We start from the raw sequence: 56233 nt of genomic DNA on the forward strand, positions 1-56233 counted from the left end.
GGACAAGGTCGGTGGCGCCGGCGGCAACGCGGCGGGCGGGATCTACAACGCAAGCTCCGGCGTTATCACCATCATCGGCACGTCGAACATTACCAACAACATCGGTGCCGGTGGTGGCGGCGGCGGTGGCGGTGGCCAGGGCAGCAACGCCTCCAACGGCGGCATCGGCGGCCGGGGCGTCGGTGCGATCTGGAACAAGGGCACATTGCTGATCACCGCCGCCAACTTCGCGGCCCTGGCCGGTAATGCCGCGGGCAGCGGTGCCGGTGGTACTGCGCAGGGCGGGGGGACAATTGGCACCTCGCCGACCGCCGTGGCGGCAATCTACAACGACGGCGGGATACTCAACACCGCCTATGCACCGCCGCCGACCGCAACCATTGTGGTCGCCGATAGCACGTTGAGCATCGGCGAAACGAGCCTGGTGACCATCACCTTCTCCGAAGCGGTGACCGGTTTCACTAACGCGGACCTGACCATCGCCAACGGCACCTTGAGCGCAGTGAGCAGCAGCGACGGCGGTATCACCTGGACGGCAACGTTCACGCCAACCGCCAGTATTTCCGACACGACCAACGTCATCACCCTCGACAATACCGGGGTGATCAACGGCCTGGGCACTGCTGGCGTCGGCACCACCAATTCCAATAACTACGTCGTCGATACCGCTCGCCCGACTGCGGGTATCGTGTTTGCCGACACGGCGCTCAAAGCCGGCGAAACCTCGCTGGTGACCATCACCTTCAACGAGGCCGTAACCGGTTTAACCAATGCCGACCTGACGATTGCGAACGGCACCTTGACGGCGGTGAGCAGCAGCGATGGCGGCATCACCTGGACGGCCACGTTCACACCGACGGCCAGCATTACTGACTCGACCAACCTGATCACCCTGGACAACACCGGTGTCAGCGACCTGGCGGGCAACGCCGGCAGCGGCACCACCGACTCGAACAACTACGCCATTGATACCGTGCGTCCGACCGCGACCATCGTCGTGGCCGACACGGCGCTGAGCATCGGCGAAACCTCGCTGGTGACGTTCACCTTCAGCGAAGCGGTCAGCGGTTTCACCAACGCCGACCTGACCATCGCCAACGGCACATTGACGGCGGTGAGCAGCAGCGATGGCGGCATCACCTGGACCGCGACCTTCACACCGACCGCCAGCATCAATGACACGACCAACCTGATCGTCCTGAACAACACCGGCATCAGCGACCTGTCGGGCAACGCCGGCAGCGGCACCACCGATTCCAACAATTACGCCATTGATACCGTGCGTCCGACCGCGACCATCGTGGTGGCCGACAATGCGCTGAAAATCGGTGAAACCTCGCTGGTGACCATCACCTTCGCCGAGGCGGTCAGCGGTTTCAGCAACGCCGACCTGACCATCGCCAACGGTACGCTGACGGCAGTGAGCAGCAGCGACGGCGGCATCACCTGGACGGCGACCTTCACCCCGACCAGCGCTATCACCGACAGCACCAACCTGATCACCCTGGACAACACGGGTGTCAGCGACCTGTCGGGCAACGCGGGCAGCGGCACCACCGACTCCAACAACTACGCCATCGATACCGTGCGGCCAACGGCAACCATCGTCGTGGCGGACACTGCGCTGAGGATCGGTGAAACCTCGCTGGTGACCATCACCTTCAGTGAAGCGGTCAGTGGTTTGACCAACGCGGACCTGACGATTGCCAACGGCACCTTGAGCGCCGTCAGCAGCAGCGATGGCGGCATCACCTGGACTGCGACCTTCACGCCGAGCGCCAGCATCAACGACACCACCAACCTGATCACCCTGGACAACACCGGCATCAGCGACCTGGCGGGCAATGCCGGCAGCGGCACGACCGATTCCAATAATTACGCCATCGACACCGTGCGTCCGACCGCCACGATTGTACTGGCCGATACTTCACTGACCGCCGGCGAAACCTCGCTGGTGACCATCACCTTCAGCGAAGCGGTCAGCGGTTTCACCAATGCGGACCTGAGCATCGCCAACGGCACCCTGAGCGCGGTGAGCAGCAGCGACGGCGGCATCACCTGGACCGCGACCTTCACGCCAACGGTAGGCGTGAACGATGCGACCAACGTCATCACCCTGAACAATACCGGTGTGGCCGACCTCTCCGGCAACACAGGCAGCGGGACTACCAACTCCGGTAACTACACGATTGATACCGTGGCACCGACAGCCACCATTGTCGTCGCCGACACCGCACTGAGAATCGGCGAAACCTCGCTGGTGACCATCACGTTCTCCGAGGCCGTGACCGGTTTCAGCAACGCCGACCTGACGATTGCCAACGGCACCTTGAGCGCAGTGAGCAGCAGCGACGGCGGCATTACCTGGACGGCGACCTTCACGCCATCCGCCAGCATCACCGATGCGACCAACCTGATCATCCTGGACAATAGCGGCGTGCAGGGGGGCAGCAGCGGCAACGTGGGCATCGGCACCAGCAATTCGAACAACTACGCCATCGACACCGTGCGTCCGACAGCAACCGTCGTCGTGGCGGACACTGCGCTGAGGATCGGCGAAACCTCGCTGGTGACGATCACCTTCAGCGAGGCGGTCACGGTTTCACCAACGCGGACCTGACGATTGCCAACGGCACCTTGAGCGCGGTCAGCAGCAGCGATGGCGGCATCACCTGGACGGCGACCTTCACGCCGAGCGCCAGCATCAACGACACGACCAACCTGATCAGCCTGGACAACACCGGCATCAGCGACCTGTCGGGCAACGCCGGCAGCGGCACCACCGATTCCAATAATTACGCCATCGACACAGTCCGGCCTACCGCGACCATCGTCGTGGCCGACCCAACCCTGACCGCCGGCGAGACGTCGCTGGTGACCATCACCTTCAGCGAGGCGGTCAGCGGTTTCACCAACGCCGACCTGAGCATCGCCAACGGCACCTTGAGCGCGGTGAGCAGCAGCGACGGCGGCATCACCTGGACCGCGACCTTCACGCCAACAGTGGGTGTGAACGATGCGACCAACGTCATCACCCTGAACAATACCGGTGTGGCCGACCTCTCCGGCAACACAGGCAGCGGCACCACCAACTCCGATAACTACACGATTGATACCGTGATTCCGACGGCCACCATTATCATTGCCGACAACGCGCTGAAAATCGGCGAAACGTCCCTGGTGACCATCACGTTCTCCGAGGCCGTGACCGGTTTCAGCAACGCCGACCTGACCATCGCCAACGGCACCTTGACGGCGGTGAGCAGCAGCGATGGCGGCATCACTTGGACGGCGACCTTCACCCCGACCAGCGCCATCACCGACAGCACCAACCTGATCACGCTGGACAACAGCGGTGTACAAAACGGCTCGGGCAACACCGGCATCGGCAGCACCGACTCCAACAACTACGCCATCGACACCGTGCGCCCGACGGCGACGATCATTGTGACTGACCCCTCGCTGGCGGTGGGTCAAACCTCGCTGGTGACGATCACCTTCAGCGAGGCGGTCACTGGCTTCACCAACGCCGACCTGACGATTGCCAACGGCACCTTGAGCGCGGTCAGCAGCAGCGACGGCGGCATCACCTGGACGGCCACTTTCACGCCGAGCGCGAGCATCAACGATGCGACCAACCTGATCACGCTGAACAACACGGGGATCGCGGACCTGGCCGGCAACTCGGGCTCAGGCACCACCGATTCCAACAACTACACCATCGACACAGCCCGGCCCACCGCGACCATTGTGGTCGCCGACAGCACCCTCAGCGCGGGCGAAACCACGCTGGTGACTATCACGTTCAGCGAAGCCGTGAACGGTTTCGACAACAGTGACCTGAGCATCCCCAACGGTACGTTGAGCGCGGTGAGCAGCAGCGATGGCGGCATCACCTGGACCGCCACGTTCACACCGACGGTTGGCATCAAGGACACCAGCAACCTCATCACCCTGAACAACACCGGGGTGACCGACATCGCCGGTAACACGGGCAGCGGAACCACCAACTCGGCGAACTTCACGATCGACACTGTGCTGCCGACAGCCACTATTGTGGTCTCCGACACGGCGCTGAAGGCGGGTGAAACCGCTACGGTGACCATCACCTTCAGCGAAGCGGTGAGCGGTTTCTCCAACGCCGACCTGACGATTGCGAATGGCACGCTCAGCAACGTGTCTTCGGGCGATGGCGGCGTCACCTGGACGGCAACGTTCACCCCGACGTCGAGCATCACCGACACCAGCAACCTGATTACCCTCGACAACACCGGCGTGGCCAACGCCTCGGGCAACAGCGGCGTGGGCACCACCGACTCCAACAATTTCGCCATCGACACCGCGCTGCCGACCGCCACCATCGTGGTTGCCGACAACCGCCTGGGCATTGGCGAAACCACCACGGTGACCATCACCTTCAGTGAAGCGGTGAGTGGATTCGATCTGTCGGACATCAGCGTGGCCAACGCTGTGCTGTCGAACCTGACCAGCAGCGACGGCGGTATCACCTGGACCGCGACCCTGACGCCGACCGCCGGCATCAACGATGCGACCAACCTGATCGTGCTCGACACCGGCACCTTGCAGGACCTCGCGGGGAATGCCGGCGCGAGCATCGCTATTTCCAACAACTATGCCCTGGACGTAACCCGGCCAACGGTGAGCATCGTGGTCGCCAACCCGAGCATGGCTGCCGGCCAGAGCACGGTGGTGACGTTTACCTTCAGCGAGGCCGTGAGTGATTTCGACCTGTCGGACCTGAGCGTGACCAACGGCGACTTGTCCAACCTGAGCAGCAGCGACGGCGGCAAGACCTGGACCGCGACCTTCACGCCAACTGCCAATGTCAGTGACCCGAGCAACTTCATCGCCCTCGACACAAGCAATGTCACCGACCTGGCGGGTAACGCGGGGGCCACGGTGTCGGTCTCCAACAACTACGCGATAGGCGTCGTGGCGCCGACACCGGCACCGACATCGGCTACGGTGCAGGTGACCCCGGATCCGGAGTTCCTCAGCAGCGACCCGGTGACCGTGACCGATCAACCGAACGTGCCACTGCAACCAATCATCTTCGCCCCGCCCTCTGGTGATCTCGGCTCGCCGCTGACGTTTGCCCCGTTGTTCGAGGACCGGGTGATCGGCAATGGCATTCGGCCGTTGGGCGACATCTTCATGAACAACGGCGCGCTGGCGCAGAGTTTCATCGCGCAGGTGTTCAGCAGCAGCGACAGCGGCGGTGAAGGTGCAGGCCACGGCTTCCTTGGTTTCGGTGGTGGCGATGGCGGGGTTTTCAGCACCAGCACGTTGTCGAGTCTGTTTAATCAGGAGTCCGGTAACGAGCGAGACTCGCTGAGTTCCTTTGGCAACCATTCGATCAAGGCCGGTGATGTTTCACAGGGGCTGCGCGGCGTGTTTGGCGCGCCGAGCCTCGTCCAGCAATTGCAACAGCTCAAAGACACCGAGCAACGGCAGGTCAACGACCTGGCCGCTGCTTTGAAACAGGCCGGCATCAGCGAAATGCAGGCCTGAAATACTTAAAGCAGTGCGTCACCCAGGGGCAGTCAAGGATGAAGAGAAGTCAGCAGTTGTTTGTCGCCAGTCTGCTCGCGTTGGCGATCAGTGGATGTGCCGTCAAAAGTGAACCGATCGAACGCAGCGTCAGCGAACAGCGCGCCCGAAGCGATCTGCAAAGCATGTACAAGGGTCAGGAACCGCTCAGCGGTCCGCTGACCCTGCATCAGGCCATGGCCCGCGCGGTGAAGTACAACCTCGAAGGCCGGCTCAAGATCATGGAAGAGGCCTTGGCCAAGCGCCAACTCGACCTCGCCAGTTTCGACATGTTGCCGCGCATGGCGCTGGACGCTGGTTATGTCGGCCGCAACAACGTCAGCGCCTCCAGCAGCCAGAGCGTGCGGACCGGCACCCAGTCGTTGGAACCGTCGACTTCACAGGACCGCGATCGTGAAGTGGCAGACCTGACCATGGTCTGGAACGTGCTCGATTTCGGCGTCAGTTACATCAGCGCCAAGCAACAGGGCGACCAGCGGCTGATCGTTCAGGAACGCCGGCGCAAAGTGATCAACACCATCGTTCAGGACGTGCGCTCGGCCTATTGGCGAGCCATGGCCGCCGAGCGCTTGCTCAAGCAGATCGACAGCCTCATGTCCCGGGTCGAGACCGCGCGCGGCAACAGCCAGAGCATGAGCCAGCAGCGCATCGGCGATCCGATCCAGGCGTTGGGATATCAACGCTCGCTGATCGAAGCCACGCGCCAACTCGAAGAACAGCGCCGCGCCCTGTCGCTGGCGAAAACCGAACTGGCGACCCTGATCAATCTGCCGCTGGGTACCGAACTGACCCTGGCGACCCAGGACGACTACGTCATCCCGGAACTCAAGGTCGACCTCGCCAGCCTGGAGCAGGAAGCCCTGACCAGCCGCCCGGAACTGCGTGAGCAGGATTACCAGAGCCGCATCAGCGCCGCCGAAACCCGCAAAGCCATGCTGCGTCTGCTGCCGGGGCTGGAGTTCTCCGCTGGCGGGCATTACGACAGCAACTCCTTCCTGGTGGAGCAGGGTTGGGCCGACTACGGCGTGAAGGTGACCTGGAACCTGTTCAACGTGATCTCGGCACCGGCGGCGATCAACGTCGCCAAGGCCGGTGAAGAAGTGGCCACGGCGCGCCGTCAGGCCATGTCGATTGCGGTGCTGGCGCAGCTCTATGTGGCCAACGCCAACTACCGCGAGGCGCTGCGGCAATTCAAGACCAATCAGCAACTGTCGGACATTGACGGGCAGATTGTCGGCCAACTGCGCAATCGCTATCAGGCGGCGGGGCTGGGCGAACTGGACTTGATTCAGGGCGAGTTGAACACCTTGCAGGCCGATCTGCGCCGCGACCTGTCGTACGCCGATCTGCGCAACGCGTACGGGCAGATTTTTGCCAGCGCGGGGCTCGATCCGCTGCCGGACCAGGTGCAGTCCACCGAAGTCCAGTCCATCGCCACCGCGTTGGCCAATCGCGAATCAGCGTGGGCGGCGGGCGACATCACGGTGCCGGTGACGCATGTCCAGACTCAATAACCTGCAGGCGCCGACGGCGAGCATCAGCCGGGCACAACGTGAAGCCCGCAACGGCCATCGCGGCACGGTGATTTTGCTGACCGGTTTGCCGGCAGCGGGGAAGTCGACCCTGGCCCAGGCGCTGCACGCCGAATTGTTCGAACGCGGCGTGCAGAGCGTCGTGCTCGACGGCGATGGGCTGCGGGTCGGGCTCAATCGTGATCTGGGTTTTGCTGACAGCGATCGCCAGGAAAATATTCGCCGTGCCAGCGAAGTGGCGGCATTGCTGGTGGAGAACGGGCACATCGTGATTCTGGCGATGATCGCGCCGTTGCTGGAGTTACGTGAGTTATTTGCCACGCGTCTGGGCGAGGATTACCGCGAAGTCTGGTGCAACGCATCACTGGCGGTGTGCGAGCGGCGTGACCCCAAAGGTCATTACGCCCGCGCACGTCGCGGTGATTTGGCCGGGTTTACCGGGGTTTCCGCGCCTTATGAACCGCCCCCGTCCGCTGCGCTGGTACTCGACACCGGGGCGCAGTCGGTCGAAGCCTGTCTCGACCGTTTACTGACCTGGCTCGGCGAGTGCGCCGTGTTGCCCAAAGGCTGATTGTTCAAGGTTTCGACAAATCCGCCATGCCTTTGAGCAGCTCGATGGGCAGCGGGAAAACGATGGTCGAACTCTTGTCCCCGGCTATCGAACTCAGGGTCTGCATGTACCGCAATTGCATGGCGCCCGGCTGACGGCCAAGCATTTCGGCGGCCTGCATGAGTTTTTCCGAGGCTTGCAATTCGCCTTCGGCGTGGATGACCTTGGCCCGACGTTCCCGCTCGGCTTCGGCCTGCTTGGCGATGGCGCGGACCATCGATTCGTTGAGGTCTACGTGCTTGATTTCGACGTTGGCGACCTTGATGCCCCAGGCGTCGGTCTGCGCATCGAGCACTTGCTGGATGTCGATGTTCAGCCGTTCGCGCTCGGCCAGCAGTTCATCGAGTTCGTGTTTACCGAGCACCGCGCGCAAGGTGGTCTGGGCCAGTTGACTGGTGGCCATCAGGAAATCTTCGACCTGGATGATCGCCTTCTGCGGGTCGAGCACGCGGAAGTACAGCACTGCATTGACCTTGACCGAAACGTTGTCGCGGGTGATCACGTCTTGAGGTGGCACGTCGAGCACCACGGTACGCAAGTCGACGCGGACCATTTGCTGGACCACCGGAATCAACAGGATCAGGCCGGGGCCTTTGACTTGCCAGAAACGACCGAGCTGGAACACCACCCCGCGCTCGTATTCGCGCAGGATGCGAAAAGTCGATCCCGCCAGTGCAATCACCAACAGCAGCAGCGCGGCAAAACCCAGTTGCAGGCCCATGGTTATTCTCCATCCGGCGCCGCGTCAGCCGCGGCCACTTTCAGCACTAATCCCTTGCGTGCCACCACCCGGACCTGTTGCCCGGGTTGCAGTGGCGTGGCGCTGAGTACTTGCCACTTTTCGCCTTGCAGATGCACCCAGCCGTTGCAGGCATTGCCGGGCTGCAACGACATCACCGGGGCCACGCTGCCCACCAGTCCGGCATCGCCACTGACGATTTGGCGCGGTCGGGTTTTCAGGGCGTGGATCACCAGGAAGATCAACAACAACGCGCTGATCAGCCCCAGGCCGATCATCAATGGCACAGGCACTTCGGTGTTGCTCAGGATCACCGCGCCGATGACGAACATCACAATCCCGCCCAACCCGATCACGCCGTAATTGGGCAAGGCGGCTTCGGCGATCAGGAACGCGATGCCGAATGTGATCAGCCAGATTCCGATGGGGTTGGGAATCAGCACGATTGTGTCCGTCGCGAACGCCGACCCGCTCAGGGCCAGCAGTAATGCGACTGCACAGCAACGAATGTTCACTTGACCCTCCTTATAGGAGCGAGCCTGTTCCGGGCGGCGTTCCGACGATGAACCTGAGAGCGCCTCACCCATCCGTTCAGTCCGCGTTCCCGCTGGCGCCCATCGCTAAATACAGTCTAGTCGAGCTGAGGGTTGTACGAATTTTGTACAGTTGTCGACGGTGTTCCGGCGGGCAGATTTCCCACGCGAAGACGCCAGCGGGCCTAGACTTTTCAATGGTGAGAACAGGTTTATTCATTGTCCGTGAACGTTGTTGCGGACACCGAGGTGCATCATGCGTATGGCAAGAACCATGCAGCGCAGCCTGGAAAAGGCGCACTGCGAATTTGACATCGTTACCCACCCACACTCGGCCAGCAGCCTTGAAACGGCGCGGGTCGCGGGCATTCCTGCCGAACGGGTGGCCAAGTCGGTGATCCTCGACGACCACCACGGTCATTTCCTGATGGCCGTGCTGCCGGCGAGTCGTCACCTGGACCTGAGCAAAGTGCGCAGCAGCGGCGAGTGGCAGATCACCCGGGAAAGCACCCTGGCGCATCTGTTCGAAGACTGCGAACGCGGCGCGGTGCCGGCGTTGGGTGAGTCCTATGGCCTGGACATGGTCATCGACCCCTTGCTGACCCGGCAGAACGACATCTATCTGGAGGCAGGCAACCACAACAACCTGCTGCACATGAGCGTGCCGGAGTTCCTGAAAATGGTGCCGCATGCCGAGGTGCGGGAGTTGAGTAGTTGAGTTTTGCGGCGACAGTGACATCGCCTTCGCGGGCAAGCCTCGCTCCTACAGGATTACGCAGTCCATTGTAGGAGCGAGGCTTGCCCGCGATTGACTGCGCAGCAGTCACCCATCATCAGCCAATACCCAGGAGCCCGACATGGAATCCCCAACCCACACCCTCCCTTCACTGTTCAAACAACTCGGCCTGCCCGATGACGCCGAAAGCATCGATAAATTCATCGCCACCCATTCACCGCTCAAGCCTGAACTGCATTTGGCCGACGCCTTTTTCTGGAGCCCGAGCCAAGCGCAGTTTTTGCGCGACGACATTCTGGATGACGCGGATTGGGCGGAGGTGGTGGATCAACTGGATGTGTTGCTGAGGAAAGGGCGAGGCGGCTAAAAACCGATCATCTTCCTAAAAATTGTTTCAAAACTTGACCAACTTTCCCCTCAAATGACATATTGATAGTTAGCAAACTAACAGTGTGTCTTTCCGCTCGTGCCAAAAAAACTCGACGCTCTCCAGATGAACATCAGCAGCTCCATGGTGGTGGCCGCCCGGCATTGGCGGAAGATCTGCCAGACCACGCTGGTCAACTATGGAATCTCCGAAGCCTGCGCCGTTCCGTTGTTGATGATCGGGCGGTTGGGCGAGGGTGTGCGGCAGGTGACGGTGGCGCAGGCAGCCGGGATGGAGAGCCCTTCGCTGGTGCGGCTGCTCGATCAGTTGTGTCATGCCGGCTACGTTCGTCGCACCGAAGATGCCCATGACCGTCGCGCCAAATGCCTGAGCCTGACCGACACCGGTCGGGAATTGGTGCAGGCCGTCGAAATCGAGTTGGTGCGCTTGCGTAATGAAGTGCTGGAAGGCATCGCCCCGAGTGATCTGGAGGCCGCGTTGCGGGTATTGAAAGCGTTTGAGGCGGCCAACGCTCCGTCGGTGGTGAACCCTTGAGCGGATTTTTTACCGGCGTTCCCCCGGCGCGGGACTGGTTCTACGGCGTGCGCACTTTCGCGGCGTCGATGATCGCGCTATACATCGCCATGCTCATGCAAATGCCGCGTCCGTATTGGGCGATGGCCACGGTCTACATCGTTTCCAGTCCGTTTGTCGGCCCCACCAGTTCCAAGGCGTTGTACCGCGCGGTCGGTACGTTTCTGGGTGCGGCGGCGGCAGTTTTTTTCGTGCCGATGTTTGTTCAGAGCCCCTATGTGCTGGTGATTGTTATCGCGCTGTGGACCGGGATTCTGCTGTTCCTGTCGCTGCACCTGCGTACCGCCAACAGTTACGCGTTGATGCTTGCCGGTTATACCCTGCCGCTGATCGCCTTGCCGGTGGTGGATAACCCGTTGGCGGTGTGGGATGTCGCTGAAGCGCGGACTGAAGAGATCTTCCTCGGCATCGCCGTCGCGGCGGTGGTCGGCGCGATGTTCTGGCCGCGGCGGCTGGCACCGGTGTTCAACGATTCGGTGAACAAATGGTTTGCCGATGCCTCGACCTACAGCCTGCGATTCCTCAGCCGCAACGTGCAGCCGGACGAAGTCAGCGCGCTGCGCTCGTCGATGGTCGCGACCTTCAACACCCTGGAATTGATGATCGGCCAGTTGCCGCACGAAGGCGCGCGCCCGCAAACCGTGCGCAATACCAAGGAACTGCGCGGCCGAATGATTCATCTGCTGCCGGTGATCGACGCGCTCGATGACGCGCTTTACGCCCTTGAGCGGCGCACGCCGGAGCTTGTGGATAAGTTCGCGCCATTACTGGCCGCCGCCACCGAATGGCTTGACCACAAAGACGCCGACCTCGCTCGCTGGCAAGCGCTGAAAGATCAACTCGAAGCACTGCAACCCACTGCCGAAGCGCTGGATGATCGCAAGCAATTGCTGTTCTCCAACGCGCTGTACCGTCTCGGCGAATGGGTCGATTTGTGGCAGGACTGCCGCAGCCTGCAATACGCCATACAGTGCGAAAGCCAGGACAGTTGGCGCGCGGTGTACCGGCATTGGCGCCTCGGTCGCCTGTCGCCGTTTCTCGACCGTGGGCTGATGTTTTATTCGGCGGCGTCCACGGTCACCGCGATCATTGTCGCCTCGGTGTTGTGGATTCTGCTCGGCTGGACCGACGGCGGCAGCGCGGTGATTCTGGCGGCGGTGGCGTGCAGCTTTTTCGCGTCGATGGACGACCCGGCGCCGCAGATTTACCGGTTCTTTTTCTGGACGGCGATGTCGGTGCTGTTCGCCAGTCTTTACCTGTTCCTGGTGCTGCCTAACCTGCATGATTTCCCGATGCTGGTGCTGGCGTTCGCCGTGCCGTTCATTTGCATCGGCACCCTGACGGTCAAGCCGCAGTTTTACCTGGGCATGCTGCTGACGCTGGTCAACACCTCGTCCTTCATCAGTATCCAGGGCGCTTACGACGCGGATTTCCTCAGCTTCGCCAATTCCAACCTGGCCGGCCCGGTCGGTTTGCTGTTCGCGTTTGTCTGGACCCTGATCGCCCGGCCGTTCGGCGCAGAACTGGCGGCCAAGCGCCTGACCCGTTTCAGTTGGCGCGACATCGTCAGCCTCACCGAACCGGCCTCCCTGGCCGAGCATCGCCGCTTGGGTGTGCAGGTGCTTGACCGTTTGATGCAGCATTTGCCGCGCCTGGCCATGACCGGCCAGGACACCGGCATCGCGTTGCGCGAAGTGCGCGTGGCCTTGAACTTGCTCGACTTGCTGGCCTACACGCCGCGAGTGTTCGGCGTACCGCAGGCATTGCTGCACCAAGTGGTGGCCGAGGTCGGCGAGTATTTCAAAGCCTGCCTCAAGGCTGGCGAACGTTTGCCGGCGCCCAGTGCGTTGTTGATGACCATGGACCGCGCGCGCCGCGCCCTGAACCGCGAATGCGATGACGGCGCCCGCCTGCACCTGCTGCACGCCTTGAGCGGCTTGCGTCTGGCCTTGCTGCCCGGTGTGGAATTCCTCGGCACCGGCGACCTCGAAGAACCGCTTCCCCATGGCATCGATGGAGCGCCTTTATGATCGGTGATCTGGATATCAGCGGGGTGTTCCTGCCCACGCTGCTGGTGCTGATGGGTATTACCTATGTGATTTACCTGCTGGTGCACGGGTTGCTGACGCGCCTGCACTTTTACCGTCTGGTCTGGCACCGGGCATTGTTCAACGTGGCTCTCTACGCTTTGCTGCTCGGCGCCGTGGACTCACTCAGTCGATACCTGATGACATGAAAAAACCTTTTCTGACCCTTGGTCGCGTGGTCCTGACCCTGCTGATCGTGACCTTCGCCGTTGTTGTGGTCTGGCGCATGGTGATGTATTACATGTTCGCGCCGTGGACCCGCGACGGGCACATTCGCGCTGACATCGTGCAGATCGCCCCGGACGTGTCCGGGCTGATTCAGCAAGTGGACGTGCGCGACAACCAGTTGGTGAAACGCGGCCAGGTGCTGTTCAGCATCGATCAGGACCGTTTCAAACTCGCCTTGCGCCAAGCCAAAGCAGCAGTCGCCGACCGTCAGGAAACCCTGGCGCAAGCGCAACGCGAAGCCAAGCGTAACCGTGGCCTCGGCAATCTGGTGCCGGGCGAGCAACTGGAAGAGAGCCAATCACGAGTCGCCCGCGCCGAAGTGGCGCTGATGGAAGCGCAAGTGGCGGTGGACAGCGCCCAGCTCAACCTCGACCGCTCGACCATCCGCAGCCCGGTGGATGGCTACGTCAACGACCGTGCGCCGCGTACGCAGGAATTCGTCACCGCCGGGCGCCCGGTGTTGTCGGTGGTGGACAGCAATTCCTTTCACATCGACGGCTATTTCGAAGAAACCAAACTCGACGGCATTCATGTCGGCCAGTCAGTCGACATTCGCGTGATCGGCGACCGCGCTCGCCTGCGCGGCCATGTGGAAAGCATCGTCGCCGGCATCGAAGACCGTGACCGCAGCAGCGGCAGCAACCTGCTGCCGAACGTCAACCCGGCGTTCAGCTGGGTGCGGCTGGCGCAGCGTATTCCGGTGCGGATCGCCTTCGATGACGTGCCGGCGGATTTCCGCATGATTGCCGGGCGCACCGCGACGGTGTCGATCATCGGCGACCAGCAGCAGGAGCCGGCCAAATGAGCAGGGCCTCGGGTTTGGCGATTGCCGGATTGAGTTTGCTGCTGTCGGCGTGCCAGACGGTCGGGCCGGATTATCAACTGCCGGAAGAGGCCGCCGTTCACCGCGAAGATTTTCAGGGTGAACTGGCCGTGGACGGCAAACCGGTGGTCTCGGCGCCGGTGCCCGCCGATTGGTGGCGGCTGTATCAGGACCCTCGGCTTAATCAACTGGTCCAGCAAGCGTTGGCGTCCAATACCGATCTGCGTGTGGCGGCCGCCAGCCTGCTGCGGGCTCGCGCGCAGGTCGATGAAGCCGAGGCCGCCGGAGGCTGGAGCGGTGGCATAAAAATGGGCGCCGAGCGTTTGCAGGAGTCCGGCGAAGCGTTCCTGTTGCCTGAGAAAGTGCCGGTGGCCAACATCGGTGATATCGGCATCAGCGCTTCATACCAGTTCGATCTGTTCGGCACGCTCAAGCGCGGCATCGAAGCGGCCAAGGCCAATGCCGATGCGACCCAGGCCGCCGCCGATACCGCACGTATCACGTTGGTGGCCGATGTGGTGCGGGCCTACACCCAAGTGTGTGCGGCCAACGAAGAACGGGAAATTGCCCAGCACTCCCTCGACCTGCAATCGCAGAGCACCACACTGATCCAGCGCCTGCGCGACGCCGGTCGAGGCGATGAAACCCAGGTCACCCGTTCGCAAACCCAATTCAAGTCCCTGCGCGCCGAGATGCCGCGCTACGAGGCTGCGCGTCAAGCCGGGCTGTTCCGTCTGTCGATGCTGCTGGCCAAACCGGTCGATCAATTGCCGGCCGGCACCTCCAGTTGCGCGCAGCTGCCGAAAATCGCGCAATTGGTGCCGGTGGGCGATGGTGCCTCACTGCTCAAGCGTCGCCCCGATATCCGCCAGGCTGAGCGTCGGCTGGCCGCTGCGACGGCCGGTATCGGCGTCGCCACCGGTGAGCTGTACCCGGACATCCGCATCGGCGCGACCATCGGCACCGTCGGCATTCTGGAAAACCTCGGCGAGCCTTCCACCAATCGCTGGGGCTTCGGCCCGTCGCTGAGCTGGAGCGTGCCGACCAACGGAGCCCGGGCGCGAATCCGCGAAGCTGAAGCCGTGACCCAGGCGACGCTGGCGCACTTTGATGGTGTCGTTCTCAACGCCATACGTGAAACCCAGACCAGCCTGGCGCAGTACTCGGCGTTGCTGCAGCGTCGAGAAGCCCTGGCGGACGCCGAACAATCGGCGAAACTGGCCGCCGACCAGACGCACCGTTTCTTCCAGGCCGGCCGCGAGTCGTTCCTGGCCGACCTGCAAGCGACCCGCACCTACACCGACGTCACGGCACAACTGGCCGCCGCCAACACTCAGGTTGCGTTGAGCCAGATCGATCTGTTCCTGGCGCTGGGCGGCGGCTGGGAAAGCGGACGAACGCAAGGCTCGAATACCGGCAAACCCTGAGGCCGTTGCTATGCTTTGACTTGATGAGGTCGCGCGTCGAACTCATCAATCAAGGCTCGCGTTGGTCATGGGGATTCCAACAATGAAAAACCCTTATGCTCCCGGCTTCTGGTGCGCTATTGCGGCGTTGGTATTGCTGTCGGCCACCTATTTCTACGGCATCATGCTGGCCCACCAGATCGACAAGGCGCTGGTGTTTCTCGATAGCGCTGCGGCGCTGATCGCAGTGATGGCGATCGTGGTGGTGGCCTGGGCTTCGTTCCAGGGGCAGCGCATCAAAAAAAGACAACTCGAACAAGGCAAGACCCTGGTGCTGATCTGGGACACCAAGGTCGCTTTGCGCCGGGTCGAAACGGTGTTCGATCGTTACTTCTGGGGCAGTTACTGGCAACCGGGGCGCACGTTCCAGGAAGTCATGGGCGAACTCACCGGCACACCGCTGGAAAAAAGCCTCGAAACCTTGAAGAAGCAATGCCTGGCCCTCGACAAACAAGTGTCCGAGGACGACTGGCACTGGTTGAATAACGCCCGTGAACTCTCCGATGTCGCCGCCGCCATGGCACGCGAACGCTATCAGCTGGATTTCTGCGACCCACGCGCGGACGTGACGGGCGGGGCGGTGATCAATCGGGATTTTGAAGTGCTGGTTTATACGTGGACGGCGCGGCTGAAAAGCTTTGATCATCAGCTGGATGAGATGGAAGTGCAGTATTCCTGAATCAGTTTCGTCAGTTCTGACGCCTTCGCGGGCAAGCCTCGCTCCTACAGGTTTGCGTCGAGCACGATATGTGTAAACGACGCAAACCTTGTAGGAGCGAGGCTTGCCCGCGAAGGCGATTTCATTTCCGCCGAAACCCTCAAACCCTCCGCGCGGTCCATAGACACTCTTTAACCTTTAAACATTGGGCCGCCCGGTACGCCTGATGCTAATCTCCTTCGCACTTTTCACGCAGTCGTGACCGCAACCCGAAATGGGTTCAGGGAAGACGACCACACTCAAACAACGGACATTGAACGGGTCATTCATGAATAAATCAGCAGGCGTGCTTCTTGGAATCGTCGTGGCCATCGGTGCAATCAGCGCCGGCGGTGCCTGGTTCACCGGCACCAAACTCGAAGGGGTGCTGAACACCTCGATCGCCGACGCCAACAAAGAGCTGCAAGCCGCGCTGGTCGGTTCCAACGGCACCGCGTCGCTGGAACTGGTATCGCTTGAACGCCACGTATTCAGCAGCACCGCGCAATACCGCCTCAAGGGCCAGGGCGAGATGTTCGGCGAAGCACCGGTCGAACTGCTTTTCACCGACCGCATCGAACACGGTCCGCTGCCGCTCTCGCGCCTGATGTCGCTGAAATTGCTGCCGGTCATGGCCACCAGTCACTACGAACTGGAAAAAACCCCGGTCACCGAGAAGTGGTTCGCCGCTGCCAAGGACAAATCGCCGCTCACCGGCGTGGTCAACATCGGCTATGACAACGCCACCAACGGCACCCTCGAACTGCTGCCGCTGGATGTCGCGCTGGACGACAAGTCCCACCTGAAATTTTCCGGCCTGAACCTCGAGGTCGCCGCCAACGCCCAGGCGCAGAAAGTCAAAGCCAACGGCTACATGGACAACCTCACACTGACCACCGTGGCTGAAGACCAGACACCGGTGAAAGTCGAATTGAGCGGCCTGACCCTGGCCAGCAATCTCGTCAAAAGTACCTACGGCTTTTACACCGGCGAGAACACCGTCGAACTCAGCGACAGCAAAACCACGTTCGGCGCGCAACAGTCGGTGTTGGGCATCAAGAAATTTGAAATGAAGAACCAGACCGAAGAGTCGGGCACCAGCGCTTCCGGGCGTGCCGATTACAAGATCGGTGAAGTGTCCCTGAACGGCAAGACGGTCGGCTCCGCACAGATGGCCATGAGCCTGAAGAACCTCGACATTCCATCCACGATGTCGTTGATGCAGATCTACCAGACCAAACTGCAACCGTACGAGAAGGCCGCCGCCGAAGCGGTTGCAGCTGGCGAACCTGCCCCCGAACTGGTCTTGACCCCGGAAGAAGAGGCTCAGGTGAAAACCGGTCTGGAGAAACTGCTGGCAGCCGGCCCGCAAGTGGCTCTGGAAAACCTGTCGTTCACCACCGCCAACGGTGAAAGTCGCGCCAACCTGGTGCTCGACCTGACCAAGCCACAATCTTTGGACCTGACGCCGGATCAACTGACCAAACAGTTGATTGCCCTGCTGGACGTCAATATCCAGGTGTCCAAACCGATGCTGGTTGATTTGCTCAGCGTCCAGAGCCAGATCGATGGCCAGGCCGACGTGAAGGTCGTTGCCGATCAAGCCACGGCCACCGCCGACATGTTCGGCGCCATGGCGGTCGGTACGCAGTTCGCCAGGCTGGACGGCACTAACATCGTCAGCAAACTGCACTACGCCAACAACCAGGTGGAGTTCAACGGCCAGAAAATGACCCTCGAAGAGTTTATCGGCTTTGTGATGAGCAAACTCGGTGGTGCGGGCGTTGTTCAGTAACGCCTAGACGTCCCGAATCAGCCTCCATGCCTCGTCAACCGGCAGCGGCTGCTTCATCTGTTCGGCCAGCATTGCCATCGCCCGCTCTTCATCGCAGGCGATGGCGGCGGTTACCACACCATTCTTGCCGAACAGGCCGATAAAGGGTGGATGGTACGGATCACCCTCGAACTCGACTTCGTCCCAGGCTTCGGCGTGACCGAGGTAGTCGTAGTTCTTGCCGAAGTGCCAGGTCCAGAAGTACGGCACATTCAGGTAATGCTCATCACCGCCCAGCATGTTCATCGCTGCGATCCTCGCCTGCTGTTGCGCCAGGCGCCAATGCTCGATTCGTTGCGGTTGGCCATTGAGCGGGAAGGTGGCGATATCGCCAGCCGCCCAAAGCCCTTCGGTCACGCGCATCCCGCCGTCGACCTTCAGTGACTGATCCTTTTCCGTGGGCAAATCCTTGAACGGCCCGGTGGCCGGGCTGACGCCAATGCCGACCAATACCAAATCCGCCGGAAAGCGCTGACCGTTATCCAGGCGCACCGCTTCGACCTTGTTCGTGCCTTCGATCTGCGCGGCTTCGCCCTCCGTATGAAACACCACGCCGTGGGCCACGTGGTGGGCAAGAATCGCCTTGCCGACCGTTTCGCCGAACTGTTTGGCGAAGGGCACCGCGTGGCGGGCCAGGACGGTGACGTCCAGGCCGTATTCGCGTAGCGCCGCAGCGGATTCCATCGCGATAAAACTGTCGCCGATGATCACTGCCCGCTGGCCGGGTTTGGCGGCGCTCAGAATCCGTTGGGCCTGGTCTTTCGAGCGCAGCAAGAACACCTGAGGCAGGTCGGCGCCGGGAATGTCGAGAGCGTTCGGTGTGCCGCCCGTGGCGATCAGCGCGGCGTCATAGGTCAATGTCTGGCCGTCCTTGAGCTGCACCGTCCGGTTTTGTGCATCCAGGCTCGCCACTTCACCGTTTATGCGATCGATGCGTTGCTCGCGATAGAAGTTTTCATCGCGCAGTGGCGGGACTTCTTCCAGCGGCATTTCCCCGGCGATCACGAATTTGCTCAACACCGTACGGTCGTAACCGGCGTCAGGCTCGCGGTCGATCAGCAGCACACGGCCACCGAAACCCTTTTCGCGCAGCGCCGCCGCACCCGCCGTGCCAGCGGCGCCGGCACCGATGATCACAAACGTACGTTCGTCATCGGCCGGCGGGGTGTGAGCATCGTCCAGCGGCTGATCGTCGACCCAGACTTCGTCGTCGCGCACCTCCAGGGGATAGCGCTTGAGGCTGTCCAGCGACGGCGGTTCACACAGCGCACCGTCCTCGATCCGATACGCTGCCTTGTGCCACGGGCAAATCAGACGCCCGTGACACAGCGCACCTTCGGCCAGCGGCGCCCCGGCGTGCGGGCATTCACCCTGATAGGCGCGCAATTGGGCGCCGGCCCGCAGCAAGACGATCTTGGTGTCGCCAATCCGGACTTCCAGGCCTCGGTTCTCGGACACATCGGCAAAACGGGCGACGCGGTGCAGTGCCATGATCGTTCTCCAGGCAAGCGTTTCACTTATGAGTTTGGCGCTTATCCCGAGGTTCAGCCAATTCCCACTGCCACCGCGCGAACGGTCCGGCTATAGTTTGCACGCCGACCACGGCCCCACCCGCACAAGGTGCTCCGGTATGACCCGATTGACCTCTCTGAACCCTTGGCTGGCGGCCGTTGCCGTCGCCCTTTGCGTGCAGTTTCCGGCGCAGGCCGCAGAACGCTTCACCGTCAGCATTCCCGGTGTCACCGACAACCGTCTGTTCACTTCGGCGGCGGCCAGCGATGCGGCCGGTTGTGGCGGCAAGAACCAGTCCCCGGCCCTGAGCTGGACCGCTGGCCCTGCGGGCACCCAGAGTTACGCCATCGTCATGCACGACCCGGACGGTCAGAAAGGGTTGGGTTCCGACCACTGGATTCATTACGGCATCAAATCCGCGACCCGCCTGATTCCGGCCGGTGTTGGCGCCAAGTCTGCGTTTGAAGGCGTGGGCGGCAGCAACAGCAAAGGCACCATCGGCTACATCGGTCCTTGCCCGCCGGTCGGCGACAGTTCCCACCACTACATCATCCAGCTCTACGCCCTGGACCTTGCTCCAGACGCGTTGCCGGCCGGTCTGACCCGCGCGCAACTGCTGGAAAAAATCAAAGGTCATGTGCTGAAAAACAGCAGCGTGGTGCGGCGTTATCACCGCTGAAGTTTTTTTCAGCGGGTTTAACCCGAACCAGTGAGGCTGCCCGTCTCAGAGGATGAATGGATCAATTTCCTCCTGAGGTCAGCCCCCATGTCCCTCCCTCTGCATTTCCTCCGCCCGGCCGCCCAGGGTTTCACCGTCGGGTTGCTGCTGGCCGTTGCCGGTTGCGGTGTTTCGTCCAAGCCTGAATCCCCTTCAGTTGCGTCTCCTGCACAACATGAGCTGGTGCGCAGTGAGGCGATCATGGCCGATGCGACCCTGGCCAAACGCGGCATGAGTCCGGCACCGATGGCAAGTTTCGCGCCAGAATCTGCGCCGCCGGGTTATCAGGATGAGCAGCGCGAGCAGTATCAGGCGCTGGCGGATAACCCGATTCACAGCGTCGCCGAGGCGCCGGTTTCGACCTTTAGCGCCGACGTCGACACCGGCGCTTATGCCAATGTCCGCCGCCTGCTCAATCAAGGCCGACTGCCACCAGAAGGTGCGGTGCGCCTGGAGGAGATGGTCAATTACTTCCCCTACGACTACGCGTTGCCCACCGATGGCTCGCCGTTTGGTGTGACCACCGAACTGGCGCCGTCGCCGTGGAACCCGCACACCCGCTTGCTGCGCATTGGCATCAAGGCATCGGACCGTGCGGTGGCTGAACTGGCCCCGGCGAATCTGGTGTTTCTGGTGGACGTGTCCGGCTCGATGGACCGTCGCGAGGGGCTGCCGCTGGTCAAAAGCACGCTGAAATTGCTGGTCGATCAATTGCGCGCGCAGGACCGGGTGTCGCTGGTGGTCTACGCCGGCGATTCGCGTGTGGTGCTGGAGCCAACTTCCGGACGGGAAAAAGCGAAAATTCGCACAGCCATCGATCAATTGACGGCGGGCGGTTCCACCGCCGGGGCGTCGGGCATCGAGCTGGCCTATCAAATGGCGCAGCAAGCGTTTATCCCCAAAGGCATCAACCGCATCCTGCTGGCCACCGACGGCGACTTCAACGTCGGCATCAGCGACTTCGACAGCCTCAAGCAAATGGCTGTGGATAAACGCAAGACCGGCGTTTCCCTGACCACCCTGGGTTTTGGTGTGGATAACTACAATGAACACCTGATGGAACAACTGGCCGATGCCGGCGATGGCAACTATGCGTACATCGACAACCTGCGCGAGGCGCGCAAAGTGCTGGTGGATCAGCTCGGTTCGACCCTCGCGGTGGTGGCGAAGAACGTGAAACTGCAAGTGGAGTTCAACCCGGCGCAGGTCAGCGAGTATCGGTTGCTCGGCTATGAGAATCGCGCGTTGAAGCGTGAGGATTTCAGCAACGACAAGGTCGACGCCGGTGAAATCGGTGCAGGGCATACGGTCACGGCGTTGTACGAAATTGTTCCGAAGGGTGAGAAGGGCTGGTTGGAACCATTGCGGTATGGCAGCGCTGAGTCAGCCACTTCGGCAAAGTCTGGAGAATTGGCGATGCTGCGTGTGCGTTATCAGCTGCCGGAAGGTGGGAACAGTCGCTTGATCGAACGGCCGATTGCCGCTGGTTCGGAAGGCAAGGCCAGTGACGACCTTAGATTTGCGGCGGCCGTGGCGGCGTTTTCCCAGCAGCTCAAGGACGGGCGTTATACGGGTGATTTCAGCCTGAAGGACACGCAGGCGTTGGCTCGCGGTGCGCGGGGTGATGATCCATTCGGTCTGCGTTCTGAGTTCGTGCAATTGGTGGAACTGGCGCAAAGCCTGCGAACCACCACTGCATCCAACAGCGAACCGGTTAAAGGAGGCTACAACTGACATGTCTGCTCTTGAACCGAGCGACGAATCACTGCTGGCCCGTTACCGAAAAGGCGACGGGCCGGCGTTCGAGATTCTGTACGCCCGTCACCGGCAAGGTCTTTATCGTTTCCTGCTAGGCCTCAGCGGCAAATCCGAACTCGCCGAGGAGGTCTACCAGGAAACCTGGCTGAGCCTGATCCGCAGCACCAGTCAGCCACAAGGCCGGGCGAATTTTCGTACCTGGCTTTACCAGATCGCCCGCAATCGCCTGATCGATCACTGGCGCAAACACGGAATCCACAACCCCTTGCACGACAGCTATGACGAACAAACCCACGCCCTGGCCGATGACGCCGCCGATCCCGAACAACTGCTGAGCCTGAGCCGCGACAACCAGCGCCTTGAATCTGCCCTGCAAACCTTGCCCACCGACCAGCGCGAAGTGTTCCTGCTGCGCGCCCATGGCGATCTCGACCTGCCGCAGATCGCCACCCTCACCGAAACACCGCTGGAAACCGTCAAAAGCCGCTTGCGCTACGCCCAGCAAAAACTGCGTCGGCTGCTGGCCGAGGAGGTACTGACATGACTGACGCCCGCAAAACACCAGACGATGAAATGCTTCAGCATTTCCGTGAGCATTCGACCGCCGAACCGCCGAGCCATCTTGATGCGTTCATCCTGACTGCCGCACAGCGTGAAGTCCCAGCGCCGAAACCGAGTCTGTGGCAGCGCTGGGTTCAGGCTTGCCAGAAACCTCGTTGGCAGGTCGCATTTGCCAGCCTTGTCGGTGTCGCGCTGATGCTGGCGCTGGTGCAACGCACACCGGAGCAAGTACCGAGTTACGACTTCGCCCCCAAAGCATCTGCCCCGGTTGCCAAAAAAGAGGCAGCGCAAGCACCGTCGTCAGTTGCGCGCTCGTTGGCTGCCCCAGCCGCGCCGATGGCCGATTTTGCCGCCCCCGCGCAGAGCGAATCGATCAGTGTCGAAATGGCCGAGGAAGCAAAAGTCAGCAAACGCGCCGCCGCGCCGGTGAAAACCCTGGATGAGCAGTTGCTTGAAGTGGTTCGCCTGCAGAACGCCGGTCAGGCACGTGAGGCGGATGAATTGTTGGCGACATTACACAAACGCTTTCCCAAGGAAAATCTCGCGGCCCGGCTTAAGGAATTGAAGAAAAACTGAGAAGTCAGGAGCTCTGCGATTTGGCATCCACCCCCGAAAGCGCGCACTATCGGCCTATAGCCGATGCGTTGGAGGATGCCGTGGCAAAAAAAATCGACCGCATCGCCCAAATGCTCAACTGCCCGGTCAAGGGCGAGGAACTGCGGCGAGCAGTGACCGAGAGTCGTAAGGAATTTCTTCTGGCCAAGCAGGCAGAAGAGGTTCTGGAGGAGGACGTCCTAGATGAAGAAGAGTTTGAGGACGACGAAGACGATGATTACGACGAGTTTGACTGGACGACTGAGTGATTTTCTCTGGTGAAATGATCTCCCTGTAGGAGCGAGCCTGCTCGCGATGTTCTCTCAGACAACGCGGGCATTCAGACTGCTTGCGTCATCATTAACGCCCATCGTCGGAACGCCGCCCGGAGCCGGCTCTTTCCTACAGGAAAAGCCCCACAGCCCAGTGATTTTGGGCTTGTTTAAAAGGACTTTGTTTTACTTCCTGCAAGCTACAAATTCTTGCGCCATTACCTACGGCTACGCCAGAATCCGCCGGCTTGTGCGCTTGGGAGCGGGTCGGTAGTTTGATTCGTGTCACTGGTTGTCAGTGATCGGGTTTAGTAGCCCGTCGTTGCTAAGTCGTACAAGACTCTCATCAGTCTGGACTCTGTCCTGTATTTGATGGTGGCTGTGCGTAGGGCGTCCTCGGGCGCGCCGATTTCTTAGCTCATCGGTCTACTAACCTGCGCACAGCTGCCTCCCTTTCGTTTAGTAGCGAAATAGTCGCAGCCTCATCCAAGAGAGCTAAGACATGTCCAAAATAGTCCCCGATCCACCAGGATCTGAACCAGAACAACCTGAACGTAAAGGCTTGCTCTTCACCGTCAGTCCCAACATCAACACCGAAACCCTGCTCGCCAATGCCTCGGAAGACCTGCTGTCGATCAGCGCCATCGCCGCTGACCTAGCCGACGGTGTGGACGGTTCGCGCCGCTCCAAAGCCCTGGCGCTCAGCCGCATGGCCGATGGAGTGCATTTGTTGGTGGAGCGAGCGCTGGATCATCTGGATGAGCCAGAAATGGCGGCGATTTTCGCCAGGCAGGAAAACTGCAACGACCTGTAGGAGCGAGCTTGCTCGCGATGGACGTTAACGATGACGCGGGCGGTCTGAATGCCCGCGTTGTCCAAAGGTCGCCGTCTTGCACGACCCCTCGGATTGAAACGCAGAAGCCCCACAACGTATTTCTTCGATTTCAAACCGAAGTAATCCACGCGCACAAGATCAGGCGCCGTGACTGTCTCCAGCGGAGACCTGTTCTGGCGTGCTGTTAGGGGCCCAACTGGTTAGCTAGGCTTCTAGCCCAATGAATAGATCCAGGTCGCTGGGTAACTGCTCATTAATCGCGGTCGCAATCCGCAGAGATTGGTCGCCTGTAAGCAGCCATTCGCCGTCCGGGCTTTCTGCAAGGCTTTGCCACCCCAGCACTTCCAGTACCGCTGGCTCAAACTGCGACGGTACGTCTAGTTCATATTTCAGCGAAGTATCATCGCTGTCGCCCGATAAAAAACCTGTGATGCATAGGTGCATGATTTTCCCCTAAATTACTTTGGAGTTGTTCTGCCAGGCTCGGCGTCCTTGGTCCGCTCTCCTGTGTCAGGGTTGAACTCTCCCAGATGCTTTCCTTGCTTGTCGTATAGCTCAACCCTGCCATTTTCAGAGTCCCACTCATAAATACGGCCTTTACGATCTTTCCAGCGTCTACGCAGACAGCCCCGCCCGTTACAGAGCTTCTGGACTTGTCCCTTACTGCATCTGGGAAAGCTGTCAGCCTTCTAGGCGCTGTGGTCACCACAGATAGGCCGGGCAAAACCACATACATAGACTTCAACCTTGCGCGAGCCGCTGAACCCACGAGCAGAGCCGCGCGATCTCACAAACTGTTCGTTCACCAACGTGTGGGTGCCATTCCTGGCGTCAGCCGAAGTTGTCAACTCTAAGTCGACAGCTACCTCGTTCAGACACCGGGGCCAGGCCAGCTCAAAGTGGATTTAGTCCCACGACCGACTATCTAAAGGTGATTTGATCGAGGGTGTGCCTCATCGACTTCCACTTCTAATCCCTGCTATGCCCGTACACCGATGAATAGCTCCAATTCTTTAGGTAATGGCTGTTGGATCGCGATTTCTATTTGTTGGATCTGCCTACCGATTAATGGAAGCTCGCCATTAGCCTCGGCTGCTAAGCTGTCCCAGCCCAATACGTCCATAACGGCTTGCTCAAATTCGGGACTTACGTCGAGCTCAAATTTGATCGAATCGTCTTCGTTGTCGCCTGCGAGAAAGCCTGTAATCTCTAAAAACATCAAGCGGAACAGGACAATTGAAAGATGAACTCAGGACTGTTGAAGGTCTTCCCAATCATGCTTTCAAGACCGCTTACCTGCTCTGGCGATAACTCGTATTCATAAATGGCATCTTCTGGCTCACGCCAATCCATCAGCTCTGCCAATGTAGCGAACCGGTCAGCAGGGATTTCAATGCTGAAAACCAATTGCTCGGTTTTCTTGTCGAACGCAAGAATTTCATGCTGCATTTTTGGCTCCTTTCAACTTACTTTGGCGTGGTTCGGCCTGGCTCTGCGTCCTTTTTGCGTTCTCCCGTTTCAGGGTCGAACTCTCCCAGATGCTTGCCCTGTTTGTCGTACAGCTCAACCCGGCCATTCTCGTAGTCCCACTCATAAATGCGTCCCTTGCGATCCTTCCAGCGTTTGCGTTTCTGCCCGCCACCTTTGACTGAGCTCTTCGAAGGGCTGAGCACCGCATCAGGGAAAGCCGTTAGCCCCTTTGGCGCCGGGTAGTAGCTGTGATCGCCCCCAATAGGCCGAGCGAACACCACATACATCGACTTCAACCCAGTGTCCGCTGGAAACACCAGAATACAGTCGTCAGTGGTGATGTCCTCACCGGGGAGGCCTTCGAGCTGACTGTCTGTGTTGTCCGGAATCGGGTGGACAAGGATGGTGCCAAGCTGTTCGCCGCTGCTGTCGGGGTAGATCAGCGGGGGCATCTGTCCCAGTGGCCCGTGCTGGGGCGTCCACAAGATAGTGATGCCATTGAGCTTGGCTTCCAAGGCGGTTTTATCGGCATTCCACGCGGCTAGTACCGTGCGTACGGTATCGTCGCCTGATGCGGTAGTGTGGATGCCGTAAACCTGTAGTGCCCCCTCGGCATCGCGACGAAACTGGAATCGCACACGGGTGGGGGCGTGGGTCATGCTGCGCAACTGATTGTCGGAATGGAGGGTGCCGTCGCCCATCTGAGTGGGGAGCATGCCGAGTATAAAAACACTGGCAGGCCCGCCTGCACCGCGAATCGCCCAGTTAAGACGCTGCTGCAGGATGCCACCACCGGCCATTCGACCCAGTGCCAGATCGGCGCCGAGTGCCGTCGCTACGGCGGTGCTGGCAGACGGAAAAAGCATGGCGCCCGCGACCATTATCTTGCCAAAGTTCGAGGCGGGCTCCGCAGCGGTGCCGACGTCGGTGCGACACCAGTTATCGGGGATGCAGGATTTGGCAAAGACCTGATCGTCACGAAGCTTGGCCTGTGGCCATGGATCCTTTGGGGGGGTATAGATCGGTTCAGGCGCTGGCGCTGATCTCACCATGAAGCCACCGCCTGAGCTGGCAAAGCGTTCCTTTACCAACAGCAAATCACCCTTGCGGACGGCCTCGATAATTTCGCTGTCGCTGCTGATGCTGGAATGGCTCCCAACATGAGTGAGTCCGCCAATGCAATGGCGACCTCGAGCCAGCGCGTCTTTCACTAATCGGGCGGCATTGGCGGGGCTTTCGGTCTGTTCGAGGCCCTTGTCGACTTTCCTTATCAAACGCATGGCGTTCCCTTCGGTTTAGTCCTCGGGAAGCATTCTGGAGAGCGTGGATCGCGCCGGGCAAAAAATAGTTTTGCGGAATTTGTCTGTATCGGGGGGAGTAGTACTCACTGACTACAACACCCACAAAAAAGCCCCAGACCCTACGGCCTGAGGCTTTCTCGTTTCTACTAGTATGGTGCACCAGGCGGGATTCGAACCCACGACCCCTGCCTTCGGAGGGCAGTACTCTATCCAGCTGAGCTACTGGTGCAAGCGGGCGCCATGATACTCATATGCACTGCGGGCGTCCATGCTGCTGAATCGACTGCGCTTTTTCAAAGCGTAACCTGCGTTTGCTACGTTGATCAGAAAAATTGAGCAAATGCGGCGTTTTCGTTCTTTTTTTCGAACAACCTATTGTCCTTTACCCCCTTTGATCCTAGGATTCGTTTGAGATTTCAAACGCTCTTGTCTGGGTGCTGAACCGCACGAGTTCATTCCGTGCGCTATTTATGTGCTTCAGCCCGGTGAATGATTTCCCTGACGGCAGCCTTTGAGGCGCCTTTCTACAATCATAATTTGCTCCGCGCGTGCCGCGGTGCTGTTAAGGAAAGCCGACATGCAGCTTAAAGACACCCAGTTGTTCCGCCAGCAAGCCTTCATCGATGGCGCTTGGGTTGATGCGGACAATGGTCAGACGATCAAGGTCAACAACCCGGCAACGGGCGAAATTCTGGGCACCGTGCCGAAAATGGGCGCTGCCGAAACCCGCCGTGCGATCGAAGCTGCTGACAAAGCGCTGCCGGCCTGGCGTGCACTGACCGCCAAGGACCGCGCCAACAAGCTGCGTCGCTGGTTCGAGCTGATCATCGAGAACCAGGACGACCTGGCTCGCCTGATGACCCTGGAGCAGGGCAAGCCATTGGCCGAAGCCAAGGGCGAAATCGTTTACGCCGCTTCCTTTATCGAGTGGTTCGCCGAAGAAGCCAAGCGCGTCTACGGTGACGTGATTCCGGGCCACCAGCCAGACAAGCGCCTGATCGTGATCAAGCAGCCAATCGGCGTGACCGCTGCAATTACTCCGTGGAACTTCCCGGCCGCGATGATCACCCGTAAAGCCGGCCCGGCCCTGGCCGCCGGTTGCACCATGGTGCTCAAGCCTGCTTCGCAAACTCCGTTTTCCGCTTTCGCTCTGGCTGAACTGGCTCAGCGTGCCGGCATTCCTGCGGGCGTGTTCAGCGTTGTTTCCGGCAGCGCCGGCGACATCGGCAGCGAGCTGACCAGCAACCCGATCGTTCGCAAACTGTCCTTCACTGGCTCGACCGAAATCGGTCGTCAGTTGATGGCTGAATGCGCCAAGGACATCAAGAAAGTGTCCCTGGAGCTGGGCGGCAACGCGCCGTTCATCGTGTTCGACGACGCGGACCTGGATAAGGCTGTCGAAGGCGCGATCATTTCCAAGTACCGCAACAACGGCCAGACCTGCGTCTGCGCCAACCGCCTGTACATTCAGGATTCGGTCTACGATGCGTTCGCTGAAAAACTGAAAGTGGCTGTGGCCAAACTCAAGATCGGCAACGGTCTGGAAGTGGGCACCACCACTGGCCCGCTGATCGACGAAAAAGCCGTGGCCAAGGTGCAAGAGCACATCGCTGACGCCATTTCCAAAGGCGCAACTGTTCTGGCTGGCGGCAAGTCGATGGAAGGCAACTTCTTCGAGCCGACCATCCTGACCAACGTGCCGAACAACGCAGCCGTGGCCAAGGAAGAAACCTTCGGTCCATTGGCGCCGCTGTTCCGCTTCAAAGACGAAGCCGACGTGATCGCGATGTCCAACGACACCGAATTCGGTCTGGCCTCGTACTTCTATGCTCGCGACCTGGGTCGTGTGTTCCGTGTGGCGGAAGCCCTGGAATACGGCATGGTTGGCGTCAACACCGGGTTGATCTCCAACGAAGTCGCGCCGTTCGGCGGCATCAAGGCGTCGGGCCTGGGCCGTGAAGGCTCCAAGTACGGCATCGAAGATTACCTGGAAATCAAATACCTCTGCCTGGGCATCTAAGCTCGAGGGCATAAGCCCGGCAAGGCATTGCTTCAAACGCAAAGGGCACGAGAGCGCTGACCCTTTGCGTGCTTCAACCGGAATTTTCTCTGTGGCCGGGAACGCTGTGGCAGTCGATCATCGCATGCTGCCTCAGTTGCCTCCCCGCCGCATTTTCCTTGAACCACGCCGCCCGATGAGCGGTGAATGAGGACTTTATGAGCAAGACTAACGCTTCACTGATGAAACGCCGCGAAGCCGCTGTACCACGCGGTGTTGGCCAGATTCACCCGATCTTCGCCGAGTCCGCGAAGAACGCCACCGTGACCGACGTTGAAGGTCGCGAGTTCATCGACTTCGCCGGCGGTATCGCCGTGCTGAACACCGGCCACGTGCACCCGAAAATCATCGCCGCCGTGACCGAGCAGCTGAACAAGCTGACCCACACCTGCTTCCAGGTACTGGCCTACGAGCCGTACGTAGAAGTGTGCGAAAAAATCAACGCCAAGGTGCCAGGTGATTTCGCCAAGAAAACCCTGCTGGTGACCACCGGTTCCGAAGCCGTTGAAAACTCCATCAAGATCGCCCGTGCCGCCACTGGCCGTGCCGGCGTGATCGCGTTCACCGGCGCTTACCACGGTCGCACCATGATGACCCTGGGCCTGACCGGTAAAGTCGTGCCTTACTCGGCCGGCATGGGCCTGATGCCAGGCGGCATCTTCCGCGCGCTGTACCCGAACGAACTGCACGGTGTGAGCATCGACGATTCGATCGCCAGCATCGAACGCATCTTCAAGAACGACGCCGAGCCGCGTGACATCGCTGCCATCATCATCGAGCCGGTTCAGGGCGAAGGCGGTTTCTACGTCGCGCCTAAAGAGTTCATGAAGCGCCTGCGTGCCCTGTGCGACCAGCACGGCATCCTGCTGATCGCTGACGAAGTGCAGACTGGCGCCGGCCGTACCGGCACCTTCTTCGCCATGGAACAGATGGGTGTTGCCGCCGACCTGACCACCTTCGCCAAATCCATCGCTGGCGGTTTCCCGCTGGCCGGTGTGTGCGGCAAGGCCGAATACATGGACGCCATCGCTCCAGGTGGCCTGGGCGGCACCTACGCCGGTAGCCCGATCGCTTGCGCCGCGGCCCTGGCCGTGATGGAAGTGTTCGAAGAAGAGCACCTGCTGGACCGCTGCAAGGCAGTCGGCGAGCGTCTGGTCACTGGCCTCAAGGCCATCCAGGCCAAGTACCCGGTGATCGGCGAAGTCCGTGCCCTGGGCGCGATGATCGCAGTCGAGCTGTTCGTCGATGGCGACAGCCACAAGCCGAACGCTCCAGCGGTCGCTGCTGTCGTGGCCAAGGCTCGTGAAAAAGGCCTGATCCTGCTGTCCTGCGGCACCTACGGCAACGTTCTGCGCGTCCTGGTACCGCTGACCTCGCCGGACGAGCAACTGGACAAAGGCCTGGCGATCATCGAAGAGTGCTTCGCCGAGCTCTGATCACCGAGTGTGACCTGATCGACAAAAAACCCGCTTCGGCGGGTTTTTTCGTGACTGCAGAACCTGCCGCACTTTTTCAAATGGCCCGCATTGACTAAGGTGCAAGCAGTGCAAATGGAGTATGCAGATGACCGCTGTAGTTTTGCCCGCCGTACCGCGTGTGCTGATTGCCGAAGCTGACCCCTGGTCCCGCGACTTGCTCAAGCAGGTGCTGTTGAAAGTGCGCTGTGACGCGCGGCTGGATCTTTGTGCCGACGGTCAACAGGCGTTGGAGCTGCTGGCGGAAAATCCGTATGACCTGGTGATCGTCGACTGGGAATTGCCCGGTGTCGATGGTTTGAATGTCTTGCGCAACGTCCGCCAGCGCAAACGCAATCCGCCGTTGCCTTTTATTCTGATGAGCACCCGCAACGACAGCGCCAGCGTGCGCGAAGCCTTGCCCCTGGCGCCCTCGGCGTACCTGACCAAACCCCTGAACATGGAAAGCCTGACCCACCGTCTGCAGGATCTGCTGCTGAACGCTGGGGAACAGGTCTCGTGTGAGGTGCCGGCGTTGGCGCCGGGCATGAGCTTGTCGGCGTACCTGGAGTGTCGTCGTGAGTTTACCGATGGTGCGCCGCTGATGACCGACGTGGAGCTGGCGGTCAAGCGCAGCCTTAATCCCAACGGTCTTGACCTGAAGTTGCTCGAAGATGAAATCCGCGTTGATCCACAGATCACTGCTGTCCTGATCGCCGCCGCCAACAGTGCAGCCCAGCATCACGGCGCTGCGGTACAAACCCTGTCCCAGGCGCTGCATCGGCTGGGCACTGGGCAGAGCATGAATTTGATTTTGGGGTTGGCGCTCAAGCGCAGTGCGCGGCTCAGCGATCCGCTGCTGGCGGATTATGCCGAGCGTTACTGGAACCTCTCGCTGCACACCGCTGAATACGCCCGGACATTGGCGCGCTTGCTGGATCTGGACCAGGAGCGCTGTTACTGCGCAGGCATGCTGCATCGCTTGGGTGACCTCGCGTTGCTGCGGTGTTTGCAGGAATGGAAGCAGTCCGGTGGAGAGCTGGATGAATGGGAGGAGGTCGGTGATGCACTGGCCGAGTTCGGTGCAGCCTATGGTTCGGCGTTGCGAACCCGCTGGCGCCTGCCTCTGGAGCTGCGAGAGCTGATTGCGGCGGTCTACCAGCTCGGTGGCGGGGTTTACTCCCGCGAAGCGCTGGTGATGAACATGGCGGCACAGTTGGCGCGATTGAATGAGCATGAGGGCATTGAGGAACTGGCCAAGAGCCGGACGGCGCGGCTGCTCAAGATTGGCTTGCCGGAATTGATGCGTTTGCGCAAAAAGTGAGCCTGACGCAAAACCCCTGTAGGAGCCGGCTTGCTGGCGATCCGGACAACGCGGTGTGGCTGATTAACCGCGGTGATGCCATCGCCAGCAAGCCGGCTCCTACAGGGTTCAGCGTTGGGGTTGTCAGCCGGAGATGATCCGGTTCTTGCCCTGGCGCTTCGCTTCGTACATCGCCGCGTCCGCGCGGGCGAACAGGCTATCCAGGCTTTTATCTTCGGCCGTCAGGCTGGTCAATCCCTGGCTGACAGTGATGCCGAACGTCTGGTCGTCATGGCTGAAGCTCAACCGCTGAATCTCCCGTTGCAGGCGCTCGGCCACTTGCATGGCCATGTCCGGCGCGCAACCGGGGAACACCGCCGCAAACTCCTCACCACCAATGCGTCCGAACACGTCACCGCGCCGTAAAGCCGCTTGCCCGCATTCGGCGATCCGTTGCAGCACGTTGTCGCCTTCCGGATGGCCGTAGGTGTCGTTGATCAATTTGAAGTCATCGATGTCCAGCAACAGAAACGCCAACGGCGTGCCTTTTTTTCTTGCCTGTTCGAATTCAAGGTGGGCGCAGTCGAAGAAGTGGCGGCGGTTGCTGCTCTGGGTCAGGACATCGGTGGTAGCCAAGCGATGCAACTCGCTTTCCATCTGCTTCTTGTCGGTGATGTCTTCGGCAATGCCGACGATGATCAGCGGTTGACCCGGTTCGGCTTGCCGGTTGATGAAGCACTTGTCGCTGAGCCAGCGCACCTGGCCGTCGGCGGTAATGATGCGGTACTCACGGTCTTCAACGGCGCCTTTGACCAGCACTTCGGCGAGGCTGCGCTCGGCATACTCCAGATCGTCGGGGTAGATGCTGTCGCGCCACTGATTGGCGTCGGCCAGCAACAGGCCGGCGGGCCGACCGAAAATCCGTTCGTAGGCAGGGCTCACGTAGAGCACCTGGCGGGTTTCCCAATTGAACGCCCAAAGCACCGCGTTAACGCTCACCAGCAGCGAGCTGAACAGCTGTTCGCGTTCGCTCAGGCGCGCGACTTCGCCTTGGGCATGCATCAGCGCCATCAGGGTTTGCGCGGCTTCCGGCCACTGGGGTAGGGATGAGTCTTGCAGGTTCTTATTGACCATCGACACAAATCTCAAGGACGTGCCGCGTGTTCGACAGCGGCCACAACAAAGCCCGCCGTAGTGGCGAAGTGTCTTTGAGATAGGGGATTTGGAGCTAAGTTCCGAAGGGTGCGCCCTCGAACGGGGCGCACCGATCAACGGTGTCAGGCGGTAGCGGCAGGGCGCAGGGAATAGGTCTTCAATTGGTCGGCGAAGTCGCGCAGGGACTGAATTCCGCTGGCTTCGGCTTCGTGTACCCAATCCTTGATGGCCGCCAGCATGTCGTGACCATTTGAGCTGGTCTTGACCCAGATCTGCTGCAAGGCCAGTCGTTTCTCGTAAATTACCTTCAGCGCCTGACTGTGCTCGAGCATGGTCTGGATGCGCAGGTGGTGTTTGTCATCGAGCAGGCTGGTTTCCCGCGAGAGCAGGCGTTTGGCCCTGTGGAATTGGTGACGGACCGAGTGATCGACCTTTTCCAGCTCTTGTTTGACCAGCGGCGCGATCACCAATTTGCGGTACTGGGCCATGATCTGGAAGCGGTTGTTGAGGATGGCCATGGCGGTGTCCATGTCCAGGTTGCCTTTGCCTTCGACCCGGTGGGCAATCGGCGCAACTCGTTGAACCTTGGCCAGGCGCAGGAAACTGAAGACCTGGATCCAGGCCCAGCCGAGGTCGAATTCCCACTTCTTCACCGACAGTTTTGCCGAATTAGGATAGGTGTGATGGTTGTTATGCAGTTCTTCACCGCCGATCAGGATGCCCCAGGGCACCAGGTTGGTCGCCGCATCGCGGCATTCGAAGTTGCGGTAGCCGACGGCGTGGCCCAGGCCATTGACCACACCGGCGGCCCAGACCGGGATCCACATCATCTGGATAGCCCAGATGGTGATGCCGATGGTGCCGAACAGCAGCAGGTCGATGACGGCCATGATCGCCACGCCCAACAGCGGGTAACGGCTGTAGAGGTTGCGTTCGATCCAGTCTTCGGGGCAATTCTTGCCGTAGATGCGCAGGGTCTCGGGGTTTTCCGCTTCGGCGCGGTACAGCTCGGCACCTTTGCGCAGAACGGTGGACAAGCCCTTGATGACCGGGCTGTGCGGGTCATCGACGGTTTCGCATTTGGCGTGATGCTTGCGGTGGATGGCGGTCCACTCGCGGGTGTTCTGCGCCGTGGTCAGCCACAGCCAGAAGCGGAAGAAATGTTTCAGGCCGGCATTGAGCTCAAGCGAGCGATGGGCTGAATAGCGATGCAGATAGACCGTCACGCCGATAATCGTGACGTGGGTCATCAGCAGGGTGACTGCCACCAGTGACCAGGGCGACAAGCCGAGAAAACCTTCGTACCACATAGGCTATAGCGCCCTCGATAAAGAAAAAAACAGCCGTTGCATTATCACTAAGCCCACAGATAAAACCAGTCGCCCTTTCAGATAAGAGTGGCTTGATGTTTCATTAACCTATAATTCCAACCCTTTTGTAGGGACATGGACGGCCGAATGTCTGCCACCTATCGCGATGCCATGCGTGCATCGCTGCTTTACCTGCTGCTTTCCGTCGTCTGGCTGGAGCTCAGTGGTCATTTATTGAACAGTTTCTTCGATAGCTCCGATGAGTTACTGCGATGGCAACTGATCAACGGTTACGTCTGGGTGGTGCTCAGCGCCGGGCTGATCTTCCTCGCTCGGGCGCGATTGTTCCGTTGCCTGGGGATCGGCGCCAAATTGCGTGAGCGCAATGAAGACCGGGAGCGTTTGCGTCAGGCCGCCGCCGTGTTCGATTGCACCCGCGAAGGCGTGCTGGTCACCGACCGTAATGGGGTGATCGTCCATGTGAACCGCGCCTTCATGGAGATTACCGGCTACCAGTGCGAAGAAGTGTTGGGCCAGCAACCCAGCCTGTTCAAGTCCGGCCACCACCCGGCGAGTTTCTACCAGACGATGTTCGCCACGCTCAACCGTTGCGGCGAGTGGAGCGGCGAGATCTGGAACCGTCGCAAAAACGGCGGGATCTACCCGCAATGGCAGACGATCCGCCTGATTCATGACGACCACGGCAAGCTCAGCCACTACGTCGCGGTGTTTTCCGACATCAGCGCGATCAAGGATTCCGAGCACGAACTCAAGTACCTGGCGCATCACGATCCACTGACCGATCTGCCCAACCGCCTGCTGTTCACCGACCGTGCCGAGCAGGCATTGGCGTCGGCGCAGATCCAAAAGCGCGGCTGTGCGTTGCTGATGATCGATCTGGATCATTTCAAGATGATCAACGACAGCCTCGGGCACACGGTCGGTGACCAATTGCTCAAGGCCGTGGCCGAACGCTTGAAAGCCATGTTCGGCCCGGGCATCACGCTGGCGCGGCTGGGCGGCGATGAGTTCGCCGTACTGGCTGAAAGTTGCCCGCAGCTGGTGCACGCCGCGGCACTGGCCCAGCGGATCGTCGACGGTCTCAAGGAGCCGTTCCACATTGACGGTCATCGGCTGTTTATCAACGCCAGCATCGGTATCAGCCTGTTCCCCGGCGATGCCTTGAGCGCTGAACAACTGCTGCGCAACGCCGACTCGGCCTTGTTCAAGGCCAAAAGCGCTGGTCGCGATGGTTACGCGCTCTACACTGAAGAATTGACCGCCCATGCGCAACAGCGGGTTGAGACGGCATCCGAATTGCGCCGTGCGCTGGAACAGCAGGAATTGCGCGTGTATTACCAGCCGGTTCACGACCTCAAGACCCGTCGCCTGGTCGGTGTCGAGGCGCTGGTGCGCTGGGAGCACCCGCAGCGGGGGTTGGTGTCGCCGGCGGAATTCATCCCCATCGCCGAGCGCACCGGATTGATCGCCGAGATCGATGCCTGGGTCATGCAGCAGGCTTGCCGGCAGATGTGCCACTGGCAGCAGGCCGGGGTGGCGTTGTCGTTTGTCGCGGTGAATGTTTCATCGCGCTTGTTCGCGCGTCGTGAGCTGTATCAGCAGGTGGCGCAGGTGCTGCGCGACACCGGGCTGGATCCCGCGTATCTGGAGCTGGAAGTCACCGAGAGTGCGGTGATGGATGACCCGGAAGTGGCTCTGGAGCAGATGCATCGTTTGCGCGAGCTTGGCGTGCGGCTGGCCATCGATGATTTCGGCACCGGCTATTCGTCACTGTTGCGACTCAAGCGTTTGCCGGTGCAGAAACTCAAGATCGATCAGGGCTTCGTCGCCGGATTGCCCTGGGATGATGACGACGCGGCCATCGTGCGCGTGATCATCGCTTTGGCGCAAAGCATGGGCATGCAGGTGCATGCCGAAGGGATCGAGCAGGTCGAGCAGGCGGGTTTCCTGCTGGAGCAGGGTTGCGATCTTGGCCAGGGCTACTGGTTCGGCCGACCGGTGCCGGCGGGGCAACTGGACTGGATGCACGCCCCCGAGATCCACTGACCACACAAAAATTACCGCCACACGCAGACCTCTGTAGGAGCATGGCTTGCCAGCGAAGGCGGTCTCGATAGTTAGGTGAGTTTCAAGGGCCTCTTCGCTGGCAAGCCATGCTCCTACAAGGATCGTGTAGGGGCTGATTTTTGGATCCTTGATCCGTCGCGCAGACGTAAACCCTCGTCCCGGCAAATAATTTCTTTTGGTTATATAAACATTCTTAAATAGTCTTTTTAAGAATATCCGCACCTATCTACTATTGGCCTCACGCCGCAAGCAGTGCCGCCCACTGCCAGGCAACCTCTCAGTTGAAGGAGCAGCACCATGAGCGCATCCCTACGTAGCGTTGACGGTCAAGACGAAGCCACCATCTTGCGTGAGATCCAGAGCGCCCTGCGCGATCTGCGATTTGGCGCCGTGGAAATCACCGTACACAACGCTCAAGTGGTCCAGATCGAGCGTAAAGAGAAATTCCGTTTGCAGAACCCGAGCACCAAGTCGAGCTAAGCAACCGGCAACCGATTCCAGCACTTCATAAAAAAAGCCAACACACCAAGAATTCCAGGAGCTTTCACCATGTCGTCGATTCGTCATTTCGCTTTGGCCGCACTGGCCAGTGCCCTTTTTGCTGGTTCTGCGGTTGCCAAGGATTATGAGCTGCTCAACGTGTCGTACGACCCGACTCGTGAGCTGTATCAGGATTACAACGCCGAGTTCGTCAAGTACTGGCAGAAAGACCATGCTGGCGACACCGTGAAAATCCAGCAGTCCCACGGTGGCTCGGGCAAGCAGGGCCGTGCGGTGATCGACGGTCTGCGTGCCGACGTAGTGACCCTGGCCCTGGCCGGTGACATCGACGAAATCGCCAAACTCGGCAAGACCCTGCCGGCGGACTGGCAGAAGCGTCTGCCGGAAGCGAGCACGCCGTACACTTCGACCATCGTGTTCCTGGTGCGTAAAGGCAACCCTAAAGGCATCAAGGACTGGGGCGACCTGATCAAGAACGACGTGTCGGTCATCACTCCGAACCCTAAAACCTCCGGCGGCGCACGCTGGAATTTCCTCGCGGCCTGGGCCTACGGCCTGAAAGCCAACGGTGGCAACGAAGCCAAGGCCAAGGAATACGTACAAACCCTGTTCAAGCACGTACCTGTGCTGGATACCGGTGCTCGCGGTTCGACCATCACTTTCGTCAACAACGGTCAGGGCGACGTGTTGCTGGCCTGGGAAAACGAAGCCTTCCTGGCGCTGAAAGAAGACGGCGGCGCCGACAAGTTCGAGATCGTCGTGCCTTCGCTGTCGATCCTGGCCGAGCCTCCAGTGGCGGTCGTCGACAAAAACGCCGAGAAGAAAGGCAACGAGCAGATCGCCGAAGCGTACCTCAAGCACCTGTACAGCCCGGCCGGTCAGGAAATTGCCGCGAAAAACTTCTATCGTCCACGTGATAAGGAAGTCTCCGCCAAGTACGCCCAGCAGTTCCCGAAACTGGAACTGGTGACCATCGACAAAGACTTCGGCGGCTGGAAAACCGCGCAACCGAAATTCTTTAATGACGGTGGTGTGTTCGACCAGATTTACTCGGCGCAGTAACCTGACTCAAGCCACACAACGAGCCTGATGCTTAGGCGCGTACCAAGTGGGAGCGGGCTTGCTCGCGAAGGCGGTGTGTCAGGCGACGTAACTGTTGACTGATATGCCCTCTTCGCGAGCAAGCCCGCTCCCACAGGTGCGTTTAGCAGATTGCTTTCAACCAAGGACTTTTATGTCGCGTCGTATCTCCCCCGTCATACCCGGCTTCGGGCTGACGCTGGGCTACACCTTGGTGTACCTCAGCCTGATTGTGCTCATACCACTGGCGGCGATGTTCGTGCATGCCGCTCAACTCACCTGGGATCAGTTCTGGGCGATCATCTCGGCGCCCCGCGTGCTGGCGGCGTTGAAGCTGAGCTTCGGCACCGCGCTGTACGCCGCGATCATCAACGGCATCATCGGCACGCTGCTGGCCTGGGTGCTGGTGCGCTATACCTTCCCGGGTCGCAAGGTCATCGATGCGATGATCGATCTGCCCTTCGCTTTGCCTACTGCCGTGGCCGGTATCGCGCTGACTGCGCTGTACGCGCCGAATGGTTGGGTGGGTCAGTTTGCTGCGGACCTGGGTTTCAAGATCGCGTATACCCCCCTCGGCATCACGCTGGCGCTGACTTTTGTAACGCTTCCATTCGTAGTACGTACGGTACAGCCAGTATTGGCCGATATCCCGCGTGAAGTGGAAGAAGCAGCGGCGTGCCTCGGTGCAAAACCCTTGCAGGTTTTCCGCCATATCCTGGTGCCCGCACTGCTGCCTGCCTGGTTGACCGGTTTCGCGTTGGCCTTTGCCCGCGGGGTCGGCGAGTACGGTTCGGTGATTTTCATCGCCGGCAACATGCCGATGAAAACCGAGATCCTGCCGCTGCTGATCATGGTCAAGCTCGACCAGTACGATTACACCGGCGCCACCTCCATTGGTGTACTGATGCTGGTGGTTTCCTTCGTCCTGTTGCTGCTGATCAACTTGCTGCAACGCCGTATTGAAACCCCATAAGGAGGCGCAGAAATGTCCCAATCATCTATTGCTGCTGCTTCCTCGAACGCTGCCCGCCGTGGCAGTGCCACGTCACGGCGAATCCTGATCGGCCTCGGCTGGCTGGTGTTTGCCCTTTTCCTGTTGCTGCCGCTAGTGATCGTGGTGTCCCAGGGTTTGAAGAATGGTCTGGGTTCGTTCTTCACCGCGATCCTTGAACCCGACGCGCTGTCGGCGCTGAAACTCACGGTCATCGCCGTGTTGATTTCAGTCCCGTTGAACCTCGTGTTCGGCGTCAGCGCCGCGTGGTGCGTGAGCAAATACTCGTTCCGCGGTAAAAGCATTCTGGTGACCCTGATCGACTTGCCGTTTTCGGTATCGCCGGTGATCGCCGGTCTGGTCTACGTGCTGATGTTCGGCGCGCAGGGGCTGTTCGGCCCGTGGTTGCAGGATCACGATATCCAGATCGTCTTCGCCCTGCCGGGCATCGTATTGGCGACGATTTTCGTCACCGTGCCGTTCGTGGCGCGTGAACTGATCCCGCTGATGCAGGAACAAGGCACGCAGGAAGAAGAAGCCGCGCGCCTGCTGGGCGCCAATGGCTGGCAGATGTTCTGGCACGTCACCGTGCCCAATATCAAATGGGGCCTGATCTACGGCGTGGTGCTCTGTACCGCGCGGGCGATGGGTGAATTCGGGGCGGTGTCGGTGGTTTCCGGGCACATTCGCGGGGTGACCAACACCTTGCCGCTGCACGTCGAGATCCTCTACAACGAATACAACCACGTGGCCGCGTTCGCTGTGGCGAGCCTGTTGCTGATCCTGGCGCTCTTCATCCTGCTGCTCAAGCAGTGGAGCGAAAACCGTATTAACCGCCTGCGCGCCAGCGCCGCGGAGGAATAATTCATGTCGATCGAAGTGCGTAACGTCAGCAAGAATTTCAATGCGTTCAAGGCCCTCAATGACATCAGCCTGGACATTCAAAGCGGCGAACTCGTGGCGCTGCTCGGCCCGTCGGGTTGCGGCAAGACCACGCTGCTGCGGATCATCGCCGGTCTGGAAACCCCGGATCAGGGCAACATCGTGTTCCACGGTGAAGACGTTTCCGGCCACGACGTGCGTGATCGCAACGTCGGGTTCGTGTTCCAGCACTATGCGTTGTTCCGCCACATGACGGTGTTCGACAACGTCGCGTTCGGCTTGCGCATGAAACCGAAAAACCAGCGCCCGACTGAAAGCCAGATCGCGGTGAAGGTCCACGAATTGCTGAACATGGTGCAACTGGACTGGTTGTCGGATCGTTACCCGGAACAACTCTCCGGCGGTCAGCGTCAGCGTATCGCGCTGGCTCGTGCCTTGGCGGTTGAGCCGAAAGTGCTGCTGCTCGACGAACCGTTCGGGGCCCTTGACGCCAAGGTCCGCAAGGAGCTGCGTCGCTGGCTGGCACGGCTGCACGAAGACATCAACCTGACTTCCGTGTTCGTGACCCACGACCAGGAAGAGGCGATGGAAGTGGCCGACCGTATCGTGGTGATGAACAAAGGGGTGATCGAGCAGATCGGCTCACCGGGCGACGTCTACGAAAACCCGGCCAGCGATTTCGTTTATCACTTCCTCGGCGATTCGAACCGTCTGCATCTGGGCGAAGACAAACACGTGCTGTTCCGTCCGCATGAAGTGTCGCTGTCGCGGCATGAACTGGAGGATCACCACGCGGCCGAAGTGCGCGATATCCGTCCGCTGGGCGCGACGACCCGGGTGACGTTGAAGGTCGAAGGACAGAGTGATTTGATCGAAGCGGAAGTGGTGAAGGATCACGACAGCCTGATCGGTCTGGCGAAGGGCGAGACGTTGTTCTTCAAGCCAAAGGTCTGGCAGAAAGTCGCCAACATCTAACCCTGTAGGAGCCGGCTTGCCGGCGATGGCGGTGTGGCTGACACACCGCGTTATCGTTGATCGCCGGCAAGCCGGCTCCTACAGTATTGCGGTGTACACAAACCCCCTGTGGGAGCGGGCTTGCCCGCGAATGCAAAACTACGCAGCAGCGCGCTTCGGATTGACCCGAACACCCCCTACCCGCGCCTCGATCTGCTCTTTCAAATCCCGTCGCATCCCCAGCAAAAACGCCAACTCAACCACCACAAACAACGGCCCGACAATCAACCCCGTCACATCATCGACAAACGCCGGTTTGCGTCCTTCGTAATGATGCCCGACAAACTGAATCGCCCAGCCGATCACAAACATCCCGACGCCGCTCGCCAGCCACACCAGTGTGCTTTGCTGTGCCAGCACATGACCCGCCCAAACGCACAGACCGAGCAGCACCGTCATCAGCACGCCTAAACGCAGTTCCAGGCGCAGGTAGAACCACGCCGATGCCAGCGAGACCAGCACTGCCGGTGAAAGCCAGCCTGCGGCCCATTGCGGCCGCGACAGCAACACCGCGACAGCGACCACAATCAGCGGAATACCGATAAAGTGGCTGGCAATATTGCGCGGATCACGGTGGTAGGCGGCGTATTGACTGAGATGGTCAACGAGGCTTTTCATTGTTATTCCTCCTGTAGGGTGATTGATCATGCCCCGGGTTCATCACTCGCTCTGTCAGCCAGGCGACAATCTCCAGGAGTTTTCATGGACATGCAGGTTTGGCGTTCGCGCCTGGAAGCGGGGCAGTGGTTCAGTCATCTACCTGTTCCTCTACAGAATAGTCTGTTGGCCAGCGCCAAGGTGCGGCGGCTGGCGTCGGGGCAGCGGCTGTTCAAGCGCGGCGATCCGCCGTGCGGCTTGTACGCGGTGCTCGAAGGTTCCGTTCGAATCGGCGCTGTCAGCGAGCAGGGCAAGGAAGCGTTGTTGAGCCTCGTGGAGTCACCGCATTGGTTTGGCGAAATCTGCCTGTTCGACGGCCAGCCACGTACCCATGATGCGTTCGGCGTCGGCCAGTGCATCCTGTTGCACATCCCGCAAACCGCGCTGCTGGCCTTGCTTGATGAGCAACCGGTGTACTGGCGGCAACTGGCGTTGCTGATGAGCCAGAAACTGCGCCTGACCTTCATCAACCTCGAACAGTTGAGCCTGATGCCGGCGCCTGCACGGTTGGCGCATCGCTTGCTGATGATCGCCGACGGTTACGGCGAAATCGCCCCGCCGCGGCGCGTGCTGCAACTGCCGCAGGAACAGCTGGCCTCAATGCTGTCGCTGTCACGCCAGACCACCAATCAGCTGCTCAAGGAATTGCAGGGGCAGGGGATTTTGAATTTGAAGTACGGTGAGATTGAGATTCTGGATGCCGAGCGGTTGCGGGCGTTGGCGATTTTTTAAAGTTGCCTGGTGTTTGGGGGTGTATCCGTTAGTTTTGTTATGGCGGCTGGCGGTTTCGCCCTTACGGCGAGTCACTTTCGAAAAGCGCGAAAGTAACCAAAGCGCTCTTGCCCCTTTCGTTCGGTGCCTCGCTAATGCTCGGCATACCCTCGCTCCGGTCCTGCTCCGTGGGCCCGCCGCGATCGGCCATCCTTGGCCGTGCGCGGCTAACCCGGCATCCATGCCGGGTTGCCCACTGCGCAGAACCTCCACTCAGCCTCTCGAGGGGGCGACCACCGCCACAGCCGCCGAGGCGGCCTGAAAGCCGACCTGGCTCATTTGCGTATGCGTTCTCCTTCACTGCTGCGGTCACTTACTCCGGATATGTACACCGATCAACTGTAGGAGCCGGCTTGCTGGCGATAGCGTCCGTCCAGCCAATACAAACGTCGACTGACCCACCGCCATCGCCAGCAAGCCGGCTCCTACACGGTGATTGGGTTCACACGATTCAAAATTGTAGGAGCTGGCTTGCCAGCGATGGACGTCAACGATAACGCGTGCTGTCTGAATGAACGCGTTGCCCGGTCGTTTTTCGCGGGCAAGCCTCGCTCCTACAGGGAATCGCGTTTGCTTTTGCTTCTCACCACTCATCAGGCCGAGCGTTAGCTCGCCTTCCGCTTTTGATCTGAGCGCCCCCTCGAGAGGCCGAGTGGCGGTTCTGCGCAGTGGGCAACCCGGCATGGATGCCGGGTTAGCCGCCCCCGGCCATGGATGGCCGATGGCGGCGGGCCCACGGAGCAGGACCGGAGCGAGGGTATGCCGAGCCTAGGCGAGGCACCGAACGAAAGGGGCAAGAGCGCTTTGGTTACTTTCGCGCTTTTCGAAAGTGACTCGCCGTAAGGGCGAAACCAATAGCCGCCATAACCGCAGAAACGGATATGTACCCCAAACCACAAACCCAACCCGCCGGTCACAGTAAAGGTGGGCTTTGTCCGCGAAGGCGCCTAGCCTGTGACGACGACAATCGAGGTGTGCCATGCGTGTGCTGTTAGTGGAAGACGAGCCGGAGACCGCCAAACTCCTGGCCAACGGCCTGAGCGAAGCGAGTTACTCGGTGGATGTGGCGCTCAATGGCATGGACGGCCGCCGCTTCATCGAGTCTGGCGAATACGAGCTGATCATTCTTGACGTCATGCTACCGGGGTTGAACGGCTGGCAATTGCAGCAACAGATCCGCAAGCTCGGCGAGACGCCGGTGCTGTTTCTCACCACAAAGGATGGCATTGAAGATCGCCTGCGCGGGTTGGAGCTGCATGAGGACGATTATCTGCTCAAGCCGTTTGCCGTGAGCGAGTTGGTGGCGCGGGTGCGCAAGTTGGTGCGGCGGGATCGGGGGCGCTGAAGCTTCTGCGGTGCCTGGGCAATTGCCTTCGCGAGCAGGCTCGCTCCCACAGGGGGCTGCGTTGCCAGGAAATTTTTGTGTTCGCTGAAGATCCATTGTGGGAGCGAGCCTGCTCGCGATGAGGCCGGAACATTCAGCACACCTTTAGAATCCTGTCACCGCAACCCATCCCGAAACTGCCCCGGCGTCATCCCCGTCCAGCGCTTGAACGCGCGGCTGAAACTGCTCGTATCCGCAAACCCCAACAAATAACTGATCTCGCTCAACGAGCATTGCGGGTCGCGCAGGTGCAGCAGCGCGAGGTTTTCGCGGCTTTCATTGAGCAGCGTGTCGAACCGGCAACCCTCGTCTGCCAAATGCCGTTGCAGGCTGCGCAAGCTCAGGTGCAAGGCCTTGGCGATGTGTTCGGCGCTGGGCTCACCTTCGGGCAGTTGCTCTTCAATGGCGTCGCGGACCTTGCGCTCCCAGGTCAGCGGTTTGAGCTGCGCCAGCGTGCGTTTGAGCACGGTTTCGTTGTGTTCGGCAAGTTCCGGGTTGGCGTCGTCCAAGTGACTGTCGAAGTCCACCAGCGCAAACTCCAGCCGGTCTTCGTCGGCCGAAAAGTGCACCGGTGAGCGGAAGACTTTGTGCCATTGATGCGCGTCGGCCGGTTCCGGGCGACGCAGGTACACCGCGAGCGGCGCGTAGTCGCGGCCCAGTCGGTTGCGGCAGGTGCGCACGTAAATCGCGGTGAAAGCGTCGATGGCTTCGAACGCTGGCGCCGGGTTGCCTGGCGGGATTTTCAGGCGGAAGCGATAGCGATCCTCGGTGCGGCTCAATTCAAGATCCAGGGCATCGCTGACCACCTGGTGATAACGCACGATGCGCTCGAACACTTCGCGCAAACTGCCGCTGGCCACCAGCGCATAGCCGAGTGCGTGAAAGGTGGTCGGGCTGACGAATCGCGATACCCGCAAGCCGATCGCCGGATCGCCGCTGACCTGCACCGCGATTTCCCACAGCCGCGTAGTGCCCGACAACGGGTAACGGGCGTTCGGGTCGTCCATCAATTGCGGGTCGAGCCCCGCCTGGTGGCACAGCGCGGTGCTGTCGAGGCCCAGCGCATCGAGTTGCTTGCGCAGGGCGCGGGTCCAGCTGGCGAGGGAGGTCGGTTCAGTCATGCTGATTGGCGCTTCCAGTCAACAGGTTGGCGTCCAGGGCTACCGCCTTGTGAAGGTTCACACGGCAGGATGCGAACATCAATAACCAGAGGATGGAAGCATGGACGGTACTTCTGCAAGTCCCCAGCGACTGAATGCAGCTCAGCGATCTGCTCATATTCGCGAAGTGGTGTTGGCCAAAGGCGTCGAACTGCGTAAACGCTACCCGATTCTCAACCATCAGGACGCCTTGGGCGCGGGCATTCTGGCCTTTGCTTTGGCGGGAATGATCGGTTCGGCAGCGCTGTACATCGGCGGGTACATGGCCTGGTGGGCATGTCTGCTGCTCAACGCGTTCTTTGCGTCGCTGACCCACGAGCTGGAGCACGACCTGATTCATAGCATGTACTTCCGTAAACAACGCGTGCCGCACAATCTGATGATGGGCCTGGTGTGGCTGGCGCGGCCGAGCACGATCAACCCATGGATTCGCCGGCATCTGCACCTCAATCACCACAAGGTGTCCGGCACTGAAGCCGACATGGAAGAGCGCGCGATCACCAACGGCGAGCCGTGGGGTTTTGCGCGGCTATTGATGGTCGGCGACAACTTGATGTCGGCGTTCATCCGCATGCTGCGGGCCAAGACCTGGACCCACAAGTTCAGCATCATCAAGCGTGCGTTGAAGGTCTATGCGCCGCTCGCGCTGGTGCATTGGGGCGCGTGGTACGTGTTTCTCGGCTTCCACGCTGCTAACGGCGTCGCCCATTTGCTGGGAGCACCGATTGAATGGTCGGCGACCACGCTCTCGGTGATGCAGGTGATCGATATCGCGGCAGTGGTGATCATCGGCCCGAATGTGCTGCGCACGTTTTGCCTGCACTTTGTCAGCTCGAACATGCATTACTACGGCGATGTGGAGCCGGGGAACGTGATCCAGCAAACCCAGGTACTGAACCCGTGGTGGATGTGGCCGTTGCAGGCGTTCTGCTTCAACTTCGGCAGCAGCCACGGGATCCATCACTTCGTGGTGAAGGAACCGTTTTACATCCGCCAGTTGACCGTGCCGGTGGCGCACAAGGTGATGCGCGAGATGGGCGTGCGGTTTAACGATTTCGGGACGTTCGGGCGGGCGAACCGGTTTGTTCGTAAAGAGGAAATTGAGGCGCAGGCTGTAGAGGGGGGTCGTGTCTGAGGGCCTCTTCGCTGGCAAGCCAGCTCCTACAGGGGGGTGGCTTGCCGGCGAAAGCGGTCGTTCTGTTCAAACCGCGACGCTGACATCCTGCTTGTCCAGCGCCACCAACGTCTCGATCATCGCCCGCGCAGCCGGTGACAACCGGAACCCCGTGCGGCTGACAATCCCGCACCGCACGCTCATGCTCTCGATGTGCGGCGGCAGGTTTCGCCAGTGCAGCAGCACCAGCGAACCGTCGGCGATGTCCTCGACAAACGCTTCCTCCGTGCCTACTCCGATGGCGTTCGATTGCAGCACGATCCTGGCCAGCGCCGCAAAATGCTCGGTCTCGATGGTCGGTGAAAAATCGATCCGGCCGCTGAGGTTCGCCAGCAGTTTGCGAATGCCCGGCGGGATCAGCGTGGTCGCCAGCGGGTAATCGAACATGTCGTTGGTCGACAGGCTTTCCTTGGCCAGCAACGGATGCCCCGGACGGCAGAAAAACACGCCGCGTTTGGGTGTCAACGCTCGGGTCTGAAAGTTCGGATCTGCTTCGAAATGGCGGATGTCGGCGATGAAAAATTCGATCTCTTCACGGCTCAGGGCGCGACTGAGTTTTTCCCAGTTATCCACCTGAAAGCAGGTGCGTATTTTCGGGTGGGCACCGATGAATTGCGCCACCGCATCCGGCACCAGTTTTACCGCCGGCGCCGGGCCGCAGCCGAACCGCAGTTCACCGGCGTCGAGCTTGGTCATTTGCGTGACTTCGGCGTTGAGCAGTGCCGCGCCCTGTACCAGCGTCAGCGCATGTTGCAGCACCACCTGACCTTCCGGCGTGGGGCGCAAGTCCTTGTTGCCACGGTCCACCAATGCACAGCCGAATTCCTGTTCAAGCCCTTGAATACTGCGACTGAATGCCGGCTGAGTGATGCCCATGGCGTCGGCTGCCCGTACGAAACTTCGGTGTTCGGTGAGGGCAATGAAGTAACGCAGCTGACGAAGGTCCATAGGTTTTTCCCGGCATCCTGAAACGACCTCGATGGCATGTGCGACGAGCGTGGTTGAGGTTTTTTAAAGGTAATCGCTTATTCCGTCAACGAAGCAATCAAATAACTATTAGATGATAAAAGAATATCAATAGAGCGTTGTTCCTGCCGCCCGATTGTCGGTGCCAAGGCCTCGTGGCCGTGAAAATGGTCCCGAAATCATGCCTTTGGTGAATATTTTCGATGCCTTAAAAGCATGTGATTTCAGCCTGTTGCCCGCAGCCCTTGCCGGGCAAGGCCTGGAGCCGATGGCTGGTCTTTTATATTCGATTTTGGTCTATGCATAACTTTAAAGATTACTTTCTGAGATAAGCGTCTGCCTCAATGATTCACCCATCGATACGTCGTCGGGGGATGTCTGGCACGACGTTTCGGTTATCCGCAAAGAGACCGCAGGGAGTTAAGCAATGGGCAATGTCCAGACCGCCGCCAGCGCACACGAGGTGCTGTGGCGCCAGGCGCCAGGTGGCGAGTTGGTCGACCTCGGCCGGGTGCACCGAGTGCCCTTGGGGCAGCTGCGTTTGCAGCGTGCGCCCAAGGGCATTCTGAGTCGCCGGGAAACGATTCTGCTCGGTGTGCTGGCGCTGCTGGTGCATGGCGCAGTCATCTATTGGGTCAATCAGCAACCGACCAAGGCATTGCCGATCGTGCCGCCGGAAATTCCGCCGATGACGATTGAATTCTCGCGTCCGGCGCCGCCCGTGGTCGAGCCGCCACCGCCGCAGCCGGTGCAACCCGTGGTCGAACCACCGCCGCCGGTGGAAGACGAGCTGGCCGTGAAGCCGCCGCCACCGAAACCGATTCCCAAGCCAAAACCGGTCGCCAAGCCTGTGCCGAAACCGGTGCAAAAAGTCGCCCCGCAACCGCCTGCGCCGCCACAACCGGCAGCACCTGTCGCGGCCCCGGCGCCACCTGCACCACCGGCGCCCGCGCCGGTGACGCCTGCCTCGGCCAATGCCGCGTACCTGAAAAACCCGGCGCCGGAATACCCGTCGCAAGCCGTGCGTCGCGGTTGGGAAGGCACGGTGTTATTGCGGGTGCATGTGTTGGCCAACGGCAAGCCTGGCGAGATTCAGATCCAGAAAGGCAGTGGTCGCGATTCCCTCGATGAGGCGGCGATCAATGCCGTGAAACGTTGGAGTTTCGTGCCGGCCAAGCAGGGTGAGGTCGCCCAGGACGGCTGGGTCAGCGTGCCCATCGATTTCAAGCTTCATTAAACCGCAACCAAATTCGCGCGAAACGTTTACACGAGGAACTCATCATGACGTTACTGGCATCTCCACTTGAATCTATCGAAAGCGCGGTGATCTGGCTGCTGGTGGTTTTTTCCGTTGCCACTTGGGGCCTGGCGTTGCTCAAAGGCGTGCAGTTCGGCCGTCTCAAGGTGCAGGACCGAAAGTTTCATAAGCAGTTCTGGGCGGCGTCGAGCCTTGATTCGGCGGCGGAGCTGGCCGAGACCCAGCCCGGCGCGGCGGCCCGAGTGGCCCAGGCTGGCTACGCGGCCATACAGGTAGGGGAGGCGCCACAAGCGGCGGATTTGAGTCAGGCGATCAACCATCAGGATCGTCTTGAGCGCGCCTTGCGTCAGCAGATCGTGCGTGAGCGCCGCTCGCTGGAAACAGGTTTGGCGGTGGTCGCAAGTATTGGCAGTACGTCGCCGTTCATTGGTTTGTTCGGCACTGTGTGGGGAATCATGGAGGCGTTGAAAGGAATCAGCGCAGCGGGCTCCGCCAGCCTGGAAACCGTGGCCGGGCCGATTGGCGCGGCGCTGGTGGCGACCGGTGTGGGGATCGCCGTCGCGGTACCGGCGGTGCTGGTTTACAACTACTTTTTGCGTCGTCTGAAACTGACGGCGGCGGACCTGGATGACTTCGCCCATGACTTCTACAGCCTGGCGCAGAAGAGTTCGTTCCGTGTGCTGATTCATCCGACGGCGCATAAAACCGCTGCATCGGGCAGCGCACAGAAAGTGAAGGAGGCGTCCTGAGATGGCTTTCTCCACGCAAGACAGCGATGAGGTGCTGAGCGAGATCAACGTGACACCGCTGGTGGATGTGATGCTGGTGCTGCTGGTGGTGTTTATCGTCACCGCGCCGCTGCTGACCAACGCGATCCCGATCAACCTGCCCAAGACCGAGGCCGTGGCGCCGGTGGAGCAGAAGGACCCGCTGGTCGTGAGCATCGACGGTGCCGGGAAGTTGTTTATCAACAAGGACGAGATTCAGCCGGACTTGCTGGAGTTCAACCTCAAGTCGGCGAAGGCCAAGGATCCCGAAGTGCGTGTGCAATTGCAGGCGGACGACGGGGTGAATTACGGCGAAGTGGCGCGAGCCATGGCGTCGATTGAGCGGGCAGGGATTACCAAGTTGTCGGTGATTACCGCACGCTGACCGATTTTCGATTTTCCGGGGCCGTCTCCTTGGCAGGGTGCGGCCCCTTTTTTATGCCTCAAGAAAACCCACGGTCCTGTAGGAGCCGGCTTGCTGGCGATCGCGTCCTTCCAGCCAACGAAAATGTTGTCTGACGCACCGCTATCGCCAGCAAGCCGGCTCCTACAGGTCGTGTGCTTCTTATATTCTTTATGGGTCTTAATAAATAGCTTCTTATTCCTTAACGAATATAACTCTCCTCCCTATACTCGATCAGGAACAGACACGCAGCAGGAGAGTTCCCCCATGCGCAACGAATCAATTCGCTATCTGATTGTGCCGGGCTGGCAAGGATCGCCAGAAGATCATTGGCAAAGCCACTGGCAGAGCAGCTTGCCGAACAGCGCGCGGGTGGAGCAGGCCGATTGGCTGACGCCCCGTCGTGAAGACTGGGTGGCGGCATTGGCCGAGGCGATTGCCGCTGACAGCACGCCGGTGATTTTGATTGCCCATAGCCTGGGTTGCATCACGGTCGCGCATTGGGCGGCCACTGCCCCGCTGAATTTTTTGCGCCAGGTGCGCGGTGCTTTGCTGGTTGCACCGGCAGACGTCGAGCGTCCGGCCTGCGCGCCAGCCTTGCGCAACTTCGCACCGATTCCGACGAGCCTTTTACCGTTCCCGAGCCAGGTGGTCAGCTCCGACAACGACGCCGCTGTCAGCGCACCGCGTGCGTTGGAACTGGCACGTAACTGGGGCGCCGAGGCAGGAATACTGTCGGGTGCCGGACACATCAACGTGAAGTCCGGTCATCAGCGCTGGGAGCAGGGTTTTGCTTATCTGTATCGCCTGCAAAACCGCATGGAACATCACGCCCTGCGCCGCGCTTGAACCTTTTCTTTTTTTAACATCGCCCCCCGTCTCCCGGCGGTTTTGGGCGGGAGTCTGCCATGAGTTTTGAAGCCTTCGGTCAGCCGCTGCTGACCTTTCCCGATGCAGAAAAAAGTCCGCTGAGCATCCGCGCCAAGGCGCTGGTGTTCGTCGATCCGCGCTCGCGTCAATTGCGCGCCGAGCTGGAGCAACTGGCCCCGCGTTCGATCTCCGTGTTGATCCGTGGCGAAACCGGTAGTGGTAAAGAACTGCTGGCGCGGCACATCCATCGCGCCAGTGATCGTGGTGGGTTGTTCGTGTCGGTCAATTGCGGCGCTATCAGCCCGACCTACGCCGACGCCGAATTGTTCGGTTATGCCGCAGGCAGTTACACCGGTTCGGCGAGCAGTCGTGCTGGCTGGTTCGGTTCGGCCAATGGCGGCACGCTGTACCTGGACGAGATCGGCGACTTGCCGCTGCCGATCCAGATCAAGTTGCTCGCCGCACTGGAAAACCACGAAGTCACCCGCGTCGGCGCGCATCAACCGAGCCCGGTGGACGTGCGTCTCGTGGCCGCGACCAGCATTGATCTGGCGCAAGCCGTGGCTGCCGGGAAATTCCATGAGCGGCTTTATCACTACCTCAGCGAAGGTCAGCTGGAACTGCCGGCGTTGCGTGAGCGGGTGGGCGATATCCTGTCGTTGTCCGAGTACTTCCTGGGCATCTACAGCCAGCGCCTGGACCTGCCGGTGCCGCTGATCAGCGAAGCTGCGCAGCAGTTGCTGGAACAGCACAGCTGGCCGGGCAACACCCGGGAACTGGAAAACGTCATCCACTTTGCATTGCTGGTCAGCACTGGCGACGAGATCCTGCCCGAACATTTGAACCTGCCCGAAGCACCAGCGCCGCTGACGCAGATCGAGCAGCAGCTCCGGCACATCCTCACCAAAGGCACTGCCACCGAACAAGCCGCCCTCAAACAACTCCTCAAAAACACCGCACTCTTGTAGGAGCGAAGCTTGCTCGCGAACCAGGCGACACGGATTTTCTGGAAGGACGCCTTCGCGGGCAAGCCTCGCTCCTACAGATCGCGAACACACCGAGCTCTTGTAGGAGCGAAGCTTGCTCGCGAACCAGACGACACGGATTTTCTGGAAGGAGGCCTTCGCGGGCAAGCCTCGCTCCTACAGGTGGGTGCGGCGAAATGCAGCCAACACGTGAGTTAGAGCTGTATGAACAAAATGGAATATGAAAGTGAATAAAAGATATTGTTCGGGAATAAAAAATCCCGGTATTGTCCGCTTCACGCCAGCGATAGCACTTCACTGGCACTCGTACTAAACAAGCCGTCGTCGATGACGACCGTGATTTTCGATAAGGACACTGCATGAAAAAGGTTCTGTTGTTCACCGCATTGGCGGCTGCCCTGACCGCGGGCCTGGCCCAGGCTGGCGAGAAACTGGTAATTGCGGCGACCCCGGTCCCACACGCCGAGATTCTGGAGCTGATCAAGCCAACCCTCGCCAAAGAAGGCGTGGACCTGGAAATCAAAGTGTTCACCGACTACGTTCAGCCAAACGTACAAGTTGACCAGAAGCGTCTGGACGCCAACTACTTCCAGACCCTGCCGTACCTGAAAAACTTCAACGAAGGCAAAGGCACCAACCTGGTGACCGTGATCGGCGTTCACGTTGAACCGTTCGGTGGCTACTCGAAGAAGTACAAAAAACTGGCTGACCTGCCGAACGGCGCGACCATCGCTCTGCCGAACGAAGGCAGCAACAGCGGTCGTGCTCTGCTGCTGCTGCAGAAGGCTGGCCTGATCGAGTTGAAAGACCCGAAAAACGCTTTGGCCACTCCAAAAGACATCGCCAAGAACCCGCACAACTTCAAGTTCAAGGAACTGGAATCGGCCATGTTGCCGCGCGTTCTGGACCAGGTTGACCTGGACCTGATCAACACCAACTACGCGCTGGAAGCAGGTCTGAACCCGGCTAAAGATGCGCTGGTGATCGAAGGTGCTGATTCGCCTTACGTGAACTTCCTGGTGGCTCGTCCAGACAACAAGGACAGCGTAGCCATCCAGAAACTGGCCAAGGCGTTGACCAGTCCGGAAGTGAAAGCCTTCATCGCCAAGAAATATAGCGGCGCGGTACTGCCGGCGTTCTGATTGGACGCAGCATTAAACCCCTTCAAGGTTTCGAACGCCGACGGCTAGCAATAGCGTCGGCGTTTTTTATTGCGCCTGCACATTCCAAATGTAGGAGCGAGCCTCTTGTAGGAGCCGGCTTGCTGGCGAATCAGACAACGCGGTGTATCAGGCCGGACGCCTTCGCGGGCAAGCCTCGCTCCTACAGATCACGGACACACCGCACTCTTGTAGGAGCGAAGCTTGCTCGCGAACCAGACGACACGGATTTTCTGGAAGGACGCCTTCGCGAGCAGGCTCGCTCCTACAGGGGGTAGGCGTGCTCCGGAGGCTTAGGCCGCCCTGGCCTTCAATGCCCTGCGCAACGCCACCAGCAGCTTCACGATGTCTTGCGGATCAAGCCGTTGCGGTACTTTTACGTCAGCCATGTTCTCTTCCTTGTGATGGTTCGGCCGGGAGTCTGGCCAAAAGCTGTGCGTCCTTGGAGGGCTATTTCGAAAAAAAGATCCTTCCTACAGCGAAAAGGAAAATAGTCGTCTTCCTCCTTCTCGGCAAATTCACCGGATAGTTTTTTGCGTGATATCAATATGCTTTAACGGTATTTAAATTCCGATTCTTATACCTTTAAAGTCGGTGCCTGCCGGGAGGTTATCCACCGCCCATGGACTGCGCCACCGTCGCTTACCGAGCGGCGTCCAGGATGTTTAATGAACTTCGATTACGCTTTTATCCTCAGCACCCTGCCGGCGTTTCTCAAGGCCGTGGGCGTTACGCTGCAGGTAGGCTTCATCGCCATCGGCACCTCGTTGCTGGTGGCCTTGATCAACGCGACGATCCTGGTGTTCCGCACGCCTTACCTGCAACGCCTGGTCGGGTTGTACGTAGAACTGGCGCGCAACACGCCGCTGCTCATTCAACTGTTCTTTGTGTATTTCGCCTTGCCGGCGCTGGGCATCAAGGTGTCAGGCTTCACAGCGGCGATTATCACCATGACGTTCCTGGGCGGCGCTTACCTCACGGAAGTGCTGCGCGCCGGGGTGGACGCGGTGCCCCAGGCGCAGCTCGAATCCGGTCGCTCCATCGGCTTGTCCCACGGGCAATTGCTGCGCTACGTGATCCTGCCGCAGGCCGGCATCCTCAGCCTGCCGTCGCTGTTCGCCAATTTCATTTTCCTGCTGAAAGAGACCACCGTGGTCTCGGCCGTGGCGGTCCCGGAAATTCTCTACACCACCAAAAGCTACATCGCGCTCTACTACAAAACCTACGAAATGCTCGCCGTGCTGACGCTGATTTGCGTACTGCTGTTTTTGCCGCTGTCGCTGCTGCTCAGCCGTCTGGAAAGGAGGCTTCAGCATGGCCAGTTCGGGTCTTGAGTTGCTGTGGGTGTCGTTGCCGCAATTGGGCAAGGGCGCTGCGCAAACCCTGTCGATCTCTTTCCTGAGCATCGCCATCAGCACCGTTGGCGGTGTGCTTTACGGCGTTTTGCGTACGCTGAATTCGAAATGGCTGAACGCGATTTTGCGCGTGTATCTGGAGCTGTTCCGAGCGATCCCGGTGCTGGTCTGGTTGTATCTGCTGTTCTTCGGTCTGCCAATTTTCTTCGGCCTTAGCATTCCGAGCTTCTGGTGCGCGGTGCTGGTGCTGTCGCTGTGGGGCGCCAGCGAGGTCGGTGAAGTGGTGCGCGGCGCCTTGCATTCGTTGCCACGCGGCCAGCGTGAAGCAGGCCTGTCGATCGGCTTGAACGGCCCGCAACTCTACGGCTACGTGCTGCTGCCCCAGGCGCTGAAACGCATGACCCCGCCGACCATCAACGTCTACACGCGGATCATCAAGACCAGCTCCCTGGCGGTGCTGATCGGCGTGGTAGACGTGATCAAGGTCGGCCAGCAGATCATCGAACGCACCTACGAATCCGTGCTGATCTACGGCGCGCTGTTCCTGTTTTTCTTTTTCATCTGCTACCCGCTCTCGGCCGCCTCGCGCGTGCTGGAGCGGCGCTGGACGCAAGCATGAGCGCATTGATCGAGTTCAAGGGTTTCAACAAGTTTTTCGGCGAGCAGCAGGTGCTCGACGGCATCGACCTGAAGGTGAAGTCCGGCGAAGTGATCGTCATCCTCGGCCCCAGCGGCTGCGGTAAAAGTACCCTGTTGCGTTGCCTCAACGGGTTGGAAGTCGCGCACAGCGGCAGCCTGACATTTGCCGGCCGAGAGTTGCTGGACAAAGGCACCGACTGGCGCGAAGTGCGCCAGCAGATCGGCATGGTGTTCCAGAGCTATCACCTGTTCCCGCACATGAGCGTGCTCGACAACCTGCTGCTGGGTCCGGTCAAGGTGCAAAACCGCGAGCGTCGCGAAGCCAGGGATCAGGCCGAAGCCTTGCTGGCGCGCGTGGGCCTATCGGACAAGCGCGACGCCTTTCCTCGCCAGCTCTCCGGCGGCCAGCAGCAACGCATCGCCATCGTCCGTTCGTTGTGCATGAACCCCAAAGTCATGTTGTTCGATGAAGTCACCGCCGCCCTCGACCCGGAAATGGTCAAGGAAGTGCTGGAAGTCATTCAGGGCCTGGCCCGCGAAGGCATGACGCTGTTGATCGTCACCCACGAAATGGCGTTCGCCCGCGCCGTGGCTGACCGCATCGTGTTCATGGATGCCGGGCGAATCCTTGAGCAAAACCCTCCCGAGATTTTCTTTACGAACCCGCAAACCGCACGAGCGCAGCAGTTCCTGGAGAAGTTCTCCTACGTCGCCGCACTACCCAAAACGACTCAAACAAAGGAACTGGAACTGCCATGAAAACTGCCAAGTCTTCTCTACTGTTACTCCCGTTGCTCGGCCTCGCGTTGCTGGCCGGCTGCAACAAAACCGAAGAACCCGCAAAGCCGAAAGTCGCCAGCGAAAGCACCGCGCCGGCCAGCTACCTGGACAAAATCAAGACGCGGGACAAGTTGATCGTCGGCGTTTTTACCGACAAGCCGCCGTTTGGTTTCGTCAATGAAGCGGGGCGTTACGTTGGTTTCGATACTGACATCGGCCGTCAATTTGCCAAGGATCTGCTCGGCGATGAAAACAAGGTCGAATTCGTCGCGGTGGAACCGGCGAGCCGGATTCCATTCCTGCAAAGTGACAAGGTCGACCTGATCCTGGCCAACATGACCGTGACCCCGGAGCGCAAGGAAGCGGTGGAATTCACCAACCCGAACCTGAAAGTCGCAGTACAGGCATTAGTGCCACAGGCCAGCGAAGTGAAAAACCTCGATGACCTGGCGACCCGCACCACCATCGTCACCACCGGCACCACGGCGGATATCTGGCTGACCAAGAATCACCCGGACTGGAAACTGCTGAAGTTCGAGAAAAACTCCGAGTCCCTGCAAGCCCTGGCCAACGGTCGTGGCGATGCCTATGCGCAGGACAATCTGGTGCTGTTCAGCTGGGCCAAGCAGAACCCTGGCTACCGCGTGCTGGATCAGAAACTCGGTGCAGAAGCGCCGATTGCACCGGCGGTGAAGAAAGGCAACATCGAGCTGCGTGACTGGGTGAACGCCGAGTTGGCGAAGCTGGGTGAAGAGAAGTATCTGCTTAAACTGTACGACCAGTATGTGCGCAAGGAATTGAGCGATGACACCAAGCCTGAGAGCGTGATTGTCGAGGGTGGGAAGTGGCAGGGGTGATTCTTTAACTTTTGCGGCGGTCTCACCGCCGCCATCGCGAGCAGGCTCGCTCCCACATTGGACCGCGTCCGTCGGGACACCTCGGTCAACTGTGGGAGCGAGCCTGCTCGCGAAGCCTTTTCAGGCGCCGCTCAATCCGGCCAATGCCACGCCGGCTCATCCAGCATCCGCTGCCCGACAATCCCGGTCTGGCCCAGATTTTTCTCCAGCACGATGCAGTTGCACTCGGGATCTTCCTGTAGCGCCGAAATCAACCGCCGGGCATGGGATACCACCCACACCTGACACTGCTCCGACGCGCGGATAATCAAGCGCGCCAACGCTGGCAACAGGTCCGGGTGCAGGCTGGTTTCCGGTTCGTTCAGCACCAT

General features: G+C 60.1%; 54 protein-coding genes, 1 tRNA gene and 1 pseudogene (1 of these 56 cut by a window edge). 41 read left to right on the top strand and 15 right to left on the bottom strand.

The genetic code is table 11. The annotated features are described in order from the left end of the window. From KGA97_RS09015 to cysC, 3 genes and pseudogenes are all read left to right on the top strand, one after another. Positions 1-5532, top strand: a pseudogene (locus KGA97_RS09015) (beta strand repeat-containing protein); the annotation flags it as partial. A gap of 38 nt (positions 5533-5570) precedes the next feature. Beyond that, the gene (locus KGA97_RS09020; protein ID WP_008034717.1) at positions 5571-7085 is read left to right on the top strand and encodes a TolC family protein; all 1515 of its coding nucleotides are present in this window, start codon (positions 5571-5573) and stop codon (positions 7083-7085) included. Then, entirely contained in the window at positions 7069-7674 is a 606-nt protein-coding gene (gene cysC, locus KGA97_RS09025; protein WP_223480625.1) for an adenylyl-sulfate kinase, read from the top strand. Before KGA97_RS09020 ends, cysC begins: the two co-directional genes overlap by 17 nt. 4 nt (positions 7675-7678) lie before the next feature. Here cysC and KGA97_RS09030 read toward each other — a convergent pair whose 3' ends face one another. Together KGA97_RS09030 and KGA97_RS09035 are read right to left on the bottom strand one after the other, a co-directional pair. Continuing rightward, positions 7679-8434 (bottom strand): slipin family protein, encoded by a 756-nt coding sequence (locus tag KGA97_RS09030; protein WP_008034707.1) that lies wholly within the window; start codon positions 8432-8434, stop codon positions 7679-7681. Positions 8435-8436: 2 nt separating this feature from the next. Then, a complete protein-coding gene (locus KGA97_RS09035; protein ID WP_223480626.1) occupies positions 8437-8967 on the bottom strand; it encodes an NfeD family protein in 531 nt (176 codons plus the stop codon). Between the two features lie 274 nt (positions 8968-9241). On the opposite strand from KGA97_RS09035, the gene KGA97_RS09040 reads away from it, so the two are divergent. The 9 genes from KGA97_RS09040 to KGA97_RS09080 all read left to right on the top strand — a co-directional run bounded on the left by KGA97_RS09040 (position 9242) and on the right by KGA97_RS09080 (position 17778). Then, positions 9242-9703 (top strand): aminoacyl-tRNA deacylase, encoded by a 462-nt coding sequence (locus tag KGA97_RS09040; RefSeq protein ID WP_008039666.1) that lies wholly within the window; start codon positions 9242-9244, stop codon positions 9701-9703. A gap of 139 nt (positions 9704-9842) precedes the next feature. Next, positions 9843-10088, top strand: a complete 246-nt coding sequence (locus KGA97_RS09045; protein WP_223480627.1) for a DUF2789 domain-containing protein — start codon at positions 9843-9845, stop codon at positions 10086-10088. 126 nt (positions 10089-10214) lie between these two features. Then, the gene (locus KGA97_RS09050) at positions 10215-10643 is read left to right on the top strand and encodes a MarR family winged helix-turn-helix transcriptional regulator (protein WP_008034693.1); all 429 of its coding nucleotides are present in this window, start codon (positions 10215-10217) and stop codon (positions 10641-10643) included. Further along, entirely contained in the window at positions 10640-12712 is a 2073-nt protein-coding gene (locus tag KGA97_RS09055) for an FUSC family protein (RefSeq protein ID WP_223480628.1), read from the top strand. Before KGA97_RS09050 ends, KGA97_RS09055 begins: the two co-directional genes overlap by 4 nt. Beyond that, positions 12709-12918, top strand: coding sequence for a DUF1656 domain-containing protein (locus KGA97_RS09060; protein WP_008034684.1), 210 nt, complete (start codon positions 12709-12711; stop codon positions 12916-12918). The genes KGA97_RS09055 and KGA97_RS09060 overlap by 4 nt, the downstream gene beginning before the upstream one ends. Further along, positions 12915-13802 (top strand): HlyD family secretion protein, encoded by an 888-nt coding sequence (locus KGA97_RS09065; protein ID WP_223480629.1) that lies wholly within the window; start codon positions 12915-12917, stop codon positions 13800-13802. The genes KGA97_RS09060 and KGA97_RS09065 overlap by 4 nt, the downstream gene beginning before the upstream one ends. Further along, a complete protein-coding gene (locus KGA97_RS09070) occupies positions 13799-15247 on the top strand; it encodes an efflux transporter outer membrane subunit (RefSeq protein ID WP_223480630.1) in 1449 nt (482 codons plus the stop codon). The genes KGA97_RS09065 and KGA97_RS09070 overlap by 4 nt, the downstream gene beginning before the upstream one ends. A gap of 82 nt (positions 15248-15329) precedes the next feature. After that, positions 15330-15965, top strand: coding sequence for a hypothetical protein (locus KGA97_RS09075; protein ID WP_008034678.1), 636 nt, complete (start codon positions 15330-15332; stop codon positions 15963-15965). Between the two features lie 307 nt (positions 15966-16272). Then, positions 16273-17778, top strand: coding sequence for a YdgA family protein (locus tag KGA97_RS09080; protein WP_223480631.1), 1506 nt, complete (start codon positions 16273-16275; stop codon positions 17776-17778). A 3-nt stretch (positions 17779-17781) separates the two neighbouring features. Here the strand turns inward: KGA97_RS09080 and KGA97_RS09085 are convergent, their stop codons facing one another. Then, on the bottom strand, positions 17782-19308 hold the full coding sequence (locus KGA97_RS09085) for an apoptosis inducing factor family protein (RefSeq protein WP_223480632.1): 1527 nt from the start codon (positions 19306-19308) through the stop codon (positions 17782-17784). A gap of 139 nt (positions 19309-19447) precedes the next feature. Here KGA97_RS09085 and KGA97_RS09090 point away from each other — a divergent pair, with 139 nt between their 5' ends. From KGA97_RS09090 to KGA97_RS09115, 6 genes are all read left to right on the top strand, one after another. Next, positions 19448-20008, top strand: coding sequence for a YbhB/YbcL family Raf kinase inhibitor-like protein (locus tag KGA97_RS09090; protein WP_223480633.1), 561 nt, complete (start codon positions 19448-19450; stop codon positions 20006-20008). An 87-nt stretch (positions 20009-20095) separates the two neighbouring features. After that, complete coding sequence (locus KGA97_RS09095) at positions 20096-21781, top strand: vWA domain-containing protein (RefSeq protein ID WP_223480634.1); 1686 nt, start codon at positions 20096-20098, stop codon at positions 21779-21781. A gap of 1 nt (position 21782) precedes the next feature. Further along, positions 21783-22349: an RNA polymerase sigma factor gene (locus KGA97_RS09100; RefSeq protein WP_008034657.1), complete on the top strand. Its 567-nt coding sequence runs from the start codon at positions 21783-21785 to the stop codon at positions 22347-22349. Further along, positions 22346-22942 (top strand): hypothetical protein, encoded by a 597-nt coding sequence (locus KGA97_RS09105; protein ID WP_223434937.1) that lies wholly within the window; start codon positions 22346-22348, stop codon positions 22940-22942. Before KGA97_RS09100 ends, KGA97_RS09105 begins: the two co-directional genes overlap by 4 nt. Before the next feature lie 20 nt (positions 22943-22962). Continuing rightward, the gene (locus tag KGA97_RS09110; protein WP_223434936.1) at positions 22963-23229 is read left to right on the top strand and encodes a hypothetical protein; all 267 of its coding nucleotides are present in this window, start codon (positions 22963-22965) and stop codon (positions 23227-23229) included. Between the two features lie 505 nt (positions 23230-23734). Beyond that, positions 23735-24046, top strand: coding sequence for a DUF6124 family protein (locus KGA97_RS09115; protein ID WP_223480635.1), 312 nt, complete (start codon positions 23735-23737; stop codon positions 24044-24046). 225 nt (positions 24047-24271) lie between these two features. Here KGA97_RS09115 and KGA97_RS09120 read toward each other — a convergent pair whose 3' ends face one another. The 6 genes from KGA97_RS09120 to KGA97_RS09145 form a co-directional block, all read right to left on the bottom strand. Further along, positions 24272-24511, bottom strand: coding sequence for a pyocin S6 family toxin immunity protein (locus KGA97_RS09120; protein ID WP_223480636.1), 240 nt, complete (start codon positions 24509-24511; stop codon positions 24272-24274). A gap of 14 nt (positions 24512-24525) precedes the next feature. Next, positions 24526-24690 (bottom strand): colicin E3/pyocin S6 family cytotoxin, encoded by a 165-nt coding sequence (locus KGA97_RS09125; protein WP_223480656.1) that lies wholly within the window; start codon positions 24688-24690, stop codon positions 24526-24528. A gap of 356 nt (positions 24691-25046) precedes the next feature. Then, positions 25047-25286: a pyocin S6 family toxin immunity protein gene (locus tag KGA97_RS09130; protein WP_223480637.1), complete on the bottom strand. Its 240-nt coding sequence runs from the start codon at positions 25284-25286 to the stop codon at positions 25047-25049. Continuing rightward, positions 25286-25516: a hypothetical protein gene (locus tag KGA97_RS09135; RefSeq protein WP_223480638.1), complete on the bottom strand. Its 231-nt coding sequence runs from the start codon at positions 25514-25516 to the stop codon at positions 25286-25288. Before KGA97_RS09135 ends, KGA97_RS09130 begins: the two co-directional genes overlap by 1 nt. Before the next feature lie 17 nt (positions 25517-25533). Next, positions 25534-26817, bottom strand: a complete 1284-nt coding sequence (locus KGA97_RS09140) for an S-type pyocin domain-containing protein (RefSeq protein ID WP_223480639.1) — start codon at positions 26815-26817, stop codon at positions 25534-25536. A gap of 173 nt (positions 26818-26990) precedes the next feature. Continuing rightward, positions 26991-27067 (bottom strand) — tRNA-Arg (locus KGA97_RS09145). Between the two features lie 348 nt (positions 27068-27415). Between KGA97_RS09145 and gabD the strand changes: the two genes are divergently transcribed. The 3 genes from gabD to KGA97_RS09160 all read left to right on the top strand — a co-directional run bounded on the left by gabD (position 27416) and on the right by KGA97_RS09160 (position 31675). Continuing rightward, positions 27416-28858 (top strand): NADP-dependent succinate-semialdehyde dehydrogenase, encoded by a 1443-nt coding sequence (gabD, locus tag KGA97_RS09150; protein WP_008034642.1) that lies wholly within the window; start codon positions 27416-27418, stop codon positions 28856-28858. A gap of 197 nt (positions 28859-29055) precedes the next feature. Continuing rightward, positions 29056-30333 carry a 4-aminobutyrate--2-oxoglutarate transaminase gene (gabT, locus tag KGA97_RS09155; RefSeq protein ID WP_008039680.1) on the top strand — a complete coding sequence of 426 codons (1278 nt, stop codon included), beginning with the start codon at positions 29056-29058 and terminating at the stop codon, positions 30331-30333. Positions 30334-30460: 127 nt separating this feature from the next. Next, the gene (locus tag KGA97_RS09160; protein ID WP_223480640.1) at positions 30461-31675 is read left to right on the top strand and encodes a response regulator; all 1215 of its coding nucleotides are present in this window, start codon (positions 30461-30463) and stop codon (positions 31673-31675) included. Between the two features lie 123 nt (positions 31676-31798). Here the strand turns inward: KGA97_RS09160 and KGA97_RS09165 are convergent, their stop codons facing one another. Then, a complete protein-coding gene (locus KGA97_RS09165) occupies positions 31799-32788 on the bottom strand; it encodes a GGDEF domain-containing protein (RefSeq protein WP_223480641.1) in 990 nt (329 codons plus the stop codon). Positions 32789-32931: 143 nt separating this feature from the next. Beyond that, the gene (gene desA, locus KGA97_RS09170) at positions 32932-34119 is read right to left on the bottom strand and encodes a delta-9 fatty acid desaturase DesA (protein ID WP_008034081.1); all 1188 of its coding nucleotides are present in this window, start codon (positions 34117-34119) and stop codon (positions 32932-32934) included. Positions 34120-34266: 147 nt separating this feature from the next. Here desA and dibA point away from each other — a divergent pair, with 147 nt between their 5' ends. From dibA to KGA97_RS09200, 6 genes are all read left to right on the top strand, one after another. Further along, positions 34267-36186 carry a phosphodiesterase DibA gene (gene dibA / locus KGA97_RS09175; RefSeq protein WP_223480642.1) on the top strand — a complete coding sequence of 640 codons (1920 nt, stop codon included), beginning with the start codon at positions 34267-34269 and terminating at the stop codon, positions 36184-36186. A 318-nt stretch (positions 36187-36504) separates the two neighbouring features. Further along, positions 36505-36687 carry a sulfur starvation response protein OscA gene (gene oscA / locus KGA97_RS09180; RefSeq protein ID WP_008034086.1) on the top strand — a complete coding sequence of 61 codons (183 nt, stop codon included), beginning with the start codon at positions 36505-36507 and terminating at the stop codon, positions 36685-36687. 69 nt (positions 36688-36756) lie between these two features. After that, entirely contained in the window at positions 36757-37770 is a 1014-nt protein-coding gene (locus KGA97_RS09185) for a sulfate ABC transporter substrate-binding protein (protein ID WP_008034089.1), read from the top strand. Between the two features lie 172 nt (positions 37771-37942). Beyond that, positions 37943-38761: a sulfate ABC transporter permease subunit CysT gene (gene cysT / locus KGA97_RS09190; protein ID WP_007899634.1), complete on the top strand. Its 819-nt coding sequence runs from the start codon at positions 37943-37945 to the stop codon at positions 38759-38761. Positions 38762-38773: 12 nt separating this feature from the next. Beyond that, the gene (cysW, locus tag KGA97_RS09195; protein ID WP_008034093.1) at positions 38774-39643 is read left to right on the top strand and encodes a sulfate ABC transporter permease subunit CysW; all 870 of its coding nucleotides are present in this window, start codon (positions 38774-38776) and stop codon (positions 39641-39643) included. Between the two features lie 3 nt (positions 39644-39646). After that, positions 39647-40636 carry a sulfate/molybdate ABC transporter ATP-binding protein gene (locus tag KGA97_RS09200; protein WP_008034095.1) on the top strand — a complete coding sequence of 330 codons (990 nt, stop codon included), beginning with the start codon at positions 39647-39649 and terminating at the stop codon, positions 40634-40636. Positions 40637-40774: 138 nt separating this feature from the next. Here the strand turns inward: KGA97_RS09200 and KGA97_RS09205 are convergent, their stop codons facing one another. Then, the gene (locus KGA97_RS09205) at positions 40775-41293 is read right to left on the bottom strand and encodes a DUF962 domain-containing protein (RefSeq protein ID WP_008039690.1); all 519 of its coding nucleotides are present in this window, start codon (positions 41291-41293) and stop codon (positions 40775-40777) included. 84 nt (positions 41294-41377) lie between these two features. On the opposite strand from KGA97_RS09205, the gene KGA97_RS09210 reads away from it, so the two are divergent. Together KGA97_RS09210 and KGA97_RS09215 are read left to right on the top strand one after the other, a co-directional pair. After that, positions 41378-42064, top strand: coding sequence for a Crp/Fnr family transcriptional regulator (locus KGA97_RS09210; protein ID WP_223480643.1), 687 nt, complete (start codon positions 41378-41380; stop codon positions 42062-42064). Between the two features lie 1018 nt (positions 42065-43082). Further along, positions 43083-43448: a response regulator gene (locus KGA97_RS09215; RefSeq protein WP_008045259.1), complete on the top strand. Its 366-nt coding sequence runs from the start codon at positions 43083-43085 to the stop codon at positions 43446-43448. A 155-nt stretch (positions 43449-43603) separates the two neighbouring features. Here the strand turns inward: KGA97_RS09215 and KGA97_RS09220 are convergent, their stop codons facing one another. After that, a complete protein-coding gene (locus KGA97_RS09220) occupies positions 43604-44608 on the bottom strand; it encodes an AraC family transcriptional regulator (protein ID WP_008034389.1) in 1005 nt (334 codons plus the stop codon). Between the two features lie 100 nt (positions 44609-44708). Between KGA97_RS09220 and KGA97_RS09225 the strand changes: the two genes are divergently transcribed. Continuing rightward, entirely contained in the window at positions 44709-45782 is a 1074-nt protein-coding gene (locus tag KGA97_RS09225; protein WP_223480644.1) for a fatty acid desaturase, read from the top strand. A 66-nt stretch (positions 45783-45848) separates the two neighbouring features. Here KGA97_RS09225 and KGA97_RS09230 read toward each other — a convergent pair whose 3' ends face one another. Beyond that, positions 45849-46769, bottom strand: a complete 921-nt coding sequence (locus KGA97_RS09230) for a LysR family transcriptional regulator (protein WP_192226689.1) — start codon at positions 46767-46769, stop codon at positions 45849-45851. A gap of 199 nt (positions 46770-46968) precedes the next feature. Here KGA97_RS09230 and KGA97_RS29445 point away from each other — a divergent pair, with 199 nt between their 5' ends. From KGA97_RS29445 to KGA97_RS09280, 11 genes are all read left to right on the top strand, one after another. After that, the gene (locus tag KGA97_RS29445; RefSeq protein WP_263287974.1) at positions 46969-47094 is read left to right on the top strand and encodes a hypothetical protein; all 126 of its coding nucleotides are present in this window, start codon (positions 46969-46971) and stop codon (positions 47092-47094) included. A 120-nt stretch (positions 47095-47214) separates the two neighbouring features. Then, on the top strand, positions 47215-48024 hold the full coding sequence (locus KGA97_RS09235) for an energy transducer TonB (protein WP_008034397.1): 810 nt from the start codon (positions 47215-47217) through the stop codon (positions 48022-48024). A 44-nt stretch (positions 48025-48068) separates the two neighbouring features. Next, on the top strand, positions 48069-48794 hold the full coding sequence (locus KGA97_RS09240; RefSeq protein ID WP_008045247.1) for a MotA/TolQ/ExbB proton channel family protein: 726 nt from the start codon (positions 48069-48071) through the stop codon (positions 48792-48794). 1 nt (position 48795) lies between these two features. Continuing rightward, positions 48796-49197: an ExbD/TolR family protein gene (locus KGA97_RS09245; protein WP_003220570.1), complete on the top strand. Its 402-nt coding sequence runs from the start codon at positions 48796-48798 to the stop codon at positions 49195-49197. Positions 49198-49482: 285 nt separating this feature from the next. Beyond that, entirely contained in the window at positions 49483-50064 is a 582-nt protein-coding gene (locus tag KGA97_RS09250) for an alpha/beta hydrolase (protein ID WP_223480645.1), read from the top strand. A 59-nt stretch (positions 50065-50123) separates the two neighbouring features. Next, the gene (locus KGA97_RS09255) at positions 50124-51053 is read left to right on the top strand and encodes a sigma 54-interacting transcriptional regulator (protein WP_192226693.1); all 930 of its coding nucleotides are present in this window, start codon (positions 50124-50126) and stop codon (positions 51051-51053) included. 377 nt (positions 51054-51430) lie between these two features. Then, positions 51431-52213, top strand: coding sequence for a MetQ/NlpA family ABC transporter substrate-binding protein (locus KGA97_RS09260; RefSeq protein ID WP_008040224.1), 783 nt, complete (start codon positions 51431-51433; stop codon positions 52211-52213). A 686-nt stretch (positions 52214-52899) separates the two neighbouring features. Continuing rightward, positions 52900-53565, top strand: a complete 666-nt coding sequence (locus KGA97_RS09265) for an amino acid ABC transporter permease (protein WP_008032519.1) — start codon at positions 52900-52902, stop codon at positions 53563-53565. Further along, positions 53546-54205, top strand: coding sequence for an amino acid ABC transporter permease (locus tag KGA97_RS09270; protein ID WP_223415282.1), 660 nt, complete (start codon positions 53546-53548; stop codon positions 54203-54205). The genes KGA97_RS09265 and KGA97_RS09270 overlap by 20 nt, the downstream gene beginning before the upstream one ends. Further along, complete coding sequence (locus KGA97_RS09275; RefSeq protein ID WP_223480646.1) at positions 54202-54984, top strand: amino acid ABC transporter ATP-binding protein; 783 nt, start codon at positions 54202-54204, stop codon at positions 54982-54984. Before KGA97_RS09270 ends, KGA97_RS09275 begins: the two co-directional genes overlap by 4 nt. Beyond that, the gene (locus tag KGA97_RS09280; RefSeq protein ID WP_223480647.1) at positions 54981-55862 is read left to right on the top strand and encodes a transporter substrate-binding domain-containing protein; all 882 of its coding nucleotides are present in this window, start codon (positions 54981-54983) and stop codon (positions 55860-55862) included. The genes KGA97_RS09275 and KGA97_RS09280 overlap by 4 nt, the downstream gene beginning before the upstream one ends. 131 nt (positions 55863-55993) lie before the next feature. Here KGA97_RS09280 and KGA97_RS09285 read toward each other — a convergent pair whose 3' ends face one another. Next, positions 55994-56233 carry the final stretch of an AAA family ATPase gene (locus KGA97_RS09285; protein ID WP_008040215.1) on the bottom strand. It continues 957 nt past the right edge of the window, so only the last 240 of its 1197 coding nucleotides appear in the window; the start codon falls outside the window, past its right edge; its stop codon occupies positions 55994-55996.

It is taken from the genome of Pseudomonas sp. BF-B-15, from assembly GCF_019946675.1.
Classification (GTDB): Bacteria; Pseudomonadota; Gammaproteobacteria; order Pseudomonadales; family Pseudomonadaceae; genus Aquipseudomonas; species Aquipseudomonas migulae.

What these genes read in the sequence shown, in the direction of transcription:
- KGA97_RS09220 (WP_008034389.1), bottom strand. Translation starts at nt 44,608, where the DNA reads ATGACTGAACCGACCTCCCTCGCCAGCTGGACCCGCGCCCTGCGCAAG.
- KGA97_RS09030 (WP_008034707.1), bottom strand. Translation starts at nt 8,434, where the DNA reads ATGGGCCTGCAACTGGGTTTTGCCGCGCTGCTGCTGTTGGTGATTGCA.
- KGA97_RS09135 (WP_223480638.1), bottom strand. Translation starts at nt 25,516, where the DNA reads ATGCAGCATGAAATTCTTGCGTTCGACAAGAAAACCGAGCAATTGGTT.
- KGA97_RS09240 (WP_008045247.1), top strand. Translation starts at nt 48,069, where the DNA reads ATGACGTTACTGGCATCTCCACTTGAATCTATCGAAAGCGCGGTGATC.
- KGA97_RS09255 (WP_192226693.1), top strand. Translation starts at nt 50,124, where the DNA reads ATGAGTTTTGAAGCCTTCGGTCAGCCGCTGCTGACCTTTCCCGATGCA.
- KGA97_RS09160 (WP_223480640.1), top strand. Translation starts at nt 30,461, where the DNA reads ATGACCGCTGTAGTTTTGCCCGCCGTACCGCGTGTGCTGATTGCCGAA.
- gabD (WP_008034642.1), top strand. Translation starts at nt 27,416, where the DNA reads ATGCAGCTTAAAGACACCCAGTTGTTCCGCCAGCAAGCCTTCATCGAT.
- KGA97_RS29445 (WP_263287974.1), top strand. Translation starts at nt 46,969, where the DNA reads ATGCCTTTGGTGAATATTTTCGATGCCTTAAAAGCATGTGATTTCAGC.
- KGA97_RS09205 (WP_008039690.1), bottom strand. Translation starts at nt 41,293, where the DNA reads ATGAAAAGCCTCGTTGACCATCTCAGTCAATACGCCGCCTACCACCGT.
- KGA97_RS09120 (WP_223480636.1), bottom strand. Translation starts at nt 24,511, where the DNA reads ATGCACCTATGCATCACAGGTTTTTTATCGGGCGACAGCGATGATACT.
- KGA97_RS09050 (WP_008034693.1), top strand. Translation starts at nt 10,215, where the DNA reads ATGAACATCAGCAGCTCCATGGTGGTGGCCGCCCGGCATTGGCGGAAG.
- KGA97_RS09275 (WP_223480646.1), top strand. Translation starts at nt 54,202, where the DNA reads ATGAGCGCATTGATCGAGTTCAAGGGTTTCAACAAGTTTTTCGGCGAG.
- KGA97_RS09045 (WP_223480627.1), top strand. Translation starts at nt 9,843, where the DNA reads ATGGAATCCCCAACCCACACCCTCCCTTCACTGTTCAAACAACTCGGC.
- KGA97_RS09245 (WP_003220570.1), top strand. Translation starts at nt 48,796, where the DNA reads ATGGCTTTCTCCACGCAAGACAGCGATGAGGTGCTGAGCGAGATCAAC.
- KGA97_RS09200 (WP_008034095.1), top strand. Translation starts at nt 39,647, where the DNA reads ATGTCGATCGAAGTGCGTAACGTCAGCAAGAATTTCAATGCGTTCAAG.
- cysC (WP_223480625.1), top strand. Translation starts at nt 7,069, where the DNA reads ATGTCCAGACTCAATAACCTGCAGGCGCCGACGGCGAGCATCAGCCGG.
- KGA97_RS09090 (WP_223480633.1), top strand. Translation starts at nt 19,448, where the DNA reads ATGACCCGATTGACCTCTCTGAACCCTTGGCTGGCGGCCGTTGCCGTC.
- KGA97_RS09020 (WP_008034717.1), top strand. Translation starts at nt 5,571, where the DNA reads ATGAAGAGAAGTCAGCAGTTGTTTGTCGCCAGTCTGCTCGCGTTGGCG.
- KGA97_RS09235 (WP_008034397.1), top strand. Translation starts at nt 47,215, where the DNA reads ATGGGCAATGTCCAGACCGCCGCCAGCGCACACGAGGTGCTGTGGCGC.
- KGA97_RS09040 (WP_008039666.1), top strand. Translation starts at nt 9,242, where the DNA reads ATGCGTATGGCAAGAACCATGCAGCGCAGCCTGGAAAAGGCGCACTGC.
- KGA97_RS09095 (WP_223480634.1), top strand. Translation starts at nt 20,096, where the DNA reads ATGTCCCTCCCTCTGCATTTCCTCCGCCCGGCCGCCCAGGGTTTCACC.
- KGA97_RS09115 (WP_223480635.1), top strand. Translation starts at nt 23,735, where the DNA reads ATGTCCAAAATAGTCCCCGATCCACCAGGATCTGAACCAGAACAACCT.
- KGA97_RS09070 (WP_223480630.1), top strand. Translation starts at nt 13,799, where the DNA reads ATGAGCAGGGCCTCGGGTTTGGCGATTGCCGGATTGAGTTTGCTGCTG.
- KGA97_RS09225 (WP_223480644.1), top strand. Translation starts at nt 44,709, where the DNA reads ATGGACGGTACTTCTGCAAGTCCCCAGCGACTGAATGCAGCTCAGCGA.
- KGA97_RS09230 (WP_192226689.1), bottom strand. Translation starts at nt 46,769, where the DNA reads ATGGACCTTCGTCAGCTGCGTTACTTCATTGCCCTCACCGAACACCGA.
- KGA97_RS09080 (WP_223480631.1), top strand. Translation starts at nt 16,273, where the DNA reads ATGAATAAATCAGCAGGCGTGCTTCTTGGAATCGTCGTGGCCATCGGT.
- KGA97_RS09215 (WP_008045259.1), top strand. Translation starts at nt 43,083, where the DNA reads ATGCGTGTGCTGTTAGTGGAAGACGAGCCGGAGACCGCCAAACTCCTG.
- KGA97_RS09100 (WP_008034657.1), top strand. Translation starts at nt 21,783, where the DNA reads ATGTCTGCTCTTGAACCGAGCGACGAATCACTGCTGGCCCGTTACCGA.
- KGA97_RS09130 (WP_223480637.1), bottom strand. Translation starts at nt 25,286, where the DNA reads ATGTTTTTAGAGATTACAGGCTTTCTCGCAGGCGACAACGAAGACGAT.
- KGA97_RS09185 (WP_008034089.1), top strand. Translation starts at nt 36,757, where the DNA reads ATGTCGTCGATTCGTCATTTCGCTTTGGCCGCACTGGCCAGTGCCCTT.
- KGA97_RS09250 (WP_223480645.1), top strand. Translation starts at nt 49,483, where the DNA reads ATGCGCAACGAATCAATTCGCTATCTGATTGTGCCGGGCTGGCAAGGA.
- KGA97_RS09260 (WP_008040224.1), top strand. Translation starts at nt 51,431, where the DNA reads ATGAAAAAGGTTCTGTTGTTCACCGCATTGGCGGCTGCCCTGACCGCG.
- KGA97_RS09075 (WP_008034678.1), top strand. Translation starts at nt 15,330, where the DNA reads ATGAAAAACCCTTATGCTCCCGGCTTCTGGTGCGCTATTGCGGCGTTG.
- cysT (WP_007899634.1), top strand. Translation starts at nt 37,943, where the DNA reads ATGTCGCGTCGTATCTCCCCCGTCATACCCGGCTTCGGGCTGACGCTG.
- oscA (WP_008034086.1), top strand. Translation starts at nt 36,505, where the DNA reads ATGAGCGCATCCCTACGTAGCGTTGACGGTCAAGACGAAGCCACCATC.
- desA (WP_008034081.1), bottom strand. Translation starts at nt 34,119, where the DNA reads ATGTGGTACGAAGGTTTTCTCGGCTTGTCGCCCTGGTCACTGGTGGCA.
- cysW (WP_008034093.1), top strand. Translation starts at nt 38,774, where the DNA reads ATGTCCCAATCATCTATTGCTGCTGCTTCCTCGAACGCTGCCCGCCGT.
- KGA97_RS09065 (WP_223480629.1), top strand. Translation starts at nt 12,915, where the DNA reads ATGAAAAAACCTTTTCTGACCCTTGGTCGCGTGGTCCTGACCCTGCTG.
- KGA97_RS09140 (WP_223480639.1), bottom strand. Translation starts at nt 26,817, where the DNA reads ATGCGTTTGATAAGGAAAGTCGACAAGGGCCTCGAACAGACCGAAAGC.
- KGA97_RS09165 (WP_223480641.1), bottom strand. Translation starts at nt 32,788, where the DNA reads ATGGTCAATAAGAACCTGCAAGACTCATCCCTACCCCAGTGGCCGGAA.
- KGA97_RS09105 (WP_223434937.1), top strand. Translation starts at nt 22,346, where the DNA reads ATGACTGACGCCCGCAAAACACCAGACGATGAAATGCTTCAGCATTTC.
- KGA97_RS09270 (WP_223415282.1), top strand. Translation starts at nt 53,546, where the DNA reads ATGGCCAGTTCGGGTCTTGAGTTGCTGTGGGTGTCGTTGCCGCAATTG.
- gabT (WP_008039680.1), top strand. Translation starts at nt 29,056, where the DNA reads ATGAGCAAGACTAACGCTTCACTGATGAAACGCCGCGAAGCCGCTGTA.
- dibA (WP_223480642.1), top strand. Translation starts at nt 34,267, where the DNA reads ATGTCTGCCACCTATCGCGATGCCATGCGTGCATCGCTGCTTTACCTG.
- KGA97_RS09265 (WP_008032519.1), top strand. Translation starts at nt 52,900, where the DNA reads ATGAACTTCGATTACGCTTTTATCCTCAGCACCCTGCCGGCGTTTCTC.
- KGA97_RS09060 (WP_008034684.1), top strand. Translation starts at nt 12,709, where the DNA reads ATGATCGGTGATCTGGATATCAGCGGGGTGTTCCTGCCCACGCTGCTG.
- KGA97_RS09085 (WP_223480632.1), bottom strand. Translation starts at nt 19,308, where the DNA reads ATGGCACTGCACCGCGTCGCCCGTTTTGCCGATGTGTCCGAGAACCGA.
- KGA97_RS09280 (WP_223480647.1), top strand. Translation starts at nt 54,981, where the DNA reads ATGAAAACTGCCAAGTCTTCTCTACTGTTACTCCCGTTGCTCGGCCTC.
- KGA97_RS09210 (WP_223480643.1), top strand. Translation starts at nt 41,378, where the DNA reads ATGGACATGCAGGTTTGGCGTTCGCGCCTGGAAGCGGGGCAGTGGTTC.